The sequence below is a fragment of the Clostridium sp. CTA-5 genome (assembly GCF_054768135.1).
The window spans coordinates 1-57,671 of the sequence record NZ_BAAAAT010000011.1 but is presented as its reverse complement, the minus strand read 5'-3'; the positions used below and the strand labels follow the sequence as shown (position 1 = coordinate 57,671).

The window sequence follows — 57,671 nt, the reverse complement described above, 5'->3', positions numbered from 1 at the left end:
AAAATCAGGTTTTATATCAAATAAGTCTAATACTTGATCTAACATTTCTCTATGTTGTGCAGTAACACAGACTTTAGATTCTATTTCCTCTCTTTTTTCTAATTCCTTTACTAAAGGAGCCATTTTTATTGCCTCTGGTCTTGTACCAAATATCGTTATAACTTTCGTTTTGCTCACTTTACTTCCTCCTAGCCTTTATTTATAAATATTTTATTTTTTCCATATGGTTATATCTAACTATAAATTTATATTTTGATTATATTTTTATCAATATACCATTATATATTCTTTAATTTATACTTATATTTTTAATCTTAATACCCTAGATTGGATTTAATATTTAAAGAATCATCATTGTCTATCCATTCTGATACATCTATTTTTCTATATATATCTTTACTATCTCTTATAACAACATAATCAATACCAGAATTGATTATAAGTCTTTTACACATAGAACAAGAATTTGCATTCTTTACATATTCCTTTGTATTAGCATCTTTTCCTACTAAGTATAAAGTTGCACCAATCATATCTCTTCTTGAAGCACTAATTATAGCATTTGCCTCACTATGTACACTTCTACACAGTTCATAATGAGTTCCTCTTGGAATTTGTAATTCTTCTCTTATGCATCTATTCATATCTATACAATTTTTTCTTCCTCTGGGAGCTCCAGTATATCCAGTTGAAATTATTTCATCATTTTTAACTATAATAGATCCATAATTTCTTCTTAAACATGTTCCTCTTTCTAAAACTGTTTCAGCAATATCTAAATAATAATTATCTTTAATTCTTCGTTCCATTTTATACTCTCCTAAAAGTAACATTATATAATATATGTTGATTATACCATATATCATAAGTATAAATAATAAAGTTAAAGGGACTGTCTTAAAAAATTAATTTTAAGATAGTCCCTTTTATCATTATTTTTAACTAATTACTATTTAGTTCCGAATAATCTATCTCCTGCATCTCCAAGTCCTGGTACTATATATCCATTTTCATTTAATTTTTCATCTATAGATGCTACATATATATCAACATCCGGATGTTGTTTTTGCACTAATTCTATACCTTCTGGAGCTGATATTAAACACATTAGTTTTAAACTTTTTGCTCCTTTTTCTTTTAACATAGTTAATGCATCTGCTGCTGATCCTCCTGTTGCAAGCATAGGATCTACTACAATTACATCTCTTTCTTCAATATCTTTTGGAAGTTTGCAAAAGTATTCTACAGGCTTTAATGTTTCTTCATCTCTATATAATCCAATATGTCCAATTTTAGCAGCTGGTATTAAACTAAGCACTCCATCAACCATTCCAAGTCCTGCTCTTAATATAGGCACTATAGCTACCTTTTTACCAGATACTACTTTACATTTAGTTTTACAAACTGGAGTTTCAATTTCAACCTCATCCATATTTAAATCTCTTGTTGCTTCATAAGTTAATAAAGTTGAAACTTCTTTAACTAATTCTTTAAAATCCTTACTTCCTGTTTTCTTACTTCTTATCATTGAAAGCTTGTGAAGCACTAACGGATGTTTTACCTCTATTACTTTACTCATTTTTTCTTCCTCCTAATATTCATAATTTATTTTTATTAAAAGCTATGTTTTAAACTATAACTTACTTTACAAATTATTATTTACTGTATTTTTTTTCTATTTCACTAATTTTATTTATTCTTTTTGTATGTCTATCACCTTCAAATTCAGCTGATATAAAAGTCTTTACTATATCTAATGCAAGACCTGCACCAACTACTCTTTGACCTAATGTTAATATATTAGCATCATTATGTTGTCTTGTAGCATGTGCACTGAATGTATCAGAACATAATGCTGCTCTAATTCCTGGAACTTTGTTAGCACTAATTCCTATACCAATTCCTGTTCCACAGATCAATATTCCTAATTTATATTCTTTTGCTGCAACTGCTTCAGCTACAGGTAGCGCAATATCTGGATAGTCACAAGAATCTTTAGTATCTGTACCAAAGTCTTTAACTTCATGTCCTTCTGATTTTAAAAATGATATAATTTCTTGTTTTAATTCAAATCCACCATGATCACAACCAATTGCTATTTTCATATTGTAAAACCTCCAATAATATATTTATTCATAAAAAAAAAAGAAAAAGTATTAAATTCTAACTTCGTCTTTTTTTATTTCAAAGAATAATAAAATCAAATTATTATAAATTATTTAATTATACTTTAATAATATCAAATCCTGCTGCTTTATTTAATCTATTCATTATGGCAATTCCAACCCCTTTTTCTTCATAAGCTTCTGCTAAAATAAAATCTGCTCCTAAATCATCGCATTTTCTTAATGCTTCAAATAAATTTTGAGCTACTGTAGATAAATCTTTAATGCTTCCTAATACCATTTTAGTACCTTCTTTATATTCATGCTCATGCTCTTCTACAGTAAGTATACATACTTTCTTATTGTTATCTATATAATTGTGTACTATTTCGTTAATTTTTTCAATAGTTTTTTTTCTTTCACCAGATATTATTGTAACTTTTGCTTTTGGAGCATAATGTCTATACTTCATTCCTGGAGCTTTAGGTTTTAGGTCTTCACTAGGCTTTTCCATTATGGCTTTATCTATTTCTATTCTTGAATCTATTTCTTTTAACATTTCTAATGTTATTCCACCTGGTCTTAATACTAATGGTGGATTAACAGTACAATCCACAATTGTAGATTCTACACCAATAATGCTTTTATGTCCACCTACTATACAATCAACCTTACCATCTAAATCTTCTATACATCTTTGAACATCAGTAGGACTAGGTCTACCACTAATATTAGCAGATGGGGCTGCTATAACAGTTTTTGATAATTCTATTAATTTTAATGCTATTTCATCATTTGGCATTCTAATCCCAATTGAATCTAAATTAGCACTAGTTACATTAGGTATTATACCTTTTTTCTTTAAAATTATTGTTAATGGTCCTGGCCAAAATTTATCCATAAGCTTTTGAGCAACTTCTGGAACACTTTCAACTAATGAATCTATTTTTTTTGATGCAACATGGACAATTAATGGATTATCTTGTGGTCTACCTTTAGCTATAAATATTTTTTTAACACTTTCCTCATTAAGTGCATCTGCACCTAAGCCATAAACTGTTTCCGTTGGAAAGGCAACTATTCCACCTCTTTTTATTACATCAGCTGCTACTTTTATTTTTTCTTGGTCATCAAAAATATTATTAACCACAACAATATTTGTTTTCAAAACAACTTCCTTCTTTCTTGCTAAACTATTGTCTGTCCTCGTGCAATTTTAATATTTTGTATACTATAATCTGTATAAACAGCTTTTACACAATTTTTATATATACAATCTAATAATAAATATTTTTTCAATCCACCTTTTCTTATAACTTGAAAATAATAAGATTTATCTGGACTAAATTCTTGTATTTTTAAATATTCCTTTTTGATTTCTGGATACCTTTTAAGAAAATTAGGCACTACCGGTTTTAACATCTTATTTTTAAAAGCTAAATTTGTTATAACTATTATTTCCATGTCATAATCTGATTTATTTGTATGTACTAAAACTACTCTATCACAAAAAACTAACGATTTACTTGTAAATATTCCTGTTCTAAAACTTAATTTGTTATTATTGCATTTATATTCTACCTTATAACTATTAAATCTAAGTATTATAGCTATAACTATTAAAAATTCAATAAATGCTAAAAAAAATAAATAAAACATATTAAAAAGTCCTGTTAAAAATAATGCTATAGGTAAAAAAATGGCTATCATAATCATAAAAGTTATAAATCCCTTTAATGATAATTTTTCTTTTTTTATAGCAGTATAAATATCCATAACTCATTCCTCCTATTATTCAAAAGCCTCACATATAAAATGTAAGGCTTTCAAATAATACTTAGGCATTCATTAATAATGCCTTACATATTGCTATTTCCCATTTTTTTCATCTTTTCTGCTTGATCTGCTGTAATTAGTGCATTTATTACTTCATCAATATCTCCAGCTAAAAATGCCTCTAATTTATATAATGTTAATCCTATTCTATGGTCAGTAATTCTTCCCTGTGGATAGTTATAAGTTCTGATTCTTTCACTTCTATCACCAGTTCCTACTTGACTCTTTCTATCTTCAGCTATTCCATCAGCTCTTTCTTGTTCAGCTTTTTCAAATAATCTTGATCTAAGAACCTTCATAGCCTTTTCTTTATTTTTTAATTGAGACTTTTCATCTTGACATGAAACTACAAGTCCTGTAGGTAAATGGGTAATTCTAACAGCTGAATCTGTAGTATTTACACATTGTCCACCGTGACCTGATGCTCTAAATACATCAATTCTAACATCTTTATCAGCAATTTCAATTTCTACATCATCAACTTCTGGTAAAACAGCTACTGTTGCAGTTGATGTATGAATTCTTCCACTTGATTCAGTATCAGGAACTCTTTGAACTCTATGTACTCCACTTTCATACTTTAATTTTGAGTAAGCTCCATTACCCTTAATCATAAAGACAACTTCTTTAAATCCACCAATATCTGTTTCATTTAAACTCATTATTTCAGTAGACCATCTTTGATTTTCTGCATATCTTGTATACATTCTAAATAAGTTATATGCAAATAGAGCTGCTTCATCTCCACCTGCACCTCCTCTTATTTCAACAAAAACGTTCTTATCGTCATTTGGATCTTTAGGAAGTAATAATATTTGAATTTCTTGTTCTAATTCTTGTTCTCTAGTTGTTAAAGAAGATATTTCTTCATTTAACATTTCTCTCATTTCTTTATCGCTTTCTTCAGTTAACATCTCTTTATTTGCTTCAAGATCTTCTGTTACTTGCTTATACTCTCTATATGCATTTACAATTATCTCTAAGTCAGCTTGTTCTTTACAAAGCTTTCTCCATTCATTTTGATTTTGCATAATTGATGGGTCACTAATTTTAACTGATAATTCATCATATTTATTTTCTATAAAAGCTAATTTATCTAATAACATTTAATCACTCCGTATTTCATTTTTACACATTTTATCCAAGTGTTTAACTATAGTTGGATAAATCATCCTGACTTTTAGATGAACAAAGCCTTAGGTTAAATAAATGAACTTCATCTAAAAATTAAGAACCACTTGGTATTATATCATATTTTTCGACTTTTAAGCAACAAACTTAACTATAACTTATACATTAACAATTTTAAATTTTACTAACTTTTTTTACAAAAAATACTACATTATATACTTACATAAAAATTAATTACTTATTATTAATTTAATTGATAGTATCATATAGACTTTAAAGTGTCAAAATAATATCTTTGTAAAAAGTCTATTTAAAAATACAAATTTTAAATTTCATTTTTAAATAGACATCCTAATAAAATATTAACTATTTAATTTGCCAATTACTACTCTATCCAAACCAGCAAGATCTTTAATAACTTTTACTTCTTTAAAATTAAATTGTTCCATAAGCATTTTTACAGACTTACCTTGATTATATCCTATTTCAAATGCTAATATTCCATCTTTTTTTAATACCTTACTACTTTTAGATATTATTTCTCTATAAAAATATAACCCATCTGTTCCTCCACTTAAAGCAGTACGTGGCTCATATTTCTTTACATCATCCATTAGTTCTTCTATTTCATCATCTTCAATATAAGGTGGATTTGAAACTAAAATATCATATTTTTTTTCTTGTAATATTACTTCTTCTAATAAGTTACTTCTTATAAATGAAATTCTATCTTTTAAATTAAATCTTTCAATATTAATTAAAGTTACTTTTTCTGGAGTTTCATAATAATCTATTAAATCAACATTTATTTTACTTCTAAAATAAGCTAATGATATTCCAATAGCACCAGAACCACAACATAAATCACATATTTCCTTTTCTTCATCTTCATTAATATTATTTAATACTTCTTCAACTAATATTTCAGTGTCTCCCCTAGGAATTAACACTCCTTCTTCAACATAAAGATTAAGTCCCATAAATTCACATTCATTTAAAATATATTTAACTGGCATTTTATCTTTTCTTTTATCGATTAATTTAAGATATTCTTTTTCATTAGATATGCTAACTAATTCTTCTCTATGTGTTATTAAATAAATTCTTTCTTTATCTAATACTCTTCCGAGCAATAATTCAGAATCTAATCTAGCTGTATCTACACTATTATCCTTTAAAATATTTGTTCCTAAATTAATTAATTCTCCAATACTTTTTTTCATATCCTCAATTCCTTCTGCTGCTTTTAGTGCTGCAATAGCAACTTCAATTTGGTTATCATCAGGTTCTTTAGTAGTTAAAAATTGTAACTGCATTCCTGGCCATGCAATAATTTTTGATAAAGAACTATTATTCTTTCCTAACCACTTTATTATTTCATAAGTAACACCTGTTACTACAGGAATTAATATAATTCTTAAAGCTAATCTTTCAAGAAAACTTCCCCATCCTGTAAATGAGAATACTACTATACTAACAAACATTACTAAAAATAAAAAATTTGTTCCACATCTAGGATGAAGTCTTGGATATTTTTTAACATTTTCTACTGTTAAATCTTCCATAGCTTCATAACAAAATATAGTTTTATGCTCTGCACCATGATATTGTAATACTCTATATATATCACTTAACTTACTTATTATAAACATATATCCAAGCAATATTACTATCCTTATAATAGCTTCGATAAGATTTAATCCTATATAAGATATACTCATCCCCTTAAATAGTGATGCCATACTAGTTGGCAAAATTATAAAAAGAAGAATAGATATAAAAAATGAAAACATTAATGTTAATCCCATAATTATACTATTTGCTTTTTCACCTAACTTATCATTAATCCAAATTTCAAATTTTGATGGCTCATCATCTTCTTCATCAAAAAATGAAGCGGAATAATTTAATGAGTTTATTCCTAATTTTAATGAATCAAATAAAACAAAAAATCCTCTTAAAAAAGGGATATTTAAAATTGGATATTTTTTAGTTATAGCACTAATTTTTTCTACTTTTATTTCTATCTTACCTTTAAGTGTTCTTACTGCAGTAGCTAGCCCCTTAGTGCCTCTCATCATAACACCTTCAATAACAGCTTGACCTCCAACCTCACATCTTTTCATTACTCAACACACGCTTTCTCATTATCTTTTTTATCAGTAATACATATTTGTTTGTATTTATAATAGCAATCTCCACATAATGATTCATAACGAATATCATCTTGTTCATCTATTGCTATTTGTTCTCCTTCAAAAACAAATTTACCATTAATCTTTCTTCCATTTAATAAAGCTTTTTTACCACAAGCACATATAGTTTTCATTTCTTCTATACTATGTGCGATTAATAGTAGCCTTGTACTACCTTCAAATCCATTCATTTTAAAATCTGTTCTTAATCCATAACATATTATAGGTATATCTAACCTAACTGATATTTCAAATAATTGATCTATTTGTTTTGCTTTCATAAATTGAACTTCATCTACCAATATACAATCTATACTAGATTTACTATTTAAATATTCTATAACTAAATTTAATATATTATCATCTTCTGAAACCATGAAGTCAACTTTTCTTTCTACTCCAAGTCTAGATAATAATTTATCTCCTCCTTTTTTATCCACCAAAGGTTTTATTACAATAACCTTCATTCCACGTTCTTCATAATTATAGGCTACTTGCATTAAATGAGTAGATTTACCCGAATTCATTGCTCCATATCTAAAATATAACTTACTCATAATTCACTACTCTCCTTATTGACTATCTTAGACACATTAAAAATAATATTTTAAAGATATATTATACTAATCTATTATTTTTTTGAATATGTCTTAATCGATTATAGCATTTAATACTTACCTAAATAAAGAAGTTTTTAATTCCATAAATCTCTTTGAATATAAATATATTATTTTAAGATAAAGAAATAATTTTACTTAATAACAAAGTAGCTATGCCACATTCCAATGGAAAATTGACATAAAATATCTCATTCACCTTAGATTTTATCAACCTTTTAATTTTAAGAAATTCTATAGTTTCCTAGACGTTAAAATAATATAAATTTAATCATTTATTTTCTTGATTTATATTTTTTATTAATTATATTGACCATAAAAATTCACTATGATATACTTTAATAGTTATTTCATGTTAACATAAAGTTAATATACTGGAAGAGGTGAAAAAAATGAAAGAAGGCATACATCCAGAATACCACAACGATACAGTGGTTAAGTGCGCATGTGGAAACACTTTCACAACTGGTTCTGTTAAAGAAGAACTTAAAGTTGAAATATGCTCTAAATGCCACCCATTCTTCACTGGTAAGCAAAAAATCGTTGATGTTGGCGGTAGAGTTGATAAATTCAATAAGAGATTTAATCTTAATGCTAAATAGGAAATTTAAGGAAAGACTTAGTCTTTCCTATTTTCTTTTTTATACATCTTTTATTTTAATAAAAAATCCCATAAATAGCTTATTATATTTAAACTTTTTAATAAACATGATAAACTATTCTATATGTAATATAGTAGAAATGAGTGAAATTAAGTGAAAAAGATTTTAATCTTAACAACATCTACAGGGCAAGGGCATAATCAAGCTGCAAATTCTGTATCTCAATCTTTTGAAGATGCTGGATACGAAACTATAAAACATGATTTTTTATTTAAAAGTAGTAAATTTTTAAATGATTTAATTGTAGTAGGTTATGAAATTTTAGCATCAAAGTTTCCTAAATTTTATGGTTGGTTTTATAATCTTACAGATAATAAAATGACTAATAAAATACTAAAATTAATTTTCTTTTTTCCAAAAAGAAAACTTTTAAAACTAATAAATAATATTAAACCTGATTTAATAATTGCTACACATGCTCTTTCAATTAACATAGTTACACCATTAAAAAAACAAGGATTAAATATACCTTACATTATGATTGTAACTGATTTCAAAGCACACTATACTTATATCGACTCTGATGTAGATGCATATATTACAGGGAGTTCATATACAAAGCAATCATTAATAGATAAAGGTATTGAAGCTGATAAAATATATCCAATAGGAATTCCTATAAAAAAAATTTTTTATGAACCTAATCATTCTTTAAAAGCTTTAAAGAATGATGATTACTTTAATTTATTACTTATGAGTGGTAGTCTTGGTTTAAATACGATTTCTTTTGTATTAAAAGAATTGCTTAAAAGTCCTCATAAGTTAAGAATCACTGTTGTATGCGGAAATAATAATAAATTAGAAAAATATTTAATAAATTATTGTAATTCAAATAAATACCATGATAAAAAACTACATATATTAGGTTTTACTAAAGATATTCCAGAATTAATGGATTATTGCGATGTAATAATATCTAAACCTGGTGGATTAACTGTGACAGAATCAATTGTTAAAAATATTCCTTTAATAATTCCATTTGCTATTCCCGGTCAGGAAATGGAAAATATCGATTTTTTAGTTAATAGTGGATGTTCCATACTTGTAGATAATTTGAATAAAATTAACGATGTTATAGATAATTTAATCTGCGACAGAAATAAACTATCTATAATAAAAGATAAATTAAAAGAATTATCATCCACATATAGTGTAGATGACATTGTTACTATTGGGGAAAACTTAATAAAAAATAATTAGGATATATACACAATTATAGTATATATCCTAATTATTTTTATTATATACCGCTTTTTTTAAACATATTAATAAACTCTTTATTATTTGAAGTCTTAGATAACATATTTATAAGATTTTCTGTAACCTCTTCTATATTTCCATCCTTATACATAACTCTTCTTATTTTATATGCTACTTCCTGTTCTTCTTTAGAAAAAATAAGATTTTCTTTTCTAGTTCCTGATTTATAAATATCAATAGCTGGGAAAATTCTTCTTTCTTGTAATTTTCTATCTAGATGAACTTCCATATTTCCTGTTCCTTTAAATTCTTCAAATATCATATCATCCATTCTTGAACCTGTTTCAATTAATGCAGTTGCTAAAATTGTTAAACTACCTCCTTCTTCAATATTTCTTGCCGCTCCAAAAAATTTCTTAGGCATTATTAAAGCTCCTGGATCTAATCCCCCTGATAATGTTCTTCCTGTTGGAGTTATAGTTAAATTATAAGCTCTAGATAATCTAGTTAAACTATCCATAAGTATAACAACATCTTTACCTTGCTCTACCATTCTTTTAGCTCTTTCTAAAACCATTCTTGATACTTTCGCATGATTTTGAGGTTCTTCATCAAATGTTGAGTATATTACATCTCCATTTATAGATCTAATCATATCTGTAACTTCTTCAGGTCTTTCATCAATAAGCAATACTATTAACTTTATTTCCGGATAATTTAAAGATATGTTTTGAGCTACTTTTTTTAACAAAGTGGTTTTACCAGCCTTTGGTGGTGCGACTATAATACCTCTTTGACCTTTTCCTATAGGACAAACTATATCCATTAATCTTGATGATAAATCGCCTTCATCAGAAGTTTCTAACATCAATCTTTCTTTAGGATATATAGGAGTTAATGTTTCAAAATATTTTCTTCCTATTGCTTTTTCTGGTTCTTCTCCATTTACTTTTTGAACATATAAAAGAGCTTTAAACTTTTCTCCTTCTTTTGCTTCTCTAACTTTTCCTTCTACTTCATCACCAGTTCTCAAATTAAATCTTCTTATTTGAGATGGAGATACATAAATATCTTCACTGCTTGTTAAATAATTTTTACATCTTAAAAATCCAAAATTATTATTTTCTAATATTTCTAAAATACCCTTAGCTGTATTTGATTCATTAATCATACTCTTTAATTTTTCTTGTTTTAAAGCATTATCTTCATGTTCTACATTTCTATTGTAATTATTATTATTTACATTTTCCTTGTTACCTAAAGTATTATTTGTAGTTACATTAGTTCTTTCTTCCTTATATACTTTAGGTGCTATTTTTTCTCTTAAAATTTTCCCTTCTTTCTCTACAGAATTAGGGGATTTTTCTAAAATTTTTTCTATTAAATCACTCTTTTTATATTTAGATATATTTTTTATCTCTAAATTCTTAGCAACTTCTTTTAACTGACTTAAAGTCATTTCTTCATATACTTGCTTTGTCAAGCTAGCACCTCCATTCAAATTAATTAATACATAATCTATCCTATAAACGACAGTCTTAATTCTAAACTTATATACACATATTTTTTAATTGAAAATTCACAATAAGTAAAAACTTATAATAAGCAATTATGATAAAATCACTTAAAAACTTTTTAACTTTATATATTCTCAATTAATAATTACAATTAAAAGCTTGAAAATAAAGCCCTTTTAATTTTCCAATATATCTTTTTTAAAATACTAAAGATTTTTTAATTTTCTTTATTCATTGTGAATTTATTTTGGTTGCCAATTTTAAAAATTAGGGAATTTTATTAAGATTTTAAAATTAAGATATGCATAATTCTTTTATTGATTATTGTTTTATAATATATTATGTATAAAAAACTTTAATTTTTTAAGTCTTATATAAATTATTATATCCAAGAAAAATATTTTAAAACTTTTCTTATATAGAACTTTATAATAAATAAAGATTTAGTTTTATTATAAGTCCTTTTTTTATAATAGTAAATGTTTTTATTTACTATTATAACTACAATATATTAAATATTAAAACTTTTAAGTATTGTTAACATTGATTTAATAAATATGTTTTCCTTTTTGGTTATTTAGATTTTATTTTCTAACAATAAGACAAAAATATAAATTCCTAAAGAATAAAAAAATCGCTAAGCGACTGTGGAGCGTCGATTTTTTTTAGCCATGCACCCTTTCCAAACGTAGTGCAGGAATAATGGTGCGGCATATGATTATTTTTTATTCTTTTAGGTTTTATTTCTTAATCTTTAAGCAATAATATAATCTAAGTTATCCACAGATTTTTAAAAATATAATGTCCTAAAGAATAAAAAAGTTTCCCTTATTATTAAGGAAAACTTTTTTAATCTAGACTTATTTTTCATTTAAAGCTGCTGAAATAAACCCTTTAAATAATGGATGTGGTTTATTAGGTCTTGATTTTAATTCTGGATGGAACTGTACAGCAACATACCAAGGGTGATCTTCAACCTCAACAATTTCAACTAATCTACCATCTGGACTAGTTCCAACTATATTCATACCTGATTCAACTATTTGTTTTCTGAATTCATTATTAAATTCATATCTATGTCTATGTCTTTCATAAATAAGTTCATCTTTATATAGTTCTGAAGAATTAGAATTTTCCTCTAATTTACATGGATATACTCCAAGTCTCATAGTTCCTCCCATTTCTTCTACATCCTTTTGTTCTGGCATTAAGTCTATTACAGGATATTTTGTATCTGGATCTATTTCAGAACTATTAGCCCCTTCATATCCTAATACATTTCTTGCATATTCAATAACTGAACATTGCATTCCTAAGCATATTCCTAAAAATGGCTTCTTATTTTCTCTTGCCCATCTTATTGCTTCAATCTTACCTTCTACACCTCTGTCTCCAAATCCACCTGGCACTAATATTCCATCTACATCTGAAAGAATTTTATTCACATCTCCTTCTTCAATATCAACAGAATTAACCCATTTTATTTCTACATTTGTATCATTAGCATATCCACCATGATTTAATGCTTCCACAACTGATATGTACGCATCATGCAATTCAACATATTTACCAACTAAAGCAATCTTAACATTATTTTTAAGATTTTTTATATGTTCTACCATTTGGATCCATTCTAAATTATCTATATCTTTACATCCCAAATGTAATCTCTCACAAACAAGATTATCTAATCCTTCTTCATGCAACATTAATGGCACTTCATAAAGATTTTCAGCATCTAAATTTTGAATTACAGAATTTCCATCTATATTACAAAATAATCCTATTTTCCTTTTTATATCATCTGATAAACTTTTTTCACTTCTGCAAACTATTATATCTGGTTGTATACCGATACTTCTTAATTCCTTAACTGAATGTTGTGTAGGTTTAGTTTTTAATTCACCTGCTTTTCCTAAGAAAGGAACTAATGTTACATGAATAAAACATACATTTTCACTGCCAACATCACCTTTAATTTGTCTTATTGCTTCTAGGAAAGGTTGTGATTCTATGTCACCAACAGTTCCTCCTATTTCAGTTATAACAACATCAATATCTTTTTCTTTTCCGACTCTATACACTCTATCTTTTATCGCATTAGTTATATGTGGAATAACTTGAACTGTTCCTCCAAGATACTCTCCTTTTCTCTCTTTTGAAATAACTGACCAATATATTTTACCTGTTGTAACATTTGAATTTTTAGTTAAATTTTCATCAATAAATCTTTCATAATGTCCTAAATCTAAGTCTGTTTCCGCTCCATCATCAGTTACAAAAACTTCTCCATGTTGGTAAGGGCTCATAGTTCCTGGATCGAAATTTAAATAAGGATCAAATTTTTGTATAGAAACTTTTAAACCTCTATTTTTTAATAATCTACCAAGAGATGCCGCTGTTATACCCTTTCCTAATGATGATACAACTCCACCAGTAACAAAAATATATTTAGTATTCATTGTTGTCCTCCCTAAAAAAAATTTATTTTATATTGACTTTATATTCCTTAAATGATATAATAAAATTCCACCCATTAAATATACTATGGGTCTTTTTGTGCTGAAATAACATAAGCAATATAATATCATATAATTATGTTATTGACTAGCTTTTTTTTAATTTATTTTTTTTGCCTTTTCTATCATATCTATATTATCCTGAATTTCAAAATATTTTTCTCTAAAATTTCTATTTATCAATAATTTTTCTTCTGCAGATTTTATATTATTTTTAACACTTTTTTGAGTTTTTACTCTTAATATTTCCATAGCACTTTCATGTTCTAAGCAACTATAATTTTTTAATAACAATAATAATAAGTATTTATTTTCTCTTTCCTTTAGTATTTCAATTAATCCTTCTTTATCAATTCCATAATAATCACATAATGCATTTAAAACTCTTATATATTTAATCTGATTCCTCATAATTATTACCTCCTTATTTAATTATTTACATATTTTTCAAATTATAATCTATATAAAAAAATAAAAAGAGTATAGAATTAAATACTATACTCTTCCTAAATAAATTTTAGACACATTCAAAAAAAATAATAAACCAGTTATGCTCATCTATTTTATGTGATTCTACATAAGCAAATTTAGCTAATAGATTACTATTAACTAAATCTACTTCCTTGTCTGACACAAAATATACAATGCTTCTTCGATCTATTATTTTATTTCATGTACCTTATTAAAATAATTTTTAATACATATGTAAAATTACTAAATTATGAATTACAATCAACAAAATATTATGCATTTCTTTAATCTATTGAATAATTCTTATTACAATATATATAATTTCCAATAAAGTTTGTTTATTGATATAACTTTTTAATTATTTGCTTTTATATCCACAGATAATTGAGTATTAATAGGCGGCTGACCTTCCATTGTCATCAAATAATTAACCTCTATTTTTCCGCCATCTTCATTTACATCTATATTTAACTTCTTAGTATCAATATCAAGTTTAAGAATACCATAAGGAGTTTTATATAATGATGCAGTCTTTTGCCTAATTTTGAAATCCATCTTAGTTGTTGTAGACCCTTCTCTTTCTAATGTAAATGATTTATCTCTAATAATTAGTATAGTTCTAGTACCTTCCATACCTGAAATTTCAGTTTCATCGTACTCAACTCTAAAAGTAGATTCCTCTATATAAAACTCACCTGGAGATACGACTTCAATTAAATCATCATTATCTGATAAAGCATTACTTTTAATAGCAATAATTGCTTTTTTCTTCATATTATCCTCCTATTTATTAGTTATTTAAATTATACTTTTCAAGTTCTTCTTGTGTTACTGAATTAACACTCTTAAAATCTTTAAAATCTGTTGATACATAACCATATTTCACTTCTACATCTTTTTCATCTTTTCCCTTACTGTATCTAACAGCAAATCTACAAGCTAAAGTTAAATCCTCTTGTGTTGGATTATTACCTTCTGGAATTATAACCATAGCCCCATTAAAGTTAGATGTGAAAAATAATAAATCTTTTTTAGTTAATATATTTTTTAATTCTTGTGCTTCAGAACTATCTCTTGTAACTATAATTTTTGTTTTATTTGGTGTAACAAAATGTCTACCATACTTTAAAAGATTTATGTCTCTCTCAGTAATATTATCTTTTCTTTCAATAATTTCTTTTAATCTTATAGAATAATTAGGTTCAGTTAATTTACATCCACCTGCTGGTGAAGGATAATCTTTTATACCCCATTTTTCTGCTAATTCCATCTGAATTGTTCTGCTTCTACCTGAAATTTTAAGTAATTTTTCTCTATCTACTAGTCCGTCAAGTTCCATTTGTGTTGCTTCTAAATTTTGAGCACATAAAGGTCTTAATATTTTATCTGAATATCCTGATTGCTTCTTTACTACATTTAACGCTTGTCTATTTTGTGACATTGGTCTTTGATTTAATACTTCGCCAGTAATAATAAAATCAGCATTAAATTTTTCTAACAATTCTCCTGAGTACTTCATCATCATAGAATGACAATCTATACATGGGTTCATATTTTTTCCCCAACCATGTTCTGGATTTTTAACCATTTCAAAATGTTCTTTTGAAAAATCTACAACTTCTAATTTTATTCCTATTTGTTCAGTCATTCTTATCGCATTTGTTTCATTAAAAAAATAAGATCTAAAACAAATTCCTATTACTTCTATTCCTTGATCTTTAATTAACTTTGCTGCTAATATACTATCAAGTCCACCTGATATCATTGCTAACGCTCTTGTCATGTTAGTAGTCCTCCTATAATACTTCAATTTAACACTAGAATAACATTAAAGATTTATTATTAATATTAAGATAATAAATTCTAAGCATCAAATAAAAATTACTTAAGCACATAAAATAATAGATCAAATAGACGATCATACCAGTCTATTATTTTTTTGAATGTGCCTTATATCTAATACTTAGAACCTTATTCGTTAAAATAAATTCTTTAATACCTCTACTGTCTTAAACTTTAATTTTATTTTTGAGTTATTATTTTCTTTATTTTTATTATTTTCTCTATTAATTTCTTCATTAATTTTATTTTCTGTTTTTTCATATTGAACTTGCGCTTTAGATTCATCTACGAAACATAAAGGTGGAAACATTACACACCACCAATTTCTACCTTCACCTTCTCCTATTATTATTCTGAAGGCTTCATAATTTCCTTGTGGTAAAATTATATTCCCATATGATTTCTCCGGAAAATTCTCTCTAGATAATTCAACTTTTACTTTATAATTATAATTGTTATCATTTATTACAGTTTCAGCAATTTCTTTAACTTTATCCATATTATCTTCTATTAATTCTCTTGATTCTTCAAGAGAACTAGAATCATTTAAAGATGGATATAAGTAATCTATAACTTTATCTCTAATTTTTAATTTTAATTTCTGATCCTCATCAGAATTACTATTTGCTATAACATGAAATCTTATTAAAGAATTTTTTACTTCTTCATAATTTAATGTTTTATTTTCTCCTATTTGAATATTACTAGTTAGACTTGTACACCCACTAAATAAACTAAAAAATATAACTATTATCATTAAAAAATTCAACTTCTTTATTATACTCATAATCAATTCCCCCTTGTAGCTAAAATTCTTACCACTTAAGGGAAAGTTTATACATAATATAATTAATAAAAATTAAATTGTTCTAGTTATAAAAACATCTAAGTATTTTTCTTTCATTTTATCATAGCATCTTTGTGCTTTTAACATATCATCAAAAAATCCAAAAACAGTCGGGCCACTTCCACTCATCATACTACCTATAGCACCACACTCTTTTATTTCATCTTTAATTGTTGATATAACTCTATGTCTGCCTAAAGTTACATTTTCTAATAAATTTTTCATATTATTTGCAACAAAATTAAGATTATTATTCCCCATATTTAAAATTAATTCCTCTGTTTTAGGATGGAAAATAACTTTTGATAAATCAAACGCTTTATATACTTCTTTAGTTGATACTCCAAATGGTGGTTTTACTAAAATCAAAATTTTATCTTTAAATGGTTTTATTTTAGTAACTTTTTCTCCAATTCCTTCACACAATGCAGTTCCACCTGTAATACAATACGGTACATCTGCACCTAATTTTAAACCTAATTCCATCAACTCATTTTCAGATGCATTTATATTAAAAAGTTTATTCATAATTTTTAACACTGCCGCAGCATCAGTACTTCCCCCTGCTAATCCAGCAGAAACAGGAATATTTTTTTCTAAATTTATATGTACTCCACTTTCTATATTATATACATCTTTAAATAGTTTAGCTGCTTTATAAGCTAAATTTCTTTCATCTGTAGGTACATAACTTTTGTTACATTTTAATGTTATTCCTGAAGCAATTTTTTCTATTTGAACTATATCATATAAATCTATGTTTTGCATTATCATTTTTAATAAATGATAGCCATCTTCTCTTTTTCCAATAACATCTAAGGCAATATTTATCTTGGCATAAGCCTTAATCTCCATCTTCCCTTATCCTTTCCAAACATTTTATAGGTATTTTAAAGAAAATAATTTCAAAATACTTTTATTTATACTTTAGTATATAATAAATTAATCTAAATTATATACTTTAACTTAATAAAAGTTTTTATCTATTATTTTCTTATAAATACCTCAGTAACATTCTATCATAGGGGGAAAATCCTGTCTAACAACTCTTTTAATAAAAATAAGTTTCTTTTTCCTATTATAAATTTGCTAAATTTAAATCCAATTCTTTCATTCTATTTTTATTATTTATTAATTCTATAATTGGTTCTAATTCCTCATAAAATACTATTATTATGTCTCCTGGACTACTTATTTTTAATGCCTGCTCTACAGCTTCTACTTCATCTAAACATATTTGAACATTAACATTTTTATTTGCATTCAATACTCCTTTTTGAATCAAAGATGCTATCTCACCGGAACTTCTACCTCTACTATCTCTATCTTCTTTTATTATTATTTTATCTAATTCTCGTGAACATATATCTCCTATGTCATATGCTGCTTCATCTTTCCTATCACCAGGAATTCCTATTACACCTATTAATTTGTTATTACCTTTAATTTTTTTAACAGATGATAATACAGCTTTATATCCGTCTATATTATGACCATAATCTAATATCACCTTTTTACCTTCAACGTCATAGAGATTAAATCTACCTATATTATTTTCATTAGGCATAAATTCTTTTAACCCTTTTTCAATCATACAATAATCAACTTGTAAACCAACTAAAGCTCCACATACCGCCATTACATTTTCTAAATTATATTCTAGTATTCCATTATAAGAAATAGGTATATCCTTTATTGAAGATATACAATATTTTTTACTATCATTAACTACAAAAATTTGATTATTTTCTATAAATATAGATGTACCGCCATCGTTTATATTCTTCTTTATTAAGTAATTATCTTTATCTTTAGAAAAATATATTTTTTTTGCTTTAATTCTGTTAATTATAGATTTACTCCATTTATCGTCTGCATTGATAACTACAAATCCATCTTCTTTTACAGCTTCACCAACTAATGACTTTACAAAGCTTAACTCTTCCATAGAATTAATTCCATCTAATCCCAAATGGTCATTTGTTATATTAGTTATTACAGCTACATCCGCTACATCATAAGCTAACCCTTTACGAATCAGTCCACCTCTAGCAGTCTCTAATACAGCTACGTCTACATCCTTATTAAATAATACTGTCTTTGCACTATTAAATCCTGAATCGTCTCCTTTATGAATACATTCATTATTTAAGTATATACCATCTGTTGATGTCATACCTACACAGTGTCCCATTTTACTTAAAATATAACTTATCATTCTTGTTGTAGTTGTTTTACCATTTGTTCCTGTAACTGATATTATTGGAATGTTTTTAGGAGTTCCTTTGTATAACATTTCGATTATAGCTTTACCTACATTTCTTTCTTTACCTTCACATGGGAAATGGTGCATTCTTATTCCTGGCGCAGCATTTACTTCCATAATAACTCCATTATTTTTTGAAAGGTCCTTTCTTATATCATTAACACATATATCAATTCCACATATATCTAACCCTATGGCTTTAGCAGCATTTATACAATATTTTCTGTTTTCTTCACATATATCATCTGTACAATCTATTGCAATTCCGCCCGTTGAAATATTAGCATTATCTCTTAATATAATTTTTTCTCCATTAAGCGGAATTGAAATAAGTGATAATCCCTTTTTATTTAGGTATGAAATTAATTCATCATTTATCTTTACCTTAGTTAATGGTTTTTCATGGTCTTCTCCTCTTAAAGGGCTATTATTAATATCTTGTATTAACTTTTTTAAATTATCTTTTCCATTTCCTATAACAAATGGTGGTACTCTTAATGAAACTGCTATTACCTTATAATCAACAACACAGACTCTATAATCATTACCTTGTATATATTTTTCTATTAATATATCACTATAAATTCTTCTCATGCTGTTGTAAAATTTTAATAATTCCTTTTCATTTCTAATATTTAAAAATATTCCTCGCCCTTTACTTCCATATTGTGGTTTTAAAACTACTGGATAACCTATTCTTTCTCCTGCTTTTAATAATCCAATAACATTAAATACTTTTTCTCCATCAGCTACAGGAATATTTTGATTAGTAAGTAACTGCTTAGTTAATAGTTTATCACATGAAATATCCGCACCTACACAACTTGTTTTATCTCCTATAGTAGCCTCAATAATTCTGCCCATTTTTCCATAACCAATTTGATAAAATCCACTATCTCCTAATTTAGTTATTGGCATATTATATTCTTTTGCAGCTTTACAAATAGCATTAGTACTTGGTCCTATTTCATCTTTACGTAAGACTTCTTTTAATAATTCTATTCTATGTTCAAAATTCAAAGGATTTTGTTTTATTAAAGAATTTATTAAATCTACAGATAATTTAACACACTCCATCGCTGTATTCTTATATTCATATTGAAAAATTATATAATATCTATCTCCACTTATTTCTCTAGCTTTCCCATAAGCTACTTCTATTTCTAACTTGTTTTGTAATGCAATTGTTATATGCTCACAAATATGTGCTAAATATGTCCCTTCTTTAAGTCTTGTAACAAATCCCCCGACTTCATCTATACCACATCTATGTGTATATAATTCTGGTATAAGTTTTAATAGATTAAAATTAAAATTAGGTATATCTTTACTAGGAATTTCACAATATCCCTCTAAGTCTAAATCTATTCTTATACATTTTTTATGAGAATATATATTTTTCCCTTCATATATTCTTTCCTGTACTATCTTCATTACTTAATTTATCCTCCTCAAAAGGTGACTTTTTTACAAGATCGAACTTATTTCCATTAGTTAAAATATGCAATTTTACATTATGCATACTTAAAATCTGATCACCATACAGTTCTGAAACATTTGTATATGTAATTTCACTTCCATCAATAAAATATACTGCTCCCTCTCCAATTACTTCTATTTTACCTACTTTATTAACTATTATTGCTGTATTTTCATCTATACCTATACCTAATACTTCTGGATTTTCTGCAATACCTGTTAATAATCTACCTATTCTACCTCTCTGTGCAAAATGTTGATCAATTATAACATCTTTTATTAATCCTAATCCTGGTGCCATCTTAAGCGTACATTTTCTTGGCGATTCTTCATCTGAACCTTTAACAATCATAGTATCGCTCATAACAGATGCTCCAGCTGATGTTCCAACGATAAAAGTTCCATCAACACAAGCCTGCTTCAGTGCAGTATATATAGGCGTTCCTCCAATTAAACTAGTTATCCTTAATTGGTCTCCCCCTGTAAAAAATATTAAAGAAGAAGTCTTGATAAGTTCCACATTTTCATCATTAAATGAATCCATTCTTTCATTAATTTCTAACACTTTTATATTTTTAACCTTCAATTCTCCAAAAGCATTTTTATACTTTATTGCAGCTTCTTTAGGATATTCAGTTGCAATAGTTGCAATTAATAAAATGTCTTTGTCTTTATCTATTGAAGAACATACTCTATTTAAAATTTCTTTTTTTCCTTCTTTATCTTCACCACCTCCAATTATAATTAAATTTCCACTTAAAATTTCATCCAAATTTTATCACCTCATATCATGCATTAGATATTGTTTCCACCCATAAATATAATTATTCAAAATTTATACAAAAAAAGCTTCAGTACTACTTAAAGTACTAAAGCTTTTTACAATAAGCCACATGAAATAAAATAATAGACCAAATAGACAAGTATATTGGTCTATTATTTTTTTGAATGTGATAAATTTATATTTTTTTAAAAAACTGCTCTTCCTGGTATAATTATTTTTTTACCTGGTTCAATTTCATCAGACTCTTCAATATTATTTATTTTTACTAAAGAATCTACAGTAGTATTATATTTTTTTGCTAACTTCCAAAGTGTATCATTATCGCCTACAACATAAATAGTTACACTAGCTTTCTTTTGAGGTGCTTCTCCTTCTTTTTCAACTACATCTGATATAAATTCTTTTTTCATTTCATAACATATCTTAGCTGATAACATTAATGTTGCCTTTATAGCAATAGTATTAGCTTCAATATAAGCATCAATATTTTCTAGATTATTTCTAACTATTGCTTTCATGCCATCTTTAGCACCTGGTGCTTCTATTATTGCTGTAAATGGAATTTCTGATTTGACATTTTCTACATACTTATCAGAATCATTTGTTTTATATAAAACATCTACCTTTAATATTCCATCTACAATAACTTTATCTGTTTCAACTTGTTTATCCGCTATTATTACTGAAGCATTACTTGATATTATTTGTTCCGGTATTAAATTATCTTCTTTTAATTGTAAATTATCTTTAACTATTGTTTCTGACGTATTAGTTCCTTGAATCACTCCCAATTCATATTCATCTTTTCTCAACTCTATTGGGAATTTAGGACAATAAGCATCTTTAATAATATCAATATTTTCTTTTGAAAATACTTTTAAATTAGCTTTAACTACAAATTCATTATTTATTATTCTAACTTCACCTAAATCATCTTCTTCTAACATTAAATCATTACTAATTATCTCATAAGATACTGAATACATCATATCTGCATTAACGCCCTTTATTTCCTCTTCTTTAGATAAATAAACATCATCTTCAATATAAATTATCTCTCGCGAATCATCACTCTTATACAATATATTTAACTTACAGTAACAACTTAAATAAACTTTATCTTCTAGTATTTTTATTTCTTTTTTGTGTAATGATAATGAACATTTTAATATTTTATTAATTTGAGGTTTGTCCATACCAACTCTAATTGTGGATTTACCTAATAGGTCCAATTCTTCACTAGCACTAATTCTATTTATAGTTTCAGTTTTCTTTAAGATTTCAATATCATCAGTTCCTTCAATATCTTTTACAAATTCAACTTCGCTACTCTTGTATATTTCCCAATCTATTCCAAAAACTGCTTGAATAGATATCTTCCTTTCATTCATTATAGTAGCGTCAATATGTTCCACTTTGCATTCTACTTCGCAAACAACTTTATGTTCTTCTTGATTTAAATCAATATTGCTAGTAAATTTTTCAGTGTAATTAACCGAATTTACAACAAACCCATCCTCTCTTGCTAAATATAAAACAGTATATTCAACTTTACCATCTAACACCATTTTATCTCCAACTAGTTCTTTTGTTTTTATTATAGGCTTAGCTTCAACTGTCAATATATCTTGTACATCTGGATGAGTATCTGGAATTAAATATTCTTCTTTTAAAACACAATTTGAATTACTTTCCCTAATCAATTGTTCAAATCCAATACTTTCTTTTATTGCATCTATTTGTGACATACTTTATACCTCCCATAAAATTTCTACTATTTATTTATATACTCATACTTAAATGTTTATGATATAAATATAAAAATTTTTAGTCAGTCTTTAATAAAATTATTTTATTCTCCCACAAGACTTTTTTCACATGCATTATAAATGATAGCTACATAAAAAATTAATAGCTCTACACTTCTCTTAAAATTTTTTTGTTATATTATAAATAGACACATTAAAACATTTTTATGTATATATAATTCCATTTTTTCCAAAGTATTTGTCGCAAATTACTTTTTTTATGTTTTTTCTTAATAAATATGTTGACATATACTATATTTTGTCGTATCATAATAAATGGTTATTGACCATATAACCTCTCATAAATTCTCAATACCCTTTTATACCATAGTTGAAAGATGGAAACCCACCATCTTTCTTTTTTTTATCTTTACTCAATAAATAATTGGTAAATAAAAAAACTCCGATTTAAATCGAAGTTTATATTGAAGCTGGAAATACCAATTGTACAGTCTTTGTTAAGACGTCTGAGTAACTATATGTCACAGTCCTTTGGGTGTCATTTTTTAATCTTATTACGAAAATACTAGGATATACACTTTCAATTACTCCATCATTAACTAAAATCTTTTTTCTTCCTCCATTAGCCCTTAAAGTAACTTTTTCTCCTATATGTCTTTCTATATCCTTCTTAATAGAGGAAATTGTCTTAATCTTCTCCATACAAACACCCTCTTTCTATTTTAAATTATACACAAAAAGAATAGTTTTGTCAAATAAAATTTATATTTTATCACTTATTATATGCATTTGTCAATATTAATATTTTGTAAATGACTTATTTTTCTTTTCATACACTCTTATTATCTATCTTTAACAAAATTCTATTCTTTTTTTGTAAATTTATTTTTTGGATATTTCTTATAAAGATTTTTAATTGTTATAGTTTCTAAATTATAAAATTACTTAACCGAAAATTTAAAGAGCTTGGAGTATCTTTTAAGCCTATAAATTTATTTAAGATTAACTATACCTATTATTATTTGTTATATAAAATAAGGTTGGAAATATATTCTTAAATCCAACCTTACTAAACTAATTAAATAATACTTTGACTTATTTCTAATTTTATTTTCATTATAATAACATGTTAAAAATTTTCAATTCTTCATCATCAGAAAATCTTCCAATAATCTCATATACTCACCAAATTCATAATCTTCATTTAAAGTTAATTAATCATAATCCACTTCTAAATCATAACTTCTTGTAAATTAGCTACAAAATTTATTTATTGCATATGAAGCATTTAATAATCCTTTAATTAAATAATTATTCTTTTTCTTGAGCTAGAAGTTGCTTATCGTATACTTTAAAGAAAGGATAATAAATAATCATATCAACTATTATTAATACTATAACAAGTAATGCTGCTTTCCAATCTAATGTAGAGAAAAATGCACCTACTATTGACGGCATATTCCATGATAACATTGAAAATGTTCTCCCTACAATATGTTGCGACATTAATAAAAAAGTAATTATAGCGTTTATTGTTGCTGCAAATATAAATGGTATTAAGAAAACAGGATTTAACATTAAAGGTACACCAAATATTAATGGTTCAGAAATACCAAACAAAGCTGGAACTATTCCCATTTTACCCATCATATTTAACTGACGTGATTTTGCTGTAATTAGTAATATCGCTAGTCCTAAAACTGCTCCACAGCCACCAATTGCAACAAAATAGATCCAAAATGGAGTTGTAAATACATTAGGTAATTGTTCTCCTGCTACTTGAGCTGCTGCATTTATTGATAAGTTACCATCTCTAATTGGTCCCATAATACCTGCTAATGCTGCATCATGGATTCCAAAGAACCATAAGAAATGTGTTAATAATGTTATAAAAACTACAAAGAAAATACTATCAGCGGCTTTAAAAGTTGGTGTTAACAAACTAAACATGAATTTAGGTAAAGTAGTGTCCATTTTATTAAAAATCATGAATATAATTATATATATGATTATTATAATAAACCCAGGTATAAAAGATGCAAATACATCACTTAAACTAGCCGGAACTCCTTCTGGCATTTCTATTTTACCAAAATTCCTTACTTTTAAGAATCTATATAATTCTACAGTAAACATACTAATGGCAATTGCTGGAATCAACCCCCTTCCATCGATATAAGATATCTCTATTGATTTAGATGCATATCCTAATTCAATTGGGTTTGTTACTAATAAAAAGAACCCTACTGTAACAAATAAACTTGGCAAGAATGCTTCCATTTTATAATGTTTACATAGAAAATAATTAATTCCTAAAGCTATATATAATGACATCCCTCCTAACGTAAACGTAAACAACCAATTTAAAATTTCACTATTATTTGATGCGAATTCAGCCCATTTTAATAATAATATATTAGTTGTATTCTCTGTAACTGGTGGTGATTTTAAAATAGCTACAACACCGCCCATTAATGTGATTGGAAGTAAGCTCATAAATGCATCTCTCATCGCTGCTAAATGTCTTTGTTTAGCCAATTTATTGGCAAAAGGCATAATCTTTTTCTCACAAAACATATTAAATTCAGCTAGCTTACTCATTATTTTCCTCCTCCTAACTTATCGTAAACTGTCTTTAAAACAGCTTCTGCATTCATACTTCCATAATTCATTGGATCAATATTTAAAACAGCTATATTTCCTGCGCTCTTCTTTATCCCATCTGATTCAAATCTTATTTGAGGACTTATTAAAATAACATCTACATTTTCTAAATGATCCATGTATTCTGCAATTCCGTAAGCTTTAACATTACACTTTCCTTCTGAGACCTTCTCCATCCTTTTAGCAAGCATACCTGTTGACATTCCTGCGTTACAAACTAACATAATATTCATTATATATCCCTCCTATCTATAATTTTTCCATTGCTTTCACATACTTCTTTAAACCAGTAGTATGATTTCTTAGGCTTTCTTACTAATCCATTATCCCAATCAACAGCAACTAAACCATATCTTTTATTGCATCCATTTTTCCATGAATATAAGTCCATTGTAGACCAGATATAGTAACCCCTAACATCTGCCCCCTCATCTTTTGCATTTAAAATTGCTGCTATATGATCATTTAAAAACTCAATTCTATAATCATCATTTACAGGTTCATCTTTAGATACATCCTCATATGAAGCAACACCATTTTCAGTTACAAATATCGGTAATCCATATTTATTATGAACCATCATTATACCTTCATAGAGGCCTCTTGGATAAACTTCTGTATCCCATTCTGTATATTTTGATGCTGGATCAAATACTTGCTCAAACCACTCTTTTATTATTAACTTTGAAGTTCCTTTTGCACTACTTCCAGAATTATTTACTATTAAAGTTGTTTCACCTTCTGTATATGGTTTTACCAAAGCTCTGGCGTAATAGTTAAGCCCTATAAAATCAACAGTATTCTCCTTGATAACTTTCATATCCTCTGCTGTAATATATGAAAGGTCATACTTCATACTCAATCTTGTTAATAAGTCTATAGGAATTTCCCCTTTTGCGGCAGTATCTAATATCCAATTATTCATGAAGTTATCAGCATTTCTTATAGCTATTTTTGTTTCTAAAGTATCATCAATTCCAAATATAGGAGCAAAGCTATGAACTATTCCTATCTTTCCCTCTAAATTATGCTTTCTATACTCTGCAATTGCTCTAGCATTAGCTAACATAACGTAATATGAACCTTTTATAGTAAATTCAGTATTTTGTAATCCTGGAGGATAGTTACCTATCTTATATCCTGAGAAAATAAAATATCTAGGTTCATTGAATGTAACAAAATATTTCACCTTTTCTCCAAATTCTTTAAATACCACATTAACGTAATGTATATATGCATCAATAGTTTCCTTGTTAATCCATCCACCTTTTTCTTCAAGAAATTGTGGTAAATCCCAATGATATATTGTAACAAATGGGGTAATGCCATTATTGATGCATTCATCTATAAGTTTATGATAAAATTCTATACCTTCTGGATTTATATCTCCATCTATATTCTTTATTATTCTTGGCCATGCTAATGAAAATCTATACGTGTTATGACCCCCATCCTTCATATACTTAATATCTTCCTTATATCTATGATAATGATCTGAAGCCATATTGCCATTTTCAAAATTATTCTTATGTAAATAGTAATCCCACATTGATTCTACTCTTCCATCTTCATTCCAAGCACCTTCACATTGATATGATGCAGTTGCTGTTCCCCATAAAAATTTTTTCATATTAATTTCTCTCCTTACTATACTTAATCTGAATATTAATTATTTGTTTTGCTAAATCTACAACAACAGTAGAAGAAGCTAAATGATCTTCGCTATGTATTAATAATAGAGATAGTTCAACCTTTTTACCTGCCGCCTCATCTTGAATAATGCCACTATGAGTTTTTTGTGCATTTAAAAGCTCTTTCTTTGCTTCTAATAATAATTCATTAGCTTTGTCGAAATTACCTTTATCAGCTTCTTTCATTGCTTCCATAGCATAACTTCTTGCATTTCCACTATGCATTATTAACTTGAACTCTATTTTATTCATTTCATCCATTAATATCACACTCCAAACCTTTATTAATAAGATATCTTATATTCATATTATAACTAAAATAAATTTTATAAAAAAATATACTTTTTCCACTTGAAAAGGAAAAAGTATATTGAAAGAATTATTCTAATTATATACATTTAAAAATATCTCTATAAATTCATCATAACATTTTGAATTTATAATTCTTTTCATAATATCTTGATTTTCTATCAATGATATTAAATTTTTAAAAAAATTATCTAAATTTAAGTTTTTTTCTGTATTTAAACTGAATAGAAACACTACTTGTACTTTATATTCTCCCCACATAATTGGTTCTTTTAATATTCCAACTACTATTTTATTCTTATATGCTATTTTTTCCAAAGGATGTGGAATTGCTATTAATCCTCCATATGCTGTTGAAGATATCTTTTCTCTTTTTAATACATAATCCACATAATTCTTAGGACAATATCCTTCTTCATAAAGTCTTTCTACAAGATATTTAATTACTTCCATTCTATCTTCCAATTTAATATCTTTAAAAAATAATTTTTTATCAAATATATTATAAATTTCATCTAAATTATTTTTTTTATAATTAAATAAATTTAGGATATTATCTATTTTATTTATGTCTTCCTTTAGCAAAAATGTAGAACATACAATAGTTTTTATATTTAACTTATTTTGTATTGGTATTGTTGATATTATTAAGTCTACAAAATATTCTTCAATATGATCTAACTGATACATAGATATGCAACCTACTATATCGATCTTATCAGAATATATTTTAAGTAATTTATTTTTTAATAATTTACTTGATGCTATTCCTGTTGGACATATAATTAAACATCTAACTCTACGATTTTCTTCATTTAATTTTTCTATTGCCGATGCCAAATGTAATACTATTAATCCTATTTCATCATCATTTAATGTATATCCAAATACTTTCTGATATTCTAATGCTATTGATACTCCCATATCATAAATTAACGGATAAACTTTTTTTATTGTGTAAATCAATGGGTTTTGTATATAAATACCTTTGCCACTCCGTATTAATAAATTTTCCATATGAAGTGTTAACCCAGATAAAAATTCACTATCTTGTTTTAAATCTAATAAATATTCATTATATAATTTATTGATTATCAAATCTATAAAGTAGTTTACTTTATCATTATTTTTTTGCAACTTATTAATCTTACTTCTATTATGTATAAATATTCTCTTTCCTGATATAAGTAATGCTATGTATTCCTTTTCTCTTTTAGGTATACTAATTTTTATAAAATTCTCAATTCTTTCACAGATATCATTACTAATTTTCATATCATCTTCATTTAAAATTTCTAAATAGTTATAATCATCTTTTATATCACAATTATCAATGACCTTTTCTAAAACTATAAGTATATGTACAACTAAATTAATAACTGCTAAATCGCTTATTTTAATATTATTTTCAAAAAAATACTCTCTTAGAATATTATTTATTTTTACTATATCTATATTTTTAAAATTCTCTTCATATCTACTTATATCAAAAATATTATCTTTTTGCTCTTTTAAAATTAATCTACATAAAAGACTTCTTTTTTCTTTTTCTGTTCCATCTAGAAATACCTTATTACTAATTCTTCTCATTTCTATATTACTATTTTCATCTTTTAATAAGACCTTAATTCTATTTAAATCCTTTTCAATTGTATACTCACTTACCATTAGTTCATCTGCTAAATCAAATATATCTATACTATCCATTCTATATAATAGCTTGTTTATAATATATGATGTTCTCTCTTCAACTGTACTTGGTATATCCTCTCTATATTCACCTAACATTTTTTTTACTATCTCATGCTCTTTAATATAGTAACCTTTAGATTTTAACATACATATTACTTGAATCTTATTTAAATTATTAATTTGTGAAATATCATTTCGTATTGTTCTTGTTGATACGCCCAACATATTAGATAGTTTTTTAGCAGTAATATATCCACAACTATCTAATATTTTGTTCATAAGATCTTTTTGTCTTTTTGAAATACCCACCATTTGATTATATCCTCCTCATAATAATTTTATAAATTTAATTTTTTCTTTGCATTATTATAATTGTTATGGAGCTATATACCCGTTTAAAGCGTGTATACCTTATCCGTTATAAAATATTTCAATATACTCAAATACAGCAATACTAACTTCTTTTTAAATTTTTTAATTTCCTTTGAAGTTTTGTTTCACTAATAGTTATATATTTAAGCTTTTTCTCATATTTTTCTGTATCCCTAATTCTATCATATCTATAATTTTATTGAAATTTATATCTATCTTAATTATTCCATATCTATGTCTTTTTTAATGCAAAATCATTAAGACAGACTACACTAATTTTATTTATATCAAAAAATTAATATATACTTTAATCATCCTTGTTCTCTATATTTATATCACATTTATTTTGCTTCTCTTTTATGATAATTTGAATATATTATAAATTATTTTGTTATAAAAAAGGCTAAAGTTCAAAAATTCATAATAATAAATGAATTTTTGAACCTTAGTACTTTATTATATATATGGAGACTTTGGATATCCTTCTCTATATTTCCCTCTTGTTTGCAATCCACCAATTCCTTTTATTCCTGTTATAGTATTTTCTATAACATCAGTAATAGATACTATTTTATCTATTCTTGTATACGCAATTTTTTCACATACAAACACTGGATCTAAGCAATGTATTAACACTCTACTCGGAGAAGATGCAAAATTTGCTCCTGCATTCAACATACATTCATAACAGCTTTGACATGCTCCTGCAAATATTACTAATTCATCATAACTGGAATTATAGTTTCTTAATTCTTTAATAGATTCTAAATAATACTTTGAATTTCTATAATTGTTTAAATCTAAATAATCTTTTGTATCCTTTAATACCCCATCATGACCTGTTAAAACAACTATATCTGGCTTTATTTCTTTAACTAATTCAACAATTACATATGGCTGTTGATCTTCTGATATACATCTTCCAACTGCATCTAATGATAGTTGTTTATATACCTTAAGACATGTCTCCATATATTCACTATCTGCATCAACATGTAGTATCTTTCCTGGCCTACCAAACATTAAATCATTATTAGGTTTCACTTTAACAGACTTATTTACCTTGTCCCTAAGTCCCCCCCTTAATGATATAGCTTTTTTTATAGCATCATTTACTCTTGTGTTTAAAATTTTATCTTGTGAACCTGCATCTTCATCTGCAACTTCTTCCAAATCTTCCATTGTAGCATCTGCAATTATTCTTATACTTATACCCTTTAAAATAAAAATTCTTTTATCACCTTTTTCTTTAATATCTATTATTTTAAAAGTGACATCTTTATCATATGATTTTCTTACAACTACATCTCCTATATCCATTTTTTCTCCTAAATACATATATATTGCTTACTTTATAATATGATTCTTCTCTCAAAAGTTTCCCAGTTTAATTTCATATAAAAAGTAGAATTAGGCACATGAAATAAACTAATAGATCAAATAGACGATCATACTTGTCTATTATCTTTTTGACTGTGCCTTAGATTGAATAAAGGACTATCTCAAATACATAAAAATGTTTTTTGAGATAGTCCCTTTTCCTATCATATTCATTATTCAATTTTATACTCACTCTTAAAATCGTTTAAAAATTTTAAAAACTTGTCCTTTTCTTCTATTATAGAATTTAATTTATTGGTAAATGTATTTTGTCCCCAATTCACTTCATTGTAATAATATCTATTAGCTAACCTCCAATATCTTTGTGGAAATTGTAAATAAGCATATAAGACCTTATATTCTTCTTCTTTTAATTTTGAAACTGAATTATATGATTCAAGTATAGCTTTAGCAAATTCTAAATTCCAATCTACTCTTTTTAAAACCTTTATCATAAAATTACTTATATCAAATGTTCTAACTTCTCTTTTACAATAATCAAAATCTATAACATGAGTAGATCCATTTTCATTTAATATTATATTATGATAGGTAAAGTCATGATGACAAAAGCTTTTTTCTTGCTCTGCTAACATACATAGCTCATAATAATTTGATTCCTTTAATGTTGTTAAAGCTTTTTTACCAATTTCCTTATAGAATTCTACTGATTGCAAATAAAGTATATCAAAATCATTTTTAATATTTTTCTTTCTTATTATGTCTTTCATTTTTTCTAAAGATTTTGTCCTTTTTTCCATCAAATGAGGCCATCTGCCTAAATCACTTTTTAATTTAGAATTTTCAGGTGGATCATATCCTTTAGATGCTTCATGCATATGAGCTAATGTTTCAGCAGCTATTTTTACCTCATTAATATTACGAAAATCACATTCTCTACCTTCTAACCATTCAGATAAGGTATATAAATCTTCATTAACTAATGCATATGGTTCGCCCTCAGTATTCAAATAATACCTGTCCACATTATTAAATCCATTCTTTATTAAATGTTCTTTTGCACCATACACAAATAATAATTTTTGTGGTCCATAGTTAATCTTTTTTAAACACCTTTCACCTTTATTAGTCTTAAGATAGTAAACACCTTTGTTAGCCTTTATTATTTCTATCTTAATATCAAATTGTCTTTCAATTTCAAATTCCCGCATCATAGTGCTCACCTCCTTTATATTTATATGTACATATTATTTCTTTTATTAACATTTTTTATATTCTTTTAATATAATAGATTAGGACGAATTCTTGGAAAGGATTGAATAATGCGAATAGGAATAGATGGTAGGGCTGCAAAATGGTATAGAGGTACTGGAATAGGCACATATACGCATGAACTAATTAGAAGTCTAAATATTATTGATGATAAAAATAACTATTTAATTTTTATGCCAAAATGTGATTCTTTAAATAATTTAAATTCTAATTTTTCTATAGAACCTGTTGAGTCTAATGATTGTAATAGTTTTTGGGATGATGTAAAAGTCCCTAACATTTTAAAAAATTCAGATATGGAACTTTATCATGTTCCACAAAATGGAGTAGGAATTTCTAAAAATATTAATTGTAAAAAAGTTATTACATTACACGATATAATTCCTTTAAGAATGCCTGAAACTGTTAGTGAAAGATATCTTAAAATTTTCAATGATGAATTGCCAAATATTTTAAATAATTGTGAAGGAATAATTACTGTATCAGAATTTTCTAAAAATGATATTGCAAAAGAATTTAACTTTCCAAAAGAAAATATCTATGTTACCCCACTTGCAGCTGAAGAAATTTATAAACCCTTAAGTAAATGTCAATGTAAAAAAATTATTACTGATAAATATGGTATAAAAGAAGATTTTATTCTTTATGTAGGAGGATTTAGTCCAAGAAAAAATATTTTAGGATTAATTGAATCTTATTCAAAACTTCCGTACAACACAAGAGAAAAATTCAAATTAGTTATTATAGGGAGAAAAGGTCCTTCTTACTCAAAATATAAAGAAAGGTCTGAATCCTTAGGAATTTCTTCTCAAGTAATATTTACTGATTTTGTTCCACTTGAAGACATGCCAATTTTTTATAATGCAACTGAAGTTTTAGTCTATCCATCCTTTTATGAGGGATTTGGATTACCTCCTTTAGAAGCAATGGCATGTGGCACACCTGTAATTGCTTCTAATGTAACTTCAATACCAGAAGTATGCTATGAATCTGCTTTATTAATAAATCCTAATGATATAGATGCTTTATCATATAATATTCAAAGAGTGCTCGATAATAGCTTATTAAAACTAACATTGGTTAACAAAAGCTTAAATAGAAGTTCAGAATTTTCATGGACTAAAACAGCTCATGATACCTTAAACGCTTATAATGATATATTAAAATTCAAAGACTAATTAATAAAAACTAAAAAATAAGACTGTCTCAAAAATTTTATAAATTAATTTGAGACAATCTTATTTTTTGTTAAGCTATATTTTAAGGGAATGTTGATATTGTAAAACATAGCAATATTTTAAAATACTTAGGCACATGAAATAAAATAATAGATCAAAGAAATGTTGTATATTTTGTGTCAGACAAGGAAGTAAATTTAGTTAATAGTAAGCTATTAGCTAAATTTGCTGACGCAGTATCACGCAAAATAGACGAGCATACTGGTCTATTATTTTTTGGAATGTGCCTTATTAAATATTAATCAACTTTCCATATATATTCAGGAATTCCTTTCTAAATGGTTCATTATTTAATTTAGTTTTAAATCTATTTAAATAAACTTCATATTCCCATCTTTTTCTCTTATAATAATAATTTTTTGCCATCGTATAAAAATCTTTAGGAAAAGATAATAGTATATATATTAACTCTTTCTCTTCTCTTTTTAATAAACTTATTTCTTCATATGAATCTATAGCTAATAACATCTTGTCTATATCAAAAGCCGAATTTTTTATGCATCTTAATATAAAATCTGATATATCTATTGCTCTTAAATCTAATGTTAAAAAATCAAAATCTATAATACTTACTTTATCTTTTTTCACTAAAAAATTATGATACGCTAAATCATTATGACATATTGATACTGTATCACCAGATTCCCTTAACTCATTATATTGACTATTTTTAAGTTTTTCTTGAACGCTAACTATCTCATTTATATATTTATCTATATTCTTAAGAAATAAAGTATCAAATTCATTCTTATATTTATATTTATTTACAATATCTTTTAAAAAAATAAGTTCATCATATGCCTTTTTAAATTTACTTTCTAATGATTCATCTAATAAATCTTTATTTATTTTATTTTTTAATTCCTCTCTTAATCCTTTAGAGGCCTTATGCATTAATGCTACATTTTGTGCACATAATTTAACTTCTACAGGATTTGTAAAACACGCTTCTCTACCATCTAAAATATCCATAACTACATACAAGTTATCATTCCACTTTTTATAACTTAAACCATCACTAAACTTATTATAAGTTATTACGTTATCATAATTATTCTTAATATATTCTAAGCATTCATTAATAAAATTTAATCTGTCTTCATCATAATCTACTTTTTTTAATATCTTATTTCCACTGTCTGTAGATATAACAAATACATTTCTTAAAGGCGTTATATCATTTATGTTAATTCCTAATTCATTAAAGAGTTCCAAGCTTAAATCATAATCACATAAGGAATTTTTCTCAGCATATCTAATTCTATTCATATCTTTCCTCCCTACTTAAAATAAAAACTTTACTAAGTTAAATAAATTTTTTACTTTCATAATCCATACTATTTTTTAATTGTATTAAAAACTCCTCTTCTGTTTTTGATTTTTTGTTTATTCTATATCTTTCCCATACTTTTAATGAATCTTTAGGATAACTATTTAATGCTCTTAAATAAAAAAAACTATCGTTTGATAAATGAGATTCATATACAAAAACTTTTATTAACTCCTCCTCATTTATTTTGCATTTTCTCCTTTGAAGTTTCTTAATGTATTTATAAAGATCCTCTTCAACTAAGTTATAAGACATATATTTTAAATTAGCTATTTTAAAATTTGAATCAAATTTTAGATTTGCTTGATCTGCCCTTCCAATGCATATTTCTTCTCTATTCATACTTCTTTCTATAATTCCAAAATAATTATGATTATATATATATTCTATAACCTCTTCTGCTTGTTCTAGCAGTCTTTTTCCATCTGTAACTATTAATTTTTCAAAATTATTTTTTATTCCATTATCAATTATTCTTTCATAATCTTTTTGTAACTTTTTTATTTGAAGTTTATAATTTTCAATTTCTTTTCCTATAGTACTTTCTAACCTCGTTAGACATCCTCCTTGATAACCTAACAAAATTTTATGGAGATTAACCATTCTTAAAACTTGAGCAACTGCTTCTTTACTTTCTATATTTTTATCATAAACAAAATATCTTTCTGTAATATCTATTCCTTTACTATTTAGATATTCCTTTATACTCAACTCCTTAATTCTAATCTCCTCCTTTAAAATAACTATCTATAAATTCTTCTCTTTCATAACAATCTTCTAAATATTTATTTAATTTATTGATAAAAAACTCTTCTCCCCATGGTTGCTGCTCCCAATATACTTGAATTCCTAATTGCCAAAAAGCCTGAGGAAATCTAATAAATTCTCTAATCAATGGTATCTCCTCTTTATTTAGTTCAATTATTTTTTCATAATTATCCAATATTATATTAGCCTTTTGTTCCTCCCATTTTCCATCTTTCATAACTCTTATAAGCAAAGATGATAAATCATGTAAATGAGAATCTAATATACAATAGTCAAAATCTATTATATTTATCTCATTATTTTCACATATAAGAATATTGTGATGAGCATAATCATGATGACAAAATCCCCTTAAAAGCATTTCTTTTTCCATTATTTTTATATAATTATTATTTTTTAATCCCTTAATGCTTTTCTTAGCTCTATCTATTTCCCTATTAATATTTTCTAAATATAATAAATCGAAATCAGATTTATATGCTTTTTGGTTTATTCTATTTTTAAAATCTAAAATTTCATTTGCTCTTGTATTAAATACTTCCGGCCAAGAAAACCATCCTATTCTAGGTTGCATGCCTTGTTTAATAGTAAAATTTTTACTACACTCATGCAATTCTGCAAGTTTCATAGAAACCTTTGCTAATTCCATTGGATTATCATAATTACTTACCCTTGATGGTACCCATTTTGTTAGATAAGCATATTTACCATTCATATTTATATAATCTTTCCCATCTTTGTTTTTTATAATTTTAGGGATATTTTTGAAATTATTATTTTGTAAATGTTTCATTGCAGATAAAATAAAATAAAAATGAGAAAAGTTATACTTAATTCTTTTTAAGCAATATCCCGTATCTTCTGTTAAAATCTTATAACTACCTTTAACCTTCTCAACTTTATTTATATTTAATTCATATTGTTCTTTAATGCAGTTTTTTATTTGAAATGTATCATCATTACTTTTCATAAACTTCACCTAAAAAATATTCTTCTTTTTATTGTATGTTGTTAAATTATTTATTGTGATTTACGAAATTCAAAAATACCAGAACTTTGTATTCACAAAAATTACTTTTAATTAATATCTTAGTTATATATGTATATTTAGAGGTGTTGTATGAAAATTTCTATAGATGCTCGTAGTGCTACCTTACATGAAGGGACTGGTATAGGTACTTATACCAATAATCTTATATCAGAAATTCTATCTATAAACTCACAAGATAATTTCACATTATTTTGTTCTGGAAAATTTAATAAAGAATTTATTAAAGAAAATACTAATATTATATACTCATCTGGTAGGCATTCTAGTTTTTATGATAAATACTATATTCCACGGATGTTAAACGAAAAACAGGTTGATTTATATCATATTCCTCAAAACGGTATTGGATTAGAACCATCGTCTTCTTATAAACCAATAGTTACAATACATGATTTAATACCTTATGTAATGCCTGAAACTGTAGGAAAGGGCTATTTAGAACGTTTTTTAAGAGATATGCCAAATATCATTTATAATTCATCAGCTATATTAACAGTTTCTGAACATTCAAAAAAAGACATACTTAAATTCTTTAACGGCTATCCTGAAGAAAAAATATTTGTTACTCCACTTGCAGCAAACTCTAATTTTAAGCTATTAGATAAAACTAGTTGCAATAATTATGTTAAGGATAACTTTAATATTAATAATCCATTTATTTTATATATAGGTGGATTTAGTTCAAGAAAAAATGTTTTAGGTCTTATAAAGGCATTTAAAGAAGCTTATAAAGATTTAAACAAACCTTACAATCTAGTACTAGTTGGTAGATTAAAAGATGAAGGAGAAGAGCTATATAACTTTGTAAAAGAAAATAATTTAGATGATAAAGTTATTTTCACTGGATATGTTAAAGATGAGATTTTACCTATCCTTTATAATACTTGTGAAGCATTTGTATACCCTTCTTTTTATGAAGGTTTTGGATTACCACCACTAGAAGCTATGAGTTGTGGTGCCCCTGTAATATCATCTAACATATCATCAATACCAGAAGTTACATCAGATAATGCCTTATTAATTAATCCATATAATGAAAAAGATTTAGAACTTGCATTAATAAAACTTCTTAATAATGAAGATTTAAAATTTAATTTAAGCAAAAAAGGCTATAAAAGAAGCCTCCAATTTTCATGGAGGCAAACAGCCAAAAATACCTTAAATGCATATAAACAAATAATATCTAATATTTAAATAAATACTAAAAGCATTATTTTTTAGTATTACTCAAATATTTTCATTTTTGTATTAAGATAATCATCATAATTTTTTATAACAGGAGCTCTCTCTTCTACGTTATTCATAATGATTAGAGGGCTCTTTCCATTAAAATTTTTAATACTATCTTCAATTTCTATGTTCTTATATGTATATAAATAGCTTGAAAAAAATCTTCCTTCTTTAATATATTTAATAGTATATTTATTATTAGTAATTACAAATGTTATAAATTTTTCTATTAATTTTTTATTATCATTATTTTGATTTAATATTATAAGATTATCACCTTCTGCACAAAAAAATCTATTAGTCCCAACATCCTTACTTGGAGTATTAATTGCTATCCATTCACATTTTTCATCTAAAGCCATAAGTTCTCTCATTCCATTGATAGATGATATTCTTGCTAAAAATGAATTACCATTTTGTAAATTTAATATATTATTATCTTTTAATTGTTTTAATTTATCTTCAACTTCTTTTTGAGTATCATAAATACTTTTATCTTCATCTAAAGACTGCATAACTAATAAACTTACTAAATCTTCATAATCCTGTCCTGTAGCATTTAATATCTTTAAATCACCATTACTTTTATTATAAATATCAACCCCAATATTTATTAAATCATTCCATGTACTAATATCATAATTATGATAACCATATTGACTTAACATATCTTCTCTTATATATAATACTAGTGGTCTTGAATTTAGTGGTATAGCTATTTTTTCATTATCCATAGTAACTTGTTTTAGTCTATTTTTAGAAAAATTTTTAGAATAGGTTTCTAAAACTTTATTTATATTATCACTTATAGCATTGTCTTCTAATGATAATTTTTTCATATCTAATCTATTCATTTCTCCAATATTAGCTAATTTATTTTCTTCTACTTGTGATTTTAAATTATCTACATACTCATTGCTATTTACTTGTTTAATCTGGATATTTGTTTTTGGATTATACTCCATAAATTTATCTGCACATTCTTTTAAATATTCATATGAATTTTCATTTACTACTATTTCTATACTACCTTTAATTTTAGATTCTTTACTAGAATCTAATAAATCCATTCCTACTATGCAAATTATTATTAAAATAAAAAATACTCCTAAATATTTTAGCTTATTTCTCATGATTTACACCTCTATAAAAAATATATATCTAAAAAATGTTTGTATATTTATAATTACTTAGATATTATAATCTCTTTTTTATTTTCATATTTTAAATAAATTATAGCAAAAATTATTGCTAATACTCCGCATATTAATTTAACTAATATATACGCTAATAACATATCCTGTGCCTGATTAGAAATATAACCCATTTGTCCACCAAATACATATGCACCACCCACCGAAAAAGCTGTGCAAATAACTCTTCCTCTTTCATCTAATGAATCATATTCTGAATATACAACTATTGCAGAAGCTAAACTTCCTATAAATGCTGCAACAGAATTTATGTTAACATTAAAAGTTTTACTAATCTTGTTTAAAGGCTTACTTAATATATTTTTAAGTACTTCTAGCATAACATATGCTCCCCCTAAAAACATTGCTATTCTACCCACAATTTCAAGCACCTCATTTATAGGCATAACACTATCCAAAATACATATTCCAGCTATAGAATTAACGCCTTGTATAATTAAACCTATAATACTTATAAACATTATAGCTTTTCCTATAAATTTAAATATTAATATTAATAATTTAGGTCTAAAAAGTATACCTAAAGTTAAAACAGCCGCTAATAATATTGTTGGTAGCAAATTATAAGTTAGTATATTAATAGGCACTTTAACCATAAGTCCTCCTATAAACAATCCTATAGGCATAGTTATAATCCCACATAATATTCCTTTAAATAACGTTTCAAACATTTCCTTTTTTATTAGTCCGATTGCAAGTGGTAATGTAAAACTAATAGTACATCCTAAAATTGAGGACATAAATATTCCTGAAAATTTAGCCATTTCATTAGATGTAGCTAACTCTTCAGATAAATTAAATCCTCCCATATCTATAGCTATTATACTTGCTGGAAATATGGATGCATCTAATGAAAATTTTTGTGCTATAGGCATCAATGTTTTTGTTAAAAAGTTAGAAAAAAATGGTGTCATTGACAATATGCCTATCATCGATAAAGACAAAGGTCCTATTGTCTTTATTCCATTTTCAAAAACTTTTCCAAGTTTAAACTTGTTTCCCTCTATATAGTCAATAGCTCCAATTAGAAAAAAGAAAGCCACAATATATAACAATATATTTCTCATATCTCCTCCTGTTAATACAGCAAACTATTATTAAGTATACCATAAAAGCCTTCTTAAATTAATTAAGAAAGCTTTTATGGATTTTGTGTATATCTTATAATCTATCTATCCTCTCATATAGTTCTATAAATTCTACTGATAGATCCTTTAACATAATAGTTGTCATTAAATGATCTTCTGCATGTACCAAAAGCAAAGAGAAGTCTGATTTTTGCCCTGATGCTTCAGTCTGGATTAAGGTTGTTTGAGAATTATGAGCGTATCCTAATTCTTTATCAGCTTTTTTAATTAACTTTTTTGCTTCTATAATCTCTCCTTCTTTAGCTAATGAAATTGCTTCCATTGAATAACTTCTAGCTTCCCCACTATGCATAATTAAATTTAATATTACCTCTTCCAAACCTAATCACCCTTTCTTAAGCCTATCTACATTGAAAAATATAATTATACCCTCTTGCGAATTACTATAATTACATTTTACACCAAAATATGTTTAATTTTAAATATTATATTTAATTTATTAATAATAGATTAGATTTATAATCTTTCACTTCATATTTATAGGTTAAATTTAATTAAAAATAGGGATATAAATATAAACTCATCTTAAAATAATAGATTTGTTTATATTCATATCCCTATAATAAACTTTATAATTTAATATTTAAGTTATTATTTTTTTTCTTCTAAAGTTACACTTAATTCAACTTCTTTTTTATCTCTAATTACACCTATCTTAACTGTATCTCCTATATTTTTAGCTGCTTTAAGTTCTTTTAATTCATCAAATGTTTTAATATTTTTACCATCAAATTTATTTACTACATCTCCAACCTTTACTCCAGCTTTTTCTGCTGGTGAAAATTCTTCAACTCCAGCTACATATAATCCTTCTGTTAAATCATATTTTTTAGCCATTTCACTAGTAATTTCTCTTACTTGTATTCCTAAATTTACTATAGGCTTTGATAAAACATCTATCTTAGTTTTTACTTCATTAATAGGAATAGCAAATCCCATTCCTTCAACACTTGTTCCACCAAGTTGTGTACCTATTTTCATAGAATTTATTCCTACAACTTGACCTTTAGAATTAACTAATGGTCCTCCACTATTACCTGGATTTATAGCTGCATCTGTTTGTATAAGATTTATATTATTTCCACTTTGGCTTGGTACACTTCTATTAACAGCACTTATAACCCCTTGTGTAAGTGTTTGAGCAAATTCCTTTGAAAGTGGTGTTCCAATTGCTATAACTTGTGCACCTGGATATATTTCATCTGAATCTCCAAGTTCTGCAACTGCTGGTACTTTAGTTCCTGGCTCAACCTTAATCATGGCTACATCTTGTGCTTTATCATAATTTACTACTGTTGCATTAACTTCTCTTCCATCACTTAAAGTAACTTTTACCTCACTTGCTCCCTCTATAACATGATTATTAGTTAATATATATCCCTCTTCATTTATAATAAATCCTGATCCTATACCTTCAACTTCTTGAGGTATAAATCCAGTATTTGATAAACCTTTTGTAGATACAATCACAACCGCTGGAGCAACCTTATTAAACGCATCTGTAACTGATAAAGTATTTGCTGATGTATCTTCTGTAAATTTGGGTGCTACATATTGTTTATTTGTCTGATTTAAAATTTGTGAGTTTTTAATAACTAAATATGTGATTCCACTCCCAAATACTCCTCCTATTATTGCAATTAACAATGCTAACGCAATATTAGAAAATGCTTTTTTCTTTTTTCTACGTTTTGTGTTAACAACATCATCATTAAACATAGATTCATTTACATATTCTATCTCATTTGTTTCTACATCTATAAAATTATTATTTTCATTATCCATATAAAATCCTCCTAAGCTAATTGAGTTTTGTAATTTATATTCTTAGTATAAAATTATTTTGTGTCAAAAGCATGTCAAATATAAATCTATTTTACATAATAAAGAAAATAGCATATTAATATTTATATTAATACACTATTTTTACTTACCTATAATTAATGAACAAACTTTATTGGAACTTATATCCTATTAACTTTTATCTAATTTTTTAACCTTTTTTACTGTATTATTTATAGCACTAACAACAGTATCCTTATCCTTTATTACATAAGGTGTCCCTAAAATAGAACTTTCATATAACGTTATTAATGAGTTTTCTTGTAAATTCTCATATTTAGATTCTATTTTATTGCTTATTATATAAATAGGTATTTTATTAAATTCATCTATACTTTGAATGTCAAAATTCTTTTTATATAAATTACTTAATTCATCTGAAACTGCTTTTCTATAATTTTTTTTATTTTTATGTATATTAAATTCTTCTAATGCACCAATAGATATATCTTCTTCAAATCCTTCGTTTTCTTTTAAAAGACCAAACTTATCACTTAATTCTGTTAAATAAAAATAACTTCCTATAAACTCAAGTTTAGACTTATAATATTCCCATCTTATTGATTTTAAGTATTCTGGACTATTAATCAATTCTTTAGATAATGGATTAATAAATATCAACCCCGATACTAATTCTGGATATTTTTGAGCAAAACTTGTAGCAACCAAACTTCCATACTCTTCTCCAACAAAAATATATGGTTCAGATGCCCCAGACTTTCTTAACAATACTCTTAATTCATCTGCTTGTTGCTCCGGAGATTTTTTCTCCGCTGAATCACTAAATCCATATCCATGCCTATTGTATACAAATGTTTTTATATCGGAATTGCCTTCTAATGTTTTACACACTTCATCCCATTGATATATATTAGTCCCTATACCGCCTTCAAAGACTACTGTATATTGTCCTGTTCCTCTAATTTTATATTCTAATTTATTGCTATCTACTCTAACATACTTTAAATTTGGTTTAATTTTTTCATTACTAAAAAAATTACTCATCATTTGTGCCAAAAAGCCTACAAATAGTAGTACCAATATAATTGTTAATGTTTTTTTACAAATTTCTAAAAAACTATATTTTCTTTGTTTTATTCTTTCAAATCCATTAGAATGTGGTAATAAATTCATTGTTTTAACTATCTCCTAACTTTAAATTAGGTTTTGCATTTATATCAAAAGATGATATAAGTCCCTTCTCAAAATTAAAATATGCAGCACTTCCTATCATTGCAGCATTGTCTGTACATAATATTGGTTCTGGAAATAATATTTTTATTCCTTTTTTGGCACCCTCTTTTTCTAATGTTTCTCTTAAACATGAATTAGATGCTACACCACCTGCTATAGCAATTTTATCAGCATTTTTTTTCTTACAAGTTAAAAATACATTTTCTTTTAAAACATCAATAACAGCTTTTTGAAAAGATGCTGCCACATCTGCTTTATTTATCTCATTGCCTTGCATTTTTGCTTTATTTAAATAATTTAAAACTGCTGATTTAACTCCACTAAAAGAAAAATCTAATGTATCTTCATGAAATTTAGCTTTAGGAAAATCAATAGCATTAGGATTTCCTTCTTTTGCTAATTTATCAATTTTAGGCCCTCCAGGATACCCCAATCCTAAAGCTCTTGCAACTTTATCATATGCTTCACCTGCTGCATCATCTCTAGTCTTTCCTATTACTTCAAAATCACAGAAATCATTAACACAAACTATAAAAGTATGTCCTCCTGATACTACCAAAGATATAAATGGAGGTTTTAAATCCTTATGTTGTATAAAATTTGCAGAAATATGACCTTCAATATGATTAACTCCAATTAAAGGTTTTTTAGCAGCAAAAGCAAGTCCCTTAGCATATTGTAAACCTACTAAAAGTGCTCCTATAAGTCCTGGGCCATATGTAACACCTATTGCATCAATATCATCTAAAGTAACATTTGCTTCCTCTAATGCTTTTTTTACAACAAAATCTATAGTTTCAATATGCATTCTTGACGCTACTTCCGGCACTACACCACCAAATTTTTTATGAGTATCAATCTGTGTAGATATAATGTTTGATAAAACGTCTCTTCCATTTGCAACAACAGCTGCAGAAGTTTCATCACAACTTGATTCTATTGATAAAATTAATTTTCTATTCATAATTAATACCTCTTATTTTTATATTTAACTTACTTTATATATCTTACTTTGTATGTCTAATGTAAATTTAAAAATAATTTAACAATTAGCTATAACAATGATTATCCAAAAACATTATACTTTATATAAAGTATATTATCAATTTATGATTATTGTATAACATAACGATATAATGTATATTTTACTATATAAAAATTAATAATTAACTACTAAAAAGTTAATTTTTTTTAAATATTATTTGTAAGGAGATTTTTAATGACAACTTATGCTAAAGTAATTGTTAATGGTTCCCCAATTACCAAGTCAAATTTTAAATTACATAATTCAAACGGACGTGCTATTTTACCTAATAATTCTGGCAAATACCATGATAGATATGCACTGTATGAACAAGAAATTGCCTTAATTGCAAGAAATCAAAATCCAAATATTATTTTAGAAGAAAGCTTAATAGCATTGTTAAAAGTTTATTACAAAAGTGAAAAACGTCATCCTGATACAATTAATATCACTAAAAGTATCTTTGATGGAATAGAAAAAAGCGGCTTAATTGTTAATGATGCTCAAATAACAAGAATTATTGTAGAAGAATATTATGATAAAGAAAATCCTAGATTTGAGTTAGAGTTATTTGGTGAAAGTGAATATGATTTAGGATTTTGTATTAAGAAAAAAGAAACTATAACTACGCCTAAAATTTATTCTCCGCTAAGAAATTGTTTGAAAAAAACAATTGAAAGTAAAACTCCATTATCTAATATTGAAACTACATGTAGTATATGTAACACTTTAATCAAAGGTAATGATTACATTAAAGCTGATAAAGGAAAAACTTTAATATGTAAAAAATGTTTTAATAAATTATTTTAATCTAAGTTAAATTTTAATTTTTAATATTTTCATTTAGAGTACATTTGAGAAAATTCTAGAATACAAATATAATAAATTTTCTATATAAGTTCCTCACTATACTAGTTAATTGATAAATAAATAAACTTTATTGGAACTTATATATTATATTAAAGATTTAATGTTGAAAGGAAGTTTTTTATGACTAAAGATATAGATTTAATTTTTTTTGGAGATAGCTTAACTTTTGGTTATGGTGTTTCTAAAAATGATTCATGGGTATATAAAATTCAAAATTCATATGAAAATCCATCTTTGAATAAAGGATGTAATGGCGACACCACGGCTTCAATGCTTACACGTTATTATAACGATGTGATTGCATATAATCCAAATAAAATCTTTATTATGGGTGGCACTAATGACTTGTTGATGGGAAGAAAATTTGATACAATAATTGATAATCTAGAATTAATGATTAAGGATTCTATTGATATTAATGCAGAAATTATTATTGGTATTCCACCAAATATTATTGGTATTATGGCAAATAGATTATTTGGTTCTTCTCCTTTCTATAGTTATGCTGAAATAGAATTACCTAAGTTAAGAAAAGCTATAATTAATTTATGTCTTAATTATAACCTTTCTTATATAGATTTCTATTTATTAACTTTAAATAACAAAAATATTTATTTAGATGGACTTCATTTAAATTCTCACGGCAATGAACTTATGTATAAAACTGCTATTTCCTACTTTTAATATATTCTGCTGTTTTTATTCCACAATTAATACCATCAGTTTCATTCATAATTAATGCCATTTTACCATAAATTAAGTTCCCACAAGCAAAAATGCCATGAACTGATGTTTTAAAATCATCTACAATAGGTACTAATGTATTCGGATTAATGTTTACTTTTAACATCTCTGCAAGCATGTTTTCTGGTCTAAATCCAACTGATAATAATAAAGAGTCACATTCTCTTTCTATAACAACATCATCTTTTAGGTTTAATATTTTAAGACCATTAATCCGACTATTTCCATGAACCTCTATAACTCTAGAATTTTCTATAATCTCTATATCAAATCCATCTAATATACTTTCTATCTCTTCATTTCTTAATGAATCAAATTCATCTTCTATTACTATAGCTTCTACAGATCCACCTTCTATTATAATTCTTCTAGCCACCAAAAATCCCCATTTATTTTTAGCTGTAACTACAGTTTTCCTACCTGGTAAATATCCTTCTATATTAATTAATCTATGAGCATCTCCTAATGTAAATATACCTGTTAATCCGTTGGTAGGAATTATAATACTTCCTGTATAAATTTCTCTAGCTCCTGTTGATAATATTATTGCATCTGATTTAACTTCATTAATACCTTCTATTGGATTAACATATGTTACTATTTTTTCCTCAGTAATTTCTATTACAGTTGATTCTAATTTTATTTCTATATTAGAATTTAATAATCTTTCTTGTACAAAATTAATATATTCTGGTCCAGTTACTTGTTCTCCTAGAAACTTTTCTCCAAATCCATTATGAATACATTGATTTAATATCCCGCCAAGATTATTTTCTCTTTCAATAATTAATATATTTTCAACTCCACTTTTCAGTGCTCCTAAGGCAGCTGTCATTCCAGCTATTCCACCACCAATTACAACCAAATCATATTTAAGCATGATATTGTCCTCCAAATATAGTATCTATTATAATTTTATTAAGTTTTTAGATTCGTTTATTATATCAACTATATCATACATATCAACAACTTCTACAAAATCATCAACTATATCTAATTTATAATATTTTAAAGAACCTTCATGTACTAAAACATCTACACCCTCTTGTGATAATAATTTTATATTTTCTAATTTTTCAATATTATCATTTTGAGCAAATACTTTTACTGCTTCATTTAAAAATATAATATTTTTAGGAAGTTTTTCTGCATCACTTAATGCACTTAAATACTCATTTAATAATATTCTACCTAATTTTTCATCTCCAGCACCGAATTTATCAGATGTTATTAATATAGAAATTTCTTTTTCATCTATAAGTTCTAAACATCCTCTTTTTTCAATCATAATATTAAGTTCTTCATCATTTTCATTTATATCTACATGATACCCTTTACTCATTGCAACTTTAACAATATTAGCATTATCAGATTCTTTGTTAACAATTACTACTGCTTCTCCTTCACCAATTGAATTAAAGTATTTTTTTACAATCCTTATAGTCTTTGGAAAAGAAATTCCTCTGCAATCTATTTCTTTCATATATCTTACCCCCTGTTTAGTCCCATATCTAATAAGTTTAAAATAATTATATCATGTTTACTTTTAGATAGGTTGTTTCATTTTTTTATTTATGTATAATATAATATATCACTTAATATAAGAAATAAGTTTATAAAATATAACTATTATTTTCTATAAAATTAAAAATCGAGGTGAATTTATGGATTACTTTAAAAAAATTATAAATAAAGATTCAATAAGCAGGCTTATATTAATCTTAATTCCTATAATCTCTATAATCCTTAAAGGGATTTTATTCCAAGGTTTCATTACTAGTGATAATCCTTATAGTTTTAATTTTACTGCTGGATATGATTCAGCCAAACCTTTTATTAATTATTATATCGCTTTTTCAATGATATTTTTAAGTTTTTCATTATTATTTAAAGGCAAAGGTAGAATAATTTACATTTTTATAATTGATATATTATTAACTTCCATTATTATGCTGGATCTTTGTTATTTTAGAGGCTTCTTAACTGTTCCTTCTATATTAATAGCAACTCAAACAGCTAACCTAGATAATTTATCTGGTGCTGTATACTCAATGTTTAGTCCTATGGATTTCTTATTTATACTAGATTTTATAATACTAGCGATATATATTTATATTACTAGAAAATCTTATAAAAATATAAAAAGAAGATCAATAATAACTTTTTTACTTACTTTTATTTTACCAATATTATTTATAAGTTATGTGCCATTTAATATACATATTTTAGACAATAAAAAAGTAAAAGATGCATATCTTTTTGATAATTATGATCCAACAAATACAGCTAGATATTTTTCACCAATTGGGTACCATGTATTTGATTTATATACTGTATATCGTGACTCAAAAAAATATAATTTTACCGAAGAAGACAAAAATAATATAAATGATTATTTTGAAGTTAAAAAAGAAAATATTCCTAATAATGAATATTTCGGAATGTCTAAAGGAAAAAACTTAATATATATTCAAGTTGAATCTTTAGAAGATTTCGTTATAGGTAAAACTATTAATGGCAAAGAAATTACTCCTGTATTAAATAAATTAACTTCTAATAATGCACTATATTTTCCTAATATTTTTGAGCAAGTTAATGAAGGTACAAGCTCTGATTCAGATTTAATGGTTAATACTTCTATGTTACCATTAAGAAGAGGTAGTACATTTTTTAGATATCCAAATACCACTTATAATTCTTTACCAAATATACTAGAAGAAGATAAAAATTATACTACTATTGCTATACATCCAGATAAAGGATCTTTCTGGAATTATTCAGCTGGATTAACTGGAATAGGCTTTGATAAATTTAATGATTACTACTCTTTCAATGATGATGAACACATAGGTATGGGAATAAGTGATAGAACTTATTTTGAACAAGTTATACCAATGCTAAAAAAACAACAAAACCCTTTTTATGCTTTAACTGTAACATTAACTAGTCATGGACCTTTTGATATTCCTCAAGAATATAGAGAATTAAATCTTGATTCAGAATTAGATAAAACTGAATTAGGTGGATATTTTGAAAGTGTACATTATACAGACAAACAAATAGGACACTTCTTAGAATTGTTAGAAAAAGAAGGTTTATTAGAAAATACAGTTGTTGCCATTATGGGTGATCATACTGGAGTTCATAAATACTATAATAATAGCATTGAAAACTTATCTAAAAAGGAAGATTGGTACTTATATAATGGTAACCCTACAGTTCCTTTAGTAATTTATGATTCTTCAATTAAGCAAGGGAAAACATTTGATTTATATGGTGGTCAAATTGATGTTATGCCAACATTACTTTATATGCTTGGTATAGATAAAGAAAAATATGAAAATACTGCTTTAGGAAGAAATCTCTTAAATACAAAAAAATCTTTTGCTGTATTAACTGATGGAACTATAAAAGGTGAGGATTCACTTTCTGATAAAGAAAAAGAAGTTTATAAAAATATCTTAGACCTATCAGATAAAATGATAAGGGGTAACTATTTCAAAGAAAATTAATATATTCTAAAAAAAGTTGATATCAACATTCGTTTAAACATAGTAATATAAAAGGATTATCTCAAAAAATATATTTAAGATAATCCTTTTATTTTTACTATTTTTTAAATGACACTGCAAAATTTTTCTATTTTCCTGCTATTGAAAGTTCTTTAACTATTACAGATGGACATCCTATACTACTCATTGGGAATTTTAAGTCATTTCCTACTTCTTCTATATCCTTTAATAAATTAAAGAAATTGCCTGCTACTGTAATTTGTTCAATTGGTGTAGTTTTCTTTCCATTTTCAATTTTAAATCCTTTAGCTGCTAACGAGAAGTCTCCAGTTACTGCACTAGCACCAGAATGAAGTCCAGCAAATTCAGTAATTATTACTCCTTCTTTAACCTCTTCACATATTTCTTCAAATGATTTCTCACCTGGATTTATATAAAAATTAGTTGCACTAACACCTACAATTGATGCATATGAACTTTTAAATCCATTTCCTGTTGATTTTACTCCTGCTTTATTAGCGGTTTTTAAATTATATAACAATGTATTTAACTTACCATTAGTTATTATTTCTTTTTTATAAGTTGCAACTCCTTCATCATCAAAAGCAGTTGTTCCAAGTCCATCTTGTAAATGTGGATCATCAATTAATGTTAATATATCTGACGCTATAATTTCTCCTTCTTTTCCTTTAAGAAGAGATAACCCTTTTTGTGCCTGTTCTGCATCAAAAATTGAAGAAAATGTTCCAAGTAGTGATACCATAGCTTCATTATTTATAATCACTTTATATTTACCTGATGGAATACTTTTTGCACCTACTCTCTCTAACGCCTCTTCAAGACCTTGCTTTGCTAAATTTTTAGGATTAATATCTGTTAAATTCTTTGCTATAACATAACCCATTCCATCATATTTTTCATTATTTTCTTCTATAATTGGAATTACATATGCTGTTAAATTATTTCTTTCATTCTTTAAATTTAATCCTTTTGAATTTATTATTCCATAACTAGATTTTCCATATCCTATTCCACAGCCATTAAAATTAACCACTTTATCACACTGTTTCTTACACTCATTCTCCATTTCCATTGCAAGAGATATAAGTTTATCTGGTTTTATATTATCTAATTCCTTCTTATAACAATTTAATTCTTTATATTCTTTATCACCATCATATATAAATTGAATATCATCATTTTCTATAACTAATGCTGCATTTTTTGCATTCTCTATAAGGGTTTTTATTGCATCTTTATCTAATATTTCTGTATAAGAATATCCCATTTTACCATTTACTTTTCCTCTAAATGATAAACCGAATGCATTGTTTAATTTATATTTCTCCACTTCACCTTCATAAATGTTTATACTTAAACTTTCAACATCTGAATAATATATCTCATACTCTTCAAATCCTGATTTTTTAGCTTCTTTAAATAATTCTTCTTTAAATTGACCAAAATTCATCTCTTATCTACCTCCAACAGTCATTTTCTTTACTCTAATCATTGGTTGACCTACATTCGTTGGAACGCTTCCTGAAGATGAACCACACATCCCCTGAGCCATTTCTAAATTATTTCCTACCATATCAATATTCATAAGTACTTCGCTGCCTTTACCGATAAGACTAGCCCCTCTAACAGGTTCTTGTATTACTCCACCCTTAACTAGATATCCTTCTTGAACAGCAAAATTAAATTCGCCAGTTACAGGATTTACAGATCCTCCACCTAATTTCTTTGCATATAAACCATCTGATATAGATTTAATTATATCTTCTGGATTATCATTTCCGTTTGCTATATAGGTATTAGTCATTCTTGAGGTTGGTTGATATTTATAACTTTGTCTTCTTGAACTTCCTGTAGGCTCCATGTTCATTCTTCTTCCATTTAATTTATCAATCATATAACCTTTTAAAATACCATTTTCAATTAAAATATTTTTTTGTGTTTTATTCCCTTCATCATCTATGTTTAATGATCCCCAAGCATTAGGTATAGTTCCATCATCTATTGCTGTTACTTTAGATGATGCTATTTGTTGCCCAAGTTTATTAGCAAAAACTGAATTTCCTTTAGCAACTGAGCTAGCTTCTAATGCATGACCACAAGCTTCATGGAATATTACCCCACCAAATCCATTATCTATAGCAACAGGCATATTACCAGCCGGACAGTTTTTAGCATGAAGCATAGTATAAGCTATTCTCGCTGCCTCTCTTCCATGATATTCAGGATCAACCGTTTCAAACATTTCAAATCCCATATGTCTACCTGGTCCTTCAAATCCTGTTTGATTTTCTGCTCCTTTTGATGCTATTGCACTTATACCTAATCTAGTTCTTATTCTTTTATCTTCTATATATAATCCATCACTATTAGCAATTAAAATATTTTGTTCTTTATCTGCATAACTTGTAATAACTTGTGAAATATCATTATTAAAATCTTTTGCACTATGATATGCACGTTTTAAAATATCTATCTTTTTGTTATATCCAACATCTTTAGGATAGTATTTTATCGGATGTATTGTATTTATTCTATTTTCATTAAGTATTATAGTCTTATTATCTTTTAGGTCTCCTAATGCTAAAGCTGCCCTGTAAGCTGTGTCTAATAAACTTTCTAAACTATTATTATTAGTATATGCATAAACACTCTTTAACCCTTTAAATATTCTAATTCCTATACCATAACTTCTTCCTCCTATCGCATCATCTATTTTTCCATCTACTAATGATATTGAATTATTTATTGAATTATCTTCAAAGATTTCTGCAAAATCTCCACCTGTTATTAAACATCTTGCTAAAACTTCTGAAGCAATATTTTTTGATAACATATTATTCCTCCTTTTAATATCTAATCTAAAAATGGTTTTTCCCATTTATCTACATACTCACCTATACACCATTCAGACATTATTATTTCATCATTTTTGCTAATATCTATACTAGTAAGTGGAGTATCACCAATTTTTGAATTTTGTATTTCATATACTAATATTTTATCATTAGTAACAACTATTGCAATTCTATTATTTGGAGATGTAAATGCATCTTTGGCTAATGGAACTTGACTTTTTAATGTCTTCCATGGTATTAACAGTGAATCATAATTTATTAATTTTTTAGAAGATTTTATATTTAATGAAAAATCATATCCTTCTCCTACTTGGTTATTACCTGGAGATATCTTACCTACAATATCCCATTTTCCTTTATTTCTTTTAACAGAAAAATTGCTATAATTTATATGTGATTTGTATTTTTCTAGTTCTTTTTCTGATAGATTGCTCATTAATTTTTCATAAGTTTGTTTAAAAATTTCATTTGCTTCAATAGAAAATATATCACTTATTACAATAGGTAAATCAGAATTAATATTATCAATTGGTACTACTTGATACTTATTATACTTTCCATTAAAATTTTTCCCCTTATAAACTTGAGTTGCAATATAATCATTCCCTACATAATTTATACTTCTATAAACATTTTCTTTAACTTCTTTTTGATTATTTTTTATATTTTCTTTTTCATTTTTACCGTCAATAGGGTGAGTTTCAAAATATTCGTTATGATAATTATTAATTTCCGCAATTTTTTTATTTATACTCCATATTCCATTCATTCTCGGTGCTATTATTTCATCTTTTTCTTTAATAGGTTCTAACTTACCATCTTTAAATTCTATATATAAAGTTTTATATTTTTCTCCAGTCTCATTATCACTATCTTCATCAATTATTTTAGATTTAACTCCTAGATAAACTCCTACTGAATCATCATATTGATTATTTACTTTATTATTGTCTAATTTATGTTCTATATTATTTTTTTCTTCATTGCTTTCATCAATTTCACCTACAAGTTTAACTTTATATAAAGCTCCATTATAAAATACAAAACTATTATCATCACCATCTTTTATAAATTCAAAAATCACTCCATTATTACTATTTACTGAAATAACTTCAGTTTTATCTTGATTTATTCCTAAATCTTTAATAGTATATTTTGCTTCATAAGATATTACATAATCATCTTTAACTAATTTTAATTTGTATGATACATTATTGTACTCAATGTTACCTAAAATAATATAATCTAAAGCTATTTTAATGTTTTCTCCTATTGAAACTCTGTTATTTTCTTCATTATAAACGGTTTTATCTAATACTTTAGAATCTGTTATTTCCCATACTCCTTTAATACTTAATGAAGAATTAGTTGGTGCTTTTATTTTACCTATCTTATTTTGATTTATATTTTTTTCACAGCCTAATAAGCAAATAGATATAATTATCACTAAAGTTATAATTATACATTTTTTCATAACTCTATCTCCTTTTTATTAGGAATTGATATAATCACTTTAGTCTTTTCCCCTTCTTTACTTTCTATTTCTAAATTTCCTCCATGTAAAGTAATAATTTCATCACAAATAGATAATCCAATACCACTTTTAGATTTTGAATTAGACCCTTTATAAAATTTTTCTTTTACATGAGGTAAATCCTCTTTACTTATTCCGCAACCATTGTCCTCCACTATTATAATTAATCCATTTTTATCTTTAAAAGTTACCTTAACTTCACCATTTTTATTTACAAATTTAAAAGAATTATCTATTAAATTAATTAATACTTGTTTTAATCTATCTATATCTAAATAATACATTTTTCCATCTAATTTAGAAAATACCTCAAATTTAATTTCCTCTTTAACAGCTCTAGGATGCATATAATCTTCTATATATTTTATTAAATTAGATATACATACATTTTCTTTTTTTAGATTTATTTTCCCGCCTACCAGCCTTGAAAAATCTAATAATTCTTCCACCATTTTAGATAATCTGTCAGTTTCTTTTTCTAATATATTAAATCCTAATTTTAAAGTATCTTTTTCTGTATTTTCGTCCTTTAATGTTATTACCCATCCTTTTATAGATGTTAATGGTGTTCTTAATTCATGAGATACTGATGAAATAAACTCATCTTTTAATTTTTCCCTTTTAATAAGTTCTTCTGCCATATAATCTAAAGTATTTGAAAGTTTTGCTATTTCATCTTGTCCACTGCTATTATTTCTAACCTCTAAATTACCATTAGCCATCTTTTCAGCAACACAAGTAAGTCTCTTTATGGGATTTATAATTCTATTAGATAAAACCAAACTAATAAAAATCCCAATTAATAAAACAATTATAGAGATAGCTATACAAAATAAAAAAATAGCACTTAATTCTTTATTAATTTCTTCTAACGATATTACATATCTAATTATTCCTATTACTTTTCCATTATTAGTTAGAGGCTCTGATACTGCCATTACTTTGCTATTTGAATACTTAACTTTACCAACATAACTTCCACTCTGTCCATTTATCGCCTTTTTTATATCAGCTTTTTGATTAAGTTCAGCATCATTAATTCCAATAGAATCCATAAGTAAATTTCCATTACTATCTAAAATTTGTACTTCTGCATTACTTTTGTTCCAAAATGAATCAACATTATCATATATATTTTCCATTAAGCTTGTTGTTGATAAATATTTATTATAAAAATTAGCAGATATTTGTATTTGATTTCTCATTAAAGTTTCCGTATTATCATAATAATATTTTTTTACAAAAGTCCCTAAAAGTACATTCATTGTTATAACAATAAACAATATTAAAAATATGAAATTTTTTACTAATGTATTTTTAATACTTTTCATACTCTATCCTTTCCATCTATATCCTATTCCCCAAATTGTTTCTATAAATTTAGGCATTGAAGAATCATCCTCTATTTTAGATCTAAGCCTTCTAATATTTACATCTATTAATTTAGGATCACCAAAATAATTGTATCCCCATACTAAATTTAAAAGTTCATCTCTTGTAAATGCTTTATTAGGATTCTCTAAAAACAATTTCATTAGTAAATACTCTTTAGGAGTAACATCTATTTCGATATTATTTTTTAGCAATTTTTGAGAATATAAATCTACTATGAATGGTTCTCTAATTAACTTATTTTTATCCTCCGTTTCTTCTTCCCCTATTCTTCTTAATATAGCCTTAACCCTAAGAACTAATTCTAATGGATTAAATGGTTTTACAATATAATCATCAGCACCATATTCTAATCCCATTATTTTATCCATATCTTGACCACGAGCAGTTAGCATTATAATCCCAATCGTAGGATATTTTTCTCTAAGTTTAGAGCATACTTCAAACCCATCTATACCAGGAAGCATAATATCTAATACTGCTAAATCTGGATTATACATATCTGCTTTTTGAAGTCCTTCTTCCCCACTTTCTGCTTCTATCACTTCAAAATTATTTCTTTTTAAATTTATTTTCAAAAAACCTCTTATACTTTCTTCATCTTCAACTATCAATATCTTATTCATATTCTCGCCTCCACCTATATATAAATATATAAAAAAGAGACTATTCAACAGTCTCTTATTTATATTAATAATTATAGTTTATTCAAATTTTTCTTATCTATTTAATAGTTCTAAATTCATATCCTTGTGCTTTTAAATAATCTATTATTTCTGGTAAAGCCTTCGCTGTTTCCTCTTTTTGGTTAGTATCATGCATTAATATAACTACTTTTTCTCTACCAGCAACAGTTTTCTTTACTCCGTCTATAAGCTCTGCTGCTGACTTAAATTTCCCTTCTGCATCCCCTGATAATGCATTCCAATCAATATAATGATATCCAGTTTCATTCATCTTTTGATCTATAGCATCTTGACCTTTCCATGACATATGTCCACCTGGAAATCTAATAACTTTTGTTGAAAAATCTTTTCCTAAAACTGCCCTTAAAGCTTCATTACTCTTTTCTATATCGCTCATAAAATTATCAACATTTACTATTCTTTTTGGGTAAAGGTAAGAATAATCATGTGAATATGTGTGGTTTGCAATAGCATGTCCTTCTTTAACTTCTTGTTTTAATATTTCTTTTGTAGTCTCACTTTCATTTATTGATTTACCCATAGTAAAAAATGTTGCCTTAACATCTTTTTCTTTTAATGTTTTTAATATTTCTGGTGTAACATTAGTTGATGGTCCATCATCAAATGTTAAATATGCAACCTTATGTCCATCTGCACCTTCTGGCATTTGACCCTTATTTTGTTGATATAAATATTTTTCCACAAAAGCAGCATCATCTGCAACTGGATCTTTACCAGCAGGTAAATATCCTGAATTGTCTAAAGTCGGTTCTACTGTAGCAGTATTTTTATCATTTTCAGTACTAGAAATCTCAATTGCTTTTGCCGTTTCATTTTTTTTAGAAATTATTTGAGTTGATAATGCTCCTATTACCACCATACCTAAAATTATTGAAGAAAATACTATAATCTTTTTTTGATTTTTTATCTTACGTTTCTTTCTTTTGTAATTAATATTATTTTGCATTGATAAATTTGCCTCCATAGTTTAATTTATTTAGTAGTTAGTATATATAATATTATTACACTCAATAAAGATAATTAAAAATATAATTTTTAATTATCCTATATATAGTATATAAAATTTAATTTAAATATAAAACTATAATTTAGTATTATTAATACAAATATATTAACTAAATTTATCTATATATTTATTATAATTCATTTATCACATACTTTTGTTACAAAACTATTACATAAATCTATTAATAAAGAATTTTTTTTATATTTAAATATAAAAAAAGCCGATATAATCGGCTCTAAAATTCTAATATTTAAAAAAATCGTTCTTTCAAAATTGCACATATTTTGTATATACTTAATTATTATTGGTCAAGCCCTCGACCTATTAGTATCAGTCAGCTAAATATGTTACCACACTTACACCTCTGACCTATCAACCTTGTAGTCTTCAAGGGGTCTTACTAGCTTACG

51 protein-coding genes and 1 rRNA gene (1 of these 52 running past the window's edge) are annotated in these 57,671 nt (G+C 26.0%); 7 read left to right on the top strand and 45 right to left on the bottom strand.

Annotated elements, in window-relative coordinates; all coding sequences use genetic code 11:
• The 9 genes from wecB to ACYUET_RS16125 form a co-directional block, all read right to left on the bottom strand.
• Nucleotides 1–177: the 5' portion of a non-hydrolyzing UDP-N-acetylglucosamine 2-epimerase gene (gene wecB, locus ACYUET_RS16165; RefSeq protein WP_460281342.1), read on the bottom strand. Its footprint begins 972 nt before the window's first position; 177 of the gene's 1,149 nt are visible here — the first part of the coding sequence; its start codon is at nt 175–177; its stop codon lies beyond the left edge, outside the window.
• Nucleotides 178–314: 137 nt separating this feature from the next.
• On the bottom strand, nt 315–809 hold the full coding sequence (locus ACYUET_RS16160; RefSeq protein WP_460281341.1) for a cytidine/deoxycytidylate deaminase family protein: 495 nt from the start codon (nt 807–809) through the stop codon (nt 315–317).
• Between the two features lie 140 nt (nt 810–949).
• Entirely contained in the window at nt 950–1,579 is a 630-nt protein-coding gene (gene upp, locus ACYUET_RS16155) for a uracil phosphoribosyltransferase (protein ID WP_460281340.1), read from the bottom strand.
• A gap of 76 nt (nt 1,580–1,655) precedes the next feature.
• Nucleotides 1,656–2,105: a ribose 5-phosphate isomerase B gene (rpiB, locus tag ACYUET_RS16150; RefSeq protein WP_460281338.1), complete on the bottom strand. Its 450-nt coding sequence runs from the start codon at nt 2,103–2,105 to the stop codon at nt 1,656–1,658.
• 118 nt (nt 2,106–2,223) lie between these two features.
• Nucleotides 2,224–3,273 carry an L-threonylcarbamoyladenylate synthase gene (locus tag ACYUET_RS16145; RefSeq protein WP_460281337.1) on the bottom strand — a complete coding sequence of 350 codons (1,050 nt, stop codon included), beginning with the start codon at nt 3,271–3,273 and terminating at the stop codon, nt 2,224–2,226.
• 20 nt (nt 3,274–3,293) lie between these two features.
• Nucleotides 3,294–3,881, bottom strand: coding sequence for a hypothetical protein (locus tag ACYUET_RS16140; protein WP_460281336.1), 588 nt, complete (start codon nt 3,879–3,881; stop codon nt 3,294–3,296).
• An 83-nt stretch (nt 3,882–3,964) separates the two neighbouring features.
• Nucleotides 3,965–5,047, bottom strand: a complete 1,083-nt coding sequence (prfA, locus tag ACYUET_RS16135; RefSeq protein WP_460281335.1) for a peptide chain release factor 1 — start codon at nt 5,045–5,047, stop codon at nt 3,965–3,967.
• A gap of 387 nt (nt 5,048–5,434) precedes the next feature.
• Entirely contained in the window at nt 5,435–7,198 is a 1,764-nt protein-coding gene (gene prmC, locus ACYUET_RS16130) for a peptide chain release factor N(5)-glutamine methyltransferase (RefSeq protein ID WP_460281334.1), read from the bottom strand.
• Nucleotides 7,198–7,824 (bottom strand): thymidine kinase, encoded by a 627-nt coding sequence (locus tag ACYUET_RS16125; protein WP_460281333.1) that lies wholly within the window; start codon nt 7,822–7,824, stop codon nt 7,198–7,200. Before ACYUET_RS16125 ends, prmC begins: the two co-directional genes overlap by 1 nt.
• A 452-nt stretch (nt 7,825–8,276) precedes the next feature.
• Between ACYUET_RS16125 and rpmE the strand changes: the two genes are divergently transcribed.
• The gene (gene rpmE / locus ACYUET_RS16120; RefSeq protein ID WP_460281332.1) at nt 8,277–8,486 is read left to right on the top strand and encodes a 50S ribosomal protein L31; all 210 of its coding nucleotides are present in this window, start codon (nt 8,277–8,279) and stop codon (nt 8,484–8,486) included.
• A gap of 153 nt (nt 8,487–8,639) precedes the next feature.
• Nucleotides 8,640–9,746, top strand: coding sequence for an MGDG synthase family glycosyltransferase (locus ACYUET_RS16115; protein ID WP_460281331.1), 1,107 nt, complete (start codon nt 8,640–8,642; stop codon nt 9,744–9,746).
• A 40-nt stretch (nt 9,747–9,786) separates the two neighbouring features.
• On the opposite strand, the gene rho is transcribed toward ACYUET_RS16115, so the two are convergent.
• The 18 genes from rho to ACYUET_RS16025 form a co-directional block, all read right to left on the bottom strand.
• The gene (rho, locus tag ACYUET_RS16110) at nt 9,787–11,229 is read right to left on the bottom strand and encodes a transcription termination factor Rho (RefSeq protein WP_460281330.1); all 1,443 of its coding nucleotides are present in this window, start codon (nt 11,227–11,229) and stop codon (nt 9,787–9,789) included.
• 894 nt (nt 11,230–12,123) lie between these two features.
• Nucleotides 12,124–13,725, bottom strand: coding sequence for a CTP synthase (locus ACYUET_RS16105; RefSeq protein WP_460281329.1), 1,602 nt, complete (start codon nt 13,723–13,725; stop codon nt 12,124–12,126).
• Nucleotides 13,726–13,881: 156 nt separating this feature from the next.
• A complete protein-coding gene (locus tag ACYUET_RS16100; RefSeq protein ID WP_460281328.1) occupies nt 13,882–14,193 on the bottom strand; it encodes a hypothetical protein in 312 nt (103 codons plus the stop codon).
• A gap of 414 nt (nt 14,194–14,607) precedes the next feature.
• Nucleotides 14,608–15,027 carry a YwiB family protein gene (locus ACYUET_RS16095; RefSeq protein WP_460281327.1) on the bottom strand — a complete coding sequence of 140 codons (420 nt, stop codon included), beginning with the start codon at nt 15,025–15,027 and terminating at the stop codon, nt 14,608–14,610.
• Nucleotides 15,028–15,043: 16 nt separating this feature from the next.
• A complete protein-coding gene (locus ACYUET_RS16090) occupies nt 15,044–16,036 on the bottom strand; it encodes a tRNA 4-thiouridine(8) synthase ThiI (RefSeq protein ID WP_460281326.1) in 993 nt (330 codons plus the stop codon).
• Nucleotides 16,037–16,231: 195 nt separating this feature from the next.
• The gene (spoIIR, locus tag ACYUET_RS16085) at nt 16,232–16,882 is read right to left on the bottom strand and encodes a stage II sporulation protein R (protein ID WP_460281324.1); all 651 of its coding nucleotides are present in this window, start codon (nt 16,880–16,882) and stop codon (nt 16,232–16,234) included.
• 72 nt (nt 16,883–16,954) lie between these two features.
• Nucleotides 16,955–17,797: a 4-(cytidine 5'-diphospho)-2-C-methyl-D-erythritol kinase gene (gene ispE, locus ACYUET_RS16080; RefSeq protein WP_460281322.1), complete on the bottom strand. Its 843-nt coding sequence runs from the start codon at nt 17,795–17,797 to the stop codon at nt 16,955–16,957.
• Between the two features lie 223 nt (nt 17,798–18,020).
• A complete protein-coding gene (cphA, locus tag ACYUET_RS16075; protein WP_460281320.1) occupies nt 18,021–20,642 on the bottom strand; it encodes a cyanophycin synthetase in 2,622 nt (873 codons plus the stop codon).
• Nucleotides 20,614–21,459 (bottom strand): cyanophycinase, encoded by an 846-nt coding sequence (locus ACYUET_RS16070; protein WP_460281318.1) that lies wholly within the window; start codon nt 21,457–21,459, stop codon nt 20,614–20,616. The genes cphA and ACYUET_RS16070 overlap by 29 nt, the downstream gene beginning before the upstream one ends.
• Before the next feature lie 197 nt (nt 21,460–21,656).
• Nucleotides 21,657–23,219 (bottom strand): DUF3794 and LysM peptidoglycan-binding domain-containing protein, encoded by a 1,563-nt coding sequence (locus ACYUET_RS16065; RefSeq protein ID WP_460281316.1) that lies wholly within the window; start codon nt 23,217–23,219, stop codon nt 21,657–21,659.
• Between the two features lie 480 nt (nt 23,220–23,699).
• On the bottom strand, nt 23,700–23,942 hold the full coding sequence (locus tag ACYUET_RS16060) for a Veg family protein (protein ID WP_460281314.1): 243 nt from the start codon (nt 23,940–23,942) through the stop codon (nt 23,700–23,702).
• A 609-nt stretch (nt 23,943–24,551) separates the two neighbouring features.
• Nucleotides 24,552–25,841, bottom strand: a complete 1,290-nt coding sequence (locus ACYUET_RS16055) for a PTS sugar transporter subunit IIC (protein WP_460281312.1) — start codon at nt 25,839–25,841, stop codon at nt 24,552–24,554.
• Complete coding sequence (locus ACYUET_RS16050; RefSeq protein WP_460281310.1) at nt 25,841–26,137, bottom strand: PTS sugar transporter subunit IIB; 297 nt, start codon at nt 26,135–26,137, stop codon at nt 25,841–25,843. The genes ACYUET_RS16055 and ACYUET_RS16050 overlap by 1 nt, the downstream gene beginning before the upstream one ends.
• Nucleotides 26,137–27,534: a glycoside hydrolase family 1 protein gene (locus tag ACYUET_RS16045; RefSeq protein ID WP_460281308.1), complete on the bottom strand. Its 1,398-nt coding sequence runs from the start codon at nt 27,532–27,534 to the stop codon at nt 26,137–26,139. Before ACYUET_RS16045 ends, ACYUET_RS16050 begins: the two co-directional genes overlap by 1 nt.
• 1 nt (nt 27,535) lies before the next feature.
• A complete protein-coding gene (locus ACYUET_RS16040) occupies nt 27,536–27,856 on the bottom strand; it encodes a PTS lactose/cellobiose transporter subunit IIA (protein ID WP_460281306.1) in 321 nt (106 codons plus the stop codon).
• Between the two features lie 123 nt (nt 27,857–27,979).
• A complete protein-coding gene (locus ACYUET_RS16035; RefSeq protein ID WP_460281304.1) occupies nt 27,980–29,908 on the bottom strand; it encodes a BglG family transcription antiterminator in 1,929 nt (642 codons plus the stop codon).
• A 516-nt stretch (nt 29,909–30,424) separates the two neighbouring features.
• On the bottom strand, nt 30,425–31,288 hold the full coding sequence (yabG, locus tag ACYUET_RS16030) for a sporulation peptidase YabG (protein WP_460281302.1): 864 nt from the start codon (nt 31,286–31,288) through the stop codon (nt 30,425–30,427).
• Between the two features lie 233 nt (nt 31,289–31,521).
• A complete protein-coding gene (locus tag ACYUET_RS16025) occupies nt 31,522–32,523 on the bottom strand; it encodes a CotS family spore coat protein (protein ID WP_460281300.1) in 1,002 nt (333 codons plus the stop codon).
• A gap of 108 nt (nt 32,524–32,631) precedes the next feature.
• Here ACYUET_RS16025 and ACYUET_RS16020 point away from each other — a divergent pair, with 108 nt between their 5' ends.
• Complete coding sequence (locus ACYUET_RS16020) at nt 32,632–33,759, top strand: glycosyltransferase family 4 protein (protein ID WP_460281298.1); 1,128 nt, start codon at nt 32,632–32,634, stop codon at nt 33,757–33,759.
• A gap of 291 nt (nt 33,760–34,050) precedes the next feature.
• On the opposite strand, the gene ACYUET_RS16015 is transcribed toward ACYUET_RS16020, so the two are convergent.
• Genes ACYUET_RS16015 through ACYUET_RS16005 form a run of 3 tightly spaced genes read right to left on the bottom strand, consistent with a single transcriptional unit; the run spans nt 34,051 to nt 36,887 of the window.
• Nucleotides 34,051–35,088, bottom strand: coding sequence for a CotS family spore coat protein (locus ACYUET_RS16015; RefSeq protein ID WP_460281297.1), 1,038 nt, complete (start codon nt 35,086–35,088; stop codon nt 34,051–34,053).
• 37 nt (nt 35,089–35,125) lie between these two features.
• A complete protein-coding gene (locus ACYUET_RS16010) occupies nt 35,126–35,869 on the bottom strand; it encodes a spore coat protein (protein ID WP_460281444.1) in 744 nt (247 codons plus the stop codon).
• Nucleotide 35,870: 1 nt separating this feature from the next.
• Nucleotides 35,871–36,887, bottom strand: coding sequence for a CotS family spore coat protein (locus ACYUET_RS16005; RefSeq protein ID WP_460281295.1), 1,017 nt, complete (start codon nt 36,885–36,887; stop codon nt 35,871–35,873).
• 150 nt (nt 36,888–37,037) lie between these two features.
• Here ACYUET_RS16005 and ACYUET_RS16000 point away from each other — a divergent pair, with 150 nt between their 5' ends.
• Nucleotides 37,038–38,162: a glycosyltransferase family 4 protein gene (locus tag ACYUET_RS16000; RefSeq protein WP_460281293.1), complete on the top strand. Its 1,125-nt coding sequence runs from the start codon at nt 37,038–37,040 to the stop codon at nt 38,160–38,162.
• Nucleotides 38,163–38,191: 29 nt separating this feature from the next.
• Here the strand turns inward: ACYUET_RS16000 and ACYUET_RS15995 are convergent, their stop codons facing one another.
• The 6 genes from ACYUET_RS15995 to tsaD all read right to left on the bottom strand — a co-directional run bounded on the left by ACYUET_RS15995 (nt 38,192) and on the right by tsaD (nt 44,560).
• Complete coding sequence (locus ACYUET_RS15995) at nt 38,192–39,331, bottom strand: extracellular solute-binding protein (protein ID WP_460281291.1); 1,140 nt, start codon at nt 39,329–39,331, stop codon at nt 38,192–38,194.
• A gap of 53 nt (nt 39,332–39,384) precedes the next feature.
• Nucleotides 39,385–40,479 carry an ethanolamine utilization protein EutH gene (eutH, locus tag ACYUET_RS15990; RefSeq protein WP_460281289.1) on the bottom strand — a complete coding sequence of 365 codons (1,095 nt, stop codon included), beginning with the start codon at nt 40,477–40,479 and terminating at the stop codon, nt 39,385–39,387.
• Between the two features lie 94 nt (nt 40,480–40,573).
• Nucleotides 40,574–40,879, bottom strand: a complete 306-nt coding sequence (locus ACYUET_RS15985) for a PTS lactose/cellobiose transporter subunit IIA (protein ID WP_460281287.1) — start codon at nt 40,877–40,879, stop codon at nt 40,574–40,576.
• Between the two features lie 272 nt (nt 40,880–41,151).
• On the bottom strand, nt 41,152–42,345 hold the full coding sequence (locus ACYUET_RS15980) for a S1C family serine protease (RefSeq protein WP_460281285.1): 1,194 nt from the start codon (nt 42,343–42,345) through the stop codon (nt 41,152–41,154).
• A gap of 189 nt (nt 42,346–42,534) precedes the next feature.
• The gene (locus ACYUET_RS15975; RefSeq protein WP_460281283.1) at nt 42,535–43,536 is read right to left on the bottom strand and encodes an alpha/beta hydrolase; all 1,002 of its coding nucleotides are present in this window, start codon (nt 43,534–43,536) and stop codon (nt 42,535–42,537) included.
• Nucleotides 43,537–43,540: 4 nt separating this feature from the next.
• Nucleotides 43,541–44,560: a tRNA (adenosine(37)-N6)-threonylcarbamoyltransferase complex transferase subunit TsaD gene (gene tsaD, locus ACYUET_RS15970; protein ID WP_460281281.1), complete on the bottom strand. Its 1,020-nt coding sequence runs from the start codon at nt 44,558–44,560 to the stop codon at nt 43,541–43,543.
• A gap of 255 nt (nt 44,561–44,815) precedes the next feature.
• Here tsaD and ACYUET_RS15965 point away from each other — a divergent pair, with 255 nt between their 5' ends.
• On the top strand, nt 44,816–45,430 hold the full coding sequence (locus ACYUET_RS15965; protein ID WP_460281279.1) for a RusA family crossover junction endodeoxyribonuclease: 615 nt from the start codon (nt 44,816–44,818) through the stop codon (nt 45,428–45,430).
• A gap of 180 nt (nt 45,431–45,610) precedes the next feature.
• On the top strand, nt 45,611–46,174 hold the full coding sequence (locus tag ACYUET_RS15960; protein WP_460281277.1) for a GDSL-type esterase/lipase family protein: 564 nt from the start codon (nt 45,611–45,613) through the stop codon (nt 46,172–46,174).
• Here the strand turns inward: ACYUET_RS15960 and ACYUET_RS15955 are convergent.
• Nucleotides 46,158–47,114, bottom strand: a complete 957-nt coding sequence (locus ACYUET_RS15955; protein ID WP_460281275.1) for an NAD(P)/FAD-dependent oxidoreductase — start codon at nt 47,112–47,114, stop codon at nt 46,158–46,160. The genes ACYUET_RS15960 and ACYUET_RS15955 overlap by 17 nt on opposite strands.
• A 27-nt stretch (nt 47,115–47,141) precedes the next feature.
• Complete coding sequence (gene yedF, locus ACYUET_RS15950; RefSeq protein WP_460281273.1) at nt 47,142–47,717, bottom strand: sulfurtransferase-like selenium metabolism protein YedF; 576 nt, start codon at nt 47,715–47,717, stop codon at nt 47,142–47,144.
• Nucleotides 47,718–47,898: 181 nt separating this feature from the next.
• Here yedF and ACYUET_RS15945 point away from each other — a divergent pair, with 181 nt between their 5' ends.
• Complete coding sequence (locus tag ACYUET_RS15945; RefSeq protein WP_460281271.1) at nt 47,899–49,746, top strand: LTA synthase family protein; 1,848 nt, start codon at nt 47,899–47,901, stop codon at nt 49,744–49,746.
• A gap of 127 nt (nt 49,747–49,873) precedes the next feature.
• On the opposite strand, the gene ACYUET_RS15940 is transcribed toward ACYUET_RS15945, so the two are convergent.
• From ACYUET_RS15940 to ACYUET_RS15910, 7 genes are all read right to left on the bottom strand, one after another.
• The gene (locus tag ACYUET_RS15940; protein ID WP_460281269.1) at nt 49,874–51,217 is read right to left on the bottom strand and encodes a TldD/PmbA family protein; all 1,344 of its coding nucleotides are present in this window, start codon (nt 51,215–51,217) and stop codon (nt 49,874–49,876) included.
• 3 nt (nt 51,218–51,220) lie between these two features.
• Entirely contained in the window at nt 51,221–52,600 is a 1,380-nt protein-coding gene (locus ACYUET_RS15935) for a TldD/PmbA family protein (protein ID WP_460281267.1), read from the bottom strand.
• A 20-nt stretch (nt 52,601–52,620) separates the two neighbouring features.
• Complete coding sequence (locus ACYUET_RS15930) at nt 52,621–54,096, bottom strand: hypothetical protein (RefSeq protein WP_460281265.1); 1,476 nt, start codon at nt 54,094–54,096, stop codon at nt 52,621–52,623.
• Complete coding sequence (locus ACYUET_RS15925) at nt 54,093–55,487, bottom strand: HAMP domain-containing sensor histidine kinase (protein WP_460281263.1); 1,395 nt, start codon at nt 55,485–55,487, stop codon at nt 54,093–54,095. Before ACYUET_RS15925 ends, ACYUET_RS15930 begins: the two co-directional genes overlap by 4 nt.
• Nucleotides 55,488–55,490: 3 nt before the next feature.
• Nucleotides 55,491–56,174 (bottom strand): response regulator transcription factor, encoded by a 684-nt coding sequence (locus tag ACYUET_RS15920; RefSeq protein WP_460281261.1) that lies wholly within the window; start codon nt 56,172–56,174, stop codon nt 55,491–55,493.
• Nucleotides 56,175–56,271: 97 nt separating this feature from the next.
• Nucleotides 56,272–57,201, bottom strand: a complete 930-nt coding sequence (locus ACYUET_RS15915; RefSeq protein WP_460281259.1) for a polysaccharide deacetylase family protein — start codon at nt 57,199–57,201, stop codon at nt 56,272–56,274.
• A gap of 364 nt (nt 57,202–57,565) precedes the next feature.
• Nucleotides 57,566–57,671: ribosomal RNA gene (locus ACYUET_RS15910) — 23S ribosomal RNA — on the bottom strand; the annotation flags it as partial.

Bases quoted from the DNA above. Each gene is read 5' to 3' on its own strand.
- ACYUET_RS16160 (WP_460281341.1), bottom strand. From the start codon at position 809: ATGGAACGAAGAATTAAAGATAATTATTATTTAGATATTGCTGAAACA.
- upp (WP_460281340.1), bottom strand. From the start codon at position 1,579: ATGAGTAAAGTAATAGAGGTAAAACATCCGTTAGTGCTTCACAAGCTT.
- rpiB (WP_460281338.1), bottom strand. From the start codon at position 2,105: ATGAAAATAGCAATTGGTTGTGATCATGGTGGATTTGAATTAAAACAA.
- ACYUET_RS16140 (WP_460281336.1), bottom strand. From the start codon at position 3,881: ATGGATATTTATACTGCTATAAAAAAAGAAAAATTATCATTAAAGGGA.
- prfA (WP_460281335.1), bottom strand. From the start codon at position 5,047: ATGTTATTAGATAAATTAGCTTTTATAGAAAATAAATATGATGAATTA.
- prmC (WP_460281334.1), bottom strand. From the start codon at position 7,198: ATGAAAAGATGTGAGGTTGGAGGTCAAGCTGTTATTGAAGGTGTTATG.
- ACYUET_RS16125 (WP_460281333.1), bottom strand. From the start codon at position 7,824: ATGAGTAAGTTATATTTTAGATATGGAGCAATGAATTCGGGTAAATCT.
- rpmE (WP_460281332.1), top strand. From the start codon at position 8,277: ATGAAAGAAGGCATACATCCAGAATACCACAACGATACAGTGGTTAAG.
- ACYUET_RS16105 (WP_460281329.1), bottom strand. From the start codon at position 13,725: ATGAATACTAAATATATTTTTGTTACTGGTGGAGTTGTATCATCATTA.
- ACYUET_RS16100 (WP_460281328.1), bottom strand. From the start codon at position 14,193: ATGAGGAATCAGATTAAATATATAAGAGTTTTAAATGCATTATGTGAT.
- ACYUET_RS16095 (WP_460281327.1), bottom strand. From the start codon at position 15,027: ATGAAGAAAAAAGCAATTATTGCTATTAAAAGTAATGCTTTATCAGAT.
- ACYUET_RS16090 (WP_460281326.1), bottom strand. From the start codon at position 16,036: ATGACAAGAGCGTTAGCAATGATATCAGGTGGACTTGATAGTATATTA.
- spoIIR (WP_460281324.1), bottom strand. From the start codon at position 16,882: ATGAGTATAATAAAGAAGTTGAATTTTTTAATGATAATAGTTATATTT.
- ispE (WP_460281322.1), bottom strand. From the start codon at position 17,797: ATGGAGATTAAGGCTTATGCCAAGATAAATATTGCCTTAGATGTTATT.
- cphA (WP_460281320.1), bottom strand. From the start codon at position 20,642: ATGAAGATAGTACAGGAAAGAATATATGAAGGGAAAAATATATATTCT.
- ACYUET_RS16065 (WP_460281316.1), bottom strand. From the start codon at position 23,219: ATGTCACAAATAGATGCAATAAAAGAAAGTATTGGATTTGAACAATTG.
- ACYUET_RS16060 (WP_460281314.1), bottom strand. From the start codon at position 23,942: ATGGAGAAGATTAAGACAATTTCCTCTATTAAGAAGGATATAGAAAGA.
- ACYUET_RS16055 (WP_460281312.1), bottom strand. From the start codon at position 25,841: ATGAGTAAGCTAGCTGAATTTAATATGTTTTGTGAGAAAAAGATTATG.
- ACYUET_RS16050 (WP_460281310.1), bottom strand. From the start codon at position 26,137: ATGAATATTATGTTAGTTTGTAACGCAGGAATGTCAACAGGTATGCTT.
- ACYUET_RS16045 (WP_460281308.1), bottom strand. From the start codon at position 27,534: ATGAAAAAATTTTTATGGGGAACAGCAACTGCATCATATCAATGTGAA.
- ACYUET_RS16040 (WP_460281306.1), bottom strand. From the start codon at position 27,856: ATGGATGAAATGAATAAAATAGAGTTCAAGTTAATAATGCATAGTGGA.
- ACYUET_RS16035 (WP_460281304.1), bottom strand. From the start codon at position 29,908: ATGGTGGGTATTTCAAAAAGACAAAAAGATCTTATGAACAAAATATTA.
- yabG (WP_460281302.1), bottom strand. From the start codon at position 31,288: ATGGATATAGGAGATGTAGTTGTAAGAAAATCATATGATAAAGATGTC.
- ACYUET_RS16025 (WP_460281300.1), bottom strand. From the start codon at position 32,523: ATGATGCGGGAATTTGAAATTGAAAGACAATTTGATATTAAGATAGAA.
- ACYUET_RS16020 (WP_460281298.1), top strand. From the start codon at position 32,632: ATGCGAATAGGAATAGATGGTAGGGCTGCAAAATGGTATAGAGGTACT.
- ACYUET_RS16015 (WP_460281297.1), bottom strand. From the start codon at position 35,088: ATGAATAGAATTAGATATGCTGAGAAAAATTCCTTATGTGATTATGAT.
- ACYUET_RS16005 (WP_460281295.1), bottom strand. From the start codon at position 36,887: ATGAAAAGTAATGATGATACATTTCAAATAAAAAACTGCATTAAAGAA.
- ACYUET_RS16000 (WP_460281293.1), top strand. From the start codon at position 37,038: ATGAAAATTTCTATAGATGCTCGTAGTGCTACCTTACATGAAGGGACT.
- ACYUET_RS15995 (WP_460281291.1), bottom strand. From the start codon at position 39,331: ATGAGAAATAAGCTAAAATATTTAGGAGTATTTTTTATTTTAATAATA.
- eutH (WP_460281289.1), bottom strand. From the start codon at position 40,479: ATGAGAAATATATTGTTATATATTGTGGCTTTCTTTTTTCTAATTGGA.
- ACYUET_RS15980 (WP_460281285.1), bottom strand. From the start codon at position 42,345: ATGGATAATGAAAATAATAATTTTATAGATGTAGAAACAAATGAGATA.
- ACYUET_RS15975 (WP_460281283.1), bottom strand. From the start codon at position 43,536: ATGAATTTATTACCACATTCTAATGGATTTGAAAGAATAAAACAAAGA.
- tsaD (WP_460281281.1), bottom strand. From the start codon at position 44,560: ATGAATAGAAAATTAATTTTATCAATAGAATCAAGTTGTGATGAAACT.
- ACYUET_RS15965 (WP_460281279.1), top strand. From the start codon at position 44,816: ATGACAACTTATGCTAAAGTAATTGTTAATGGTTCCCCAATTACCAAG.
- ACYUET_RS15960 (WP_460281277.1), top strand. From the start codon at position 45,611: ATGACTAAAGATATAGATTTAATTTTTTTTGGAGATAGCTTAACTTTT.
- ACYUET_RS15955 (WP_460281275.1), bottom strand. From the start codon at position 47,114: ATGCTTAAATATGATTTGGTTGTAATTGGTGGTGGAATAGCTGGAATG.
- yedF (WP_460281273.1), bottom strand. From the start codon at position 47,717: ATGAAAGAAATAGATTGCAGAGGAATTTCTTTTCCAAAGACTATAAGG.
- ACYUET_RS15945 (WP_460281271.1), top strand. From the start codon at position 47,899: ATGGATTACTTTAAAAAAATTATAAATAAAGATTCAATAAGCAGGCTT.
- ACYUET_RS15940 (WP_460281269.1), bottom strand. From the start codon at position 51,217: ATGAATTTTGGTCAATTTAAAGAAGAATTATTTAAAGAAGCTAAAAAA.
- ACYUET_RS15935 (WP_460281267.1), bottom strand. From the start codon at position 52,600: ATGTTATCAAAAAATATTGCTTCAGAAGTTTTAGCAAGATGTTTAATA.
- ACYUET_RS15930 (WP_460281265.1), bottom strand. From the start codon at position 54,096: ATGAAAAAATGTATAATTATAACTTTAGTGATAATTATATCTATTTGC.
- ACYUET_RS15925 (WP_460281263.1), bottom strand. From the start codon at position 55,487: ATGAAAAGTATTAAAAATACATTAGTAAAAAATTTCATATTTTTAATA.
- ACYUET_RS15920 (WP_460281261.1), bottom strand. From the start codon at position 56,174: ATGAATAAGATATTGATAGTTGAAGATGAAGAAAGTATAAGAGGTTTT.
- ACYUET_RS15915 (WP_460281259.1), bottom strand. From the start codon at position 57,201: ATGCAAAATAATATTAATTACAAAAGAAAGAAACGTAAGATAAAAAAT.